Below are 55,446 nucleotides of genomic sequence, written 5' to 3'. Positions count from 1 at the left end.
ATCCGTTCCCCACCAAGGTGATGCAGGCGGGGGCCGCCGGGTATCTCACCAAGGGGGCCGCGCCGGACGAGATGATCCACGCGATTCGCCTGGTTCACTCCGGTCAGCGTTACATCTCCCCGGAGATCGCCCAGCAGATGGCCCTGAGCCAGTTTGCCTCCGCCGACGAGAACCCCTTCAAGTCCCTCTCCGAGCGCGAGCTGCAGATCATGATGATGATCACCAAGGGGCAGAAGGTGACCGACATCTCCGAGCAACTCAACCTGAGCCCGAAGACGGTCAACAGCTATCGCTACCGCCTGTTCAGCAAGCTGGGCATCAATGGCGACGTGGAGCTGACCCATCTTGCCATTCGCTATGGCATGCTGGATGCCGACACCCTGTAAGGGGCGGCGTGTGGCCATCGAAGGCGGCGTGGGCCGCCTTTTGCTTTCTTGCCCCTTTTGCTTTTCAGTCAGCGGGCGCAGTATGCTCTTCCCCGTCTTTTTGCATTCATCCGTTGAGTCGAGTTGCCCATGACCCCCTCTCCCGAGCCCCTGTTTGACAGCAAGGCATTCCTCGGCGCCGTCACCCACCAGAGCGGTGTCTATCGCATGTACGACAGCGGCGGCACCGTCATCTACGTGGGCAAGGCCAAGGATCTCAAGAAACGGCTCGCCTCCTACTTCCGGGCCAACGTCGACAGTATCAAGACCCGCACCCTGGTGCGCCAGATCGCCGATGTGCAGGTGACGGTCACCCACACCGAGACCGAGGCGCTGATCCTCGAGCACAACCTCATCAAGCAGTACCAGCCCCGCTACAACGTGCTGCTGCGGGACGACAAGTCCTACCCCTGGATCATCATCACCGACCACCAGCACCCGCGTATCGGCGTCCACCGCGGCGCCCGCAAGGTGAAGGGGGAGTATTTCGGCCCTTATCCTTCCGGCGGCGCGGTGCGAGAGAGCCTGCACCTGATGCAGAAGATCTTTCCCGTGCGCCAGTGCGAGGACGCGGTCTATGCCAACCGCACCCGCCCCTGTCTGCTTTACCAGCTCAAGCGCTGCGCCGGCCCCTGTGTGGCGGGGCTGGTGAGCGAGGCGGAATACGCCCAGCAGGTGGCGCTGGCCAAGCTGTTCCTCGCAGGCAAGAACCAGCAGGTGATAGGGGAACTGGTGGGCAAGATGGAGTCCGCCAGCGGCGATCTGCGCTTCGAGGAGGCGGCCCGCTACCGGGATCAGATCCAGGCCCTGCGCCGGGTCACCGAGCAGCAGTCGGTGAGCGGCAACGTACTGGACGAGCTCGACGTGGTCGGGGTCGCCTTCGAGCAGGGGACCGCCTGCATCCACGTGCTCTTCATTCGCCAGGGCAAGGTGCTGGGCTCGCGCAGCTACTTCCCGAAAGTGCCGGCCGATACCCCGCTGGAGGAGGTGGTGCAATCCTTCCTGCTGCAGTTCTACCTGTCGGGGCAGGGGGGGCGGCAGATCCCGAGCGAAGTGCTGCTGGACGTGGCGCTGGAGGACGAGAACGTTATCGCCGACACCCTGAGCCAGACCGCCGGCTACAAGGTGCGAGTGGTGAGCCGGACGCGCAGCGAGCGGGCGCGTTTCATCAAGCTCGCCTCCATCAACGCCCTGACAGCGCTGCGCTCGCGCCTCGCCCACAAGAGCACCATCACCGCCCGCTACGATCAGCTGGAGGAGCTGCTGGAGCTCGAGACCCCCATCGCCCGCATGGAGTGTTTCGACATCTCTCACACCATGGGGGAGCGTACTGTGGCCTCCTGCGTGGTGTTCAACCGGGAGGGGCCGCTCTCCTCGGAATATCGCCGCTTCAACATCGACGGCATCACAGGCGGTGATGACTACGCCGCCATGGAGCAGGCGCTGGAGCGCCGCTTTGGCAAGCAGCAGGAGCCGGACAAGGTGCCGGACGTGCTCTTCATCGACGGTGGCCTCGGCCAGCTGCGCCGCGCCGAGGAGATCCTGGCGCGCCAGCTGGAGTTTCTCGGCGGCAAGTATCCGCTCCTGGTGGGTATCGCCAAGGGGGTGACCCGCAAGGCAGGGCTGGAGACCCTGATCCTGGGGGACAGCCACGAGGAGCTACACCTGCCGGCGGACATGCCCGCCCTGCACCTCATCCAGCACATTCGCGACGAATCCCACCGTTTCGCCATCACCGGCCACCGGGCGCGGCGCGCCAAGGCCCGCACCACCAGTACCCTGGAAGACATTCCCGGGGTGGGACCGAAACGGCGGCAGGCGCTGCTCAAATACCTGGGCGGCCTGCAGGAGGTGAAAAAGGCCGGAGTGGACGAGCTCGCCAAGGTGCCAGGCATCAGCCAGGAGCTGGCCCAGTCCATTCACGACGCCCTGCGCTCCCTCTAGCCCTTGGCCGCGAAGGGCTGCACTCTGCCCATGCAGGCTCTAACGGCAGACTGGGTCTGGCGCACCGGCCGAGAGAGAACCATGGCATTCACCCCGGATTCATCCCCTGTGGGAAACCCGGACACACAAGGGCCGTGACGCAGGGGGGGCGCAAATGCCATAATGGCCCGCATCCTGAGGTTATTGATGGATTAATGGACCAAGGCGGGCACCTGTGCGGTTGCATCGGCAATCGGCATGGGGCTACCATGTTGCGGCATACAAGAAGTGGCTGAAAATAATGACAAATATTCCTAACCTGCTGACGTTTTTCCGGATCCTGCTCATCCCCGTCTTCGTCATCCTGTTCTACCTTCCCTATCAGTGGTCCTACATGGCGGCAGCCATCGTCTTCATCCTGGCGGCTGCGACCGACTGGTTTGACGGCTACCTTGCCCGCAAGCTGAACCAGTCCACCGCCTTCGGCGCCTTCCTTGACCCGGTCGCGGACAAGATCATGGTGGCGGCGGCCCTGGTGGTCATCGTCGAGCACTACAACACCGTCTGGGTGACCATTCCCGCCATGACCATGATTGGCCGGGAGATCATCATCTCCGCCCTGCGCGAGTGGATGGCGGAGCTTGGCAAGCGCTCCTCGGTGGCGGTCAGCTGGATTGGCAAGTGGAAGACCATGATCCAGATGGTGTCGCTGACGGGGCTCATCTGGCAGTACGACATCTGGATGGTGTGGCTCGCCTATGTGCTGCTCTATGTGGCGACCGTGCTCACCTTCTGGTCCATGTTCCAGTACATGAAGGCCGCCTGGGGCGATCTCAGCTACCACTCCCGCTTCTAGGGCGTGCTCCGGCACCAAGGGGAAAATCGCCGTTTCTTTGCCACTGGGGCCAAGAAACGGCCATGATCGCTAAAAGTGCGGGACAAGAGTAAAAAACACTCGAACGATCAGAGTATTAAATGTTTTTGGTTGACTGGACGAGGAACATCGCTAGAATGCGTTCTCGTAGTCAGGCAGTCAGCCAGACCGATGCGGGAATAGCTCAGTTGGTAGAGCACGACCTTGCCAAGGTCGGGGTCGCGAGTTCGAGTCTCGTTTCCCGCTCCAAATTCAGACAATAGAGAGTTTCTCTCTTTTGCATGGCGCGTTAGCAAAGCGGTTATGCAGCGGATTGCAAATCCGTTTAGTCCGGTTCGACTCCGGAACGTGCCTCCATATTGACAAGCCCGCGACGCGAGCTTGATACCGATTGCGGTGCCCGAGTGGTGAAATCGGTAGACACAAGGGATTTAAAATCCCTCGCCGTTCGCGGCGTGCCGGTTCGATTCCGGCCTCGGGCACCATTAAAATTGAAGAAAAAAGCCTTATAGATTAAACAGATACGACGCTTCATTGCGTCGTTTTTGTTTTTACTCCTCTCCAAGATTTCTCTCCTGCTTTTCCTTTCTTGTCCATCTGTTGTGTAAGTGGCTTATGGCTTATGGCTTATGGCTTATGGCTTATGGCTTACGGCTTACGGCTTACGGCTTACGGCTTACGGCTCCCAGCGACTTGCTGTCGGCCTTCCAACATTGTGCTTGGGTTGCGATGAGTGACTTGGTCAGGCGATGGCCAGGCGCTTGAGCGAGGTGAAATATTGGCGATCCTCAAGCAGGATATGCTGGGCGACCACTTCATAAGCCAGAAAATGCAGCAACTCCCCCGCGTTGACCTGATCGTGCTCGAAACGCTCTAACAAGCGATGCGACCGCGCCACCAGCTGGGCGTGGATCAGGCCGTGGGCGCTCCCTTCCACGTAGCCTTCCTGTTGGAAAAGCGCCTCTTCATCGTGGAAATGCTGCTCAATGTCCGCCACAAGCTGCGCGATGAGGCGGGCGATCTCAGGCTTGGGTTGCGACTCCAGCAGCGCCTGCAGCAGGGTATTTGTTTTCTCAAACAAGCTGCGATGCTGGTTATCGATCAAGGTGATGCCCGATTCATAGGTACTGCGCCACACCAGGTGCACCAGATTGGGGAGGGGGGACGAGGTTTGACCCGGCTCATGGTGCAGGCTCTCGTTTTCCACCCGATTGCGGCCTGCGGCTTTTGCCCGGTAGAGCGCCTGATCGGTGCGCTCCAACCAGGTATCCCAACTATCCGTCGATTGACAGACAGCCAGGCCAAAGCTGGCGGTGATCTGTAACCCGTTTGAGAACGGATACTGCTCGATTGCACTCCGGATCCGCTCCGCCAATGGCGCGGCATTGGCAAAACCGCTGTTGGGGAGCAGCAGCAGAAACTCCTCACCTCCCCAGCGCCCCAGTAAATCTGTGGTACGGATGCAGCTCTGCACCACGACGCAAAACTCTTTGAGGGCGATGTCGCCAGCCCCGTGACCGAGTTTGTCATTAATCTGCTTGAAGTAGTCGATATCCATCATGATCAAGGAGACCGGATGGCCGTAGCGTTCGAGTCGGGCCATCTCCTGCTTGGCGGTCTCCTCTATATGTCCCCGGTTCCAAATCCCTGTGAGGCGATCCTTCATGGCCAGCTGACGGTTCTGCTCATCCGTGCTCTCCTTGATCATCAACACAAAACCATTGGACATCAGGAGCAATGTGATAAAGGTCGCCAAAAACGTGACCACTTGAATGGGGGTCTCGCGCAACAGGCTGGAGATGTCGTCGGGGTAAAACATCACGCTAAAAAAGCGCAGGGTCAGCACGGCGATCGAGAGGCTCAACCCGCTGGCAATCAGATACTTGCCACGCCCGCTCACCACAACGCGCCTATCCAGCAAGGTGATCAGCACGACCAGGCACTGCACACTGCAGATGGCGCCGCAGATCATGATGCGGGCACCGATATCATCCATGAAAAAGCTGAACGTCGTCGCCAACAACAGGGGAGGAGCGTAGAACCACAAGCGCGACAGGCGGCGCTGCTGAAATACCACGACGGCCGCCAAGAAGCACGAGAGACTCGCTGATAACGCCGCGTTCGCTACCAAGACAGAGAAGAAGTCATGTATCTGGTGACGCAGGAAGAACAGCGTGAAGACCAGCGTCTGCAAGGCCAGCCCGAGCGTCCAGAGCTGTAGCTCCTTCTCGTCTTTGGCGCGGGTGACCCAGCCGACTGAACACGTCAGGGTCACGCTGGCAGCGATGATCATCATAAACATGGTGGGGATATCAATGATCATCTGGGCACACTGATTGTTTAAGGTCAGCTGCCATTCTAATAAAGGCGCTTTCCTCGTGCTACTTGCTCGTCACCCGTTTTAGTGCTCGATCGCATTCCCCAAGCGGGCACGGTCAATATGCATCGGTGTGGCCACAGAGCGGATCGCCTGACCTGATCAGGCGATCCGGCTCATATCGCGTCAGTCATCACCCCTGGACATTGACCAGGATCCGGCCGCGCACCTGGCCTGCCAGGAAGGCATCCCCCAGGGCCACGACCTGGGAGAGGGGCACTTCCCGGGTGAGGAGGTTGAGGCGGGTCAGGTCGAGATCCTCGGCCAGGCGGGACCAGGCCTGCTGGCGCAGCGGGCGCGGCGCCATCACGCTGTCGATGCCATAGAGGGTGACACCGCGCAGGATGAAGGGCATAACGGTGGAGGGGAAGTCCATCCCCCCCGCCAGGCCGCAGGCGGCCACGGCGCCGCCGTAGCGGGTAGTGGCGCAGGCGTTGGCCAGGGTGTGGCTGCCGACGGTGTCGATGACGCCGGCCCAGCGCTCCTTGCCCAGCGGGCGCCCCGGCGCGGCCAGCTCGGCGCGATCGATCACCTCGGCGGCGCCGAGGGACTTGAGGTAGTCGGCCTCGTGCAGCCGCCCTGTGGCGGCCACGACCCGATAGCCCAGCTTGGCCAGGAGGGTGATCGCCACGCTGCCCACGCCGCCGTTGGCACCGGTCACCAGGATGTCACCGTCCCCGGGGGCCACACCGTGCTTCTCCAACGCCATCACGCAGAGCATGGCGGTGTACCCTGCGGTGCCGATGGCCATGGCGTCCCGGGGCTGGAAGCGCTCAGGCAGGGCGACCAGCCAGTCGCCCTGAACCCGTGCCCGCTCCGCCAGCCCGCCGCTGTGGGTCTCGCCCACGCCCCATCCGTTGAGCACCACCTTGTCGCCGGGGTGCCAGTCGGGGTGCTGGCTCTCCAGCACGGTGCCGGCAAAGTCGATGCCGGGGATCAGGGGGAAGCGGCGCACCACGGGGGCGGCGCCGGTGAGGGCCAGGCCATCCTTGTAGTTGAGGGAAGACCACTCCACCGCCACGGTCACATCCCCGGCAGGCAGCACCTCCTCGGGAATGCTCTGGTAGCTGGCGCGATAACCCGCCTCGTCTTTCTCGATCAGAATACCCTTGAACATCTTGTCTACTCCCATTAATTGGACTGGTTGACTATTAATAATCGTAAAAATATTACTTCGCTAACATCATGAAAAAGTTGAGAAAAGAGAGCATGGGCTCGGTATTGCCCACCAGGCGCGCGCGCAGCACGGCCCCTTCCCAGCCGATCCAGAACTGATGGGCGAGGGCGGGGCAGTCGCAGCCGGGGGGCAGATCCCCCGCCGTCACCGCGTCCCTCAGGCAGCGAGCGAGCAGCGCCTCCCAGTCGAGGAGGATCTGTTCGAGGCGAAGGCGCAGCTCGGGGGAGAGCTGCACCACCTCCTGACCCAGGTTGCCCACGAGGCAGCCCCGCTGGAATGCAAACCGGGTCATGCCCCGGCAGGCGCTGTCGACGAAGGCGGCAAGGCGCGCCAGGGGGGGCAGGCTCTCATCCTCCAGATAGCGCGTCAGCTTGCGGCAGAAGTAGTGGTGATAGGCATCCATGACCGCCAGGGTGAAGTCGTGCTTGGTGGCGAAGTAGTGATAGAAGGAGCCCTTGGGGATCCCGGTCGACTGCAACACCCGCTCGATGGAGGTCGCGGCGATGCCCTGCTCGGTCAGCAGCTCCATGCCCCGGCGGATCAACAGATCCCGGGTGTCGGCATAGGTGTGCCCGTGCTGGGCAGGGCGGCCGCGAGGGCGGCGGGGCAGGGGGTCATTGGCTTGCATGGGAATTATTAGACGCCTCTACTAGAAATAATGCAAGCGCGGCACCGGGGGATGAGCTGGGGGATGAAACCGGGGGGCCGAGACAGATGGATGGGGCGGGGATAAAAACAGCGAGGGCGCCAGTGGCGCCCTCGGATCGGTGCATGGCGGCTTCTCAACTGCGCAGCTTGTTGTAGACAAACAGCACGATCAGGGCGCCGACGGTGGCGATGACGATGCTCGGCAGGTTGAAGCCGGTGACGGTACCCATGCCGAGCAGGGTGCTGACATAGCCCCCCACCATGGCGCCGGCCACCCCCAGGATCACCGTCATAAAGAAACCGCCCCCATCCTTGCCCGGCATGATCCACTTGGCCAGGATGCCGACGATCAACCCCAATACCACCCAAGTAAGAAATCCCATCACCTTGTCCTCATGTGTACGGATAAATTGTGTGCGGATAACCAGAGTATACCCATGGATCTTTATTGCATCTCGGGCCAGGTGGCCATGGGTCAGAAATGGTCATATGAGGCTCGCCTGCCGGCGAGCCTCAGCACAGGGTACGGGTCTCGAGCCGCTGCCCCGCAGGGGAGCACACCAGCACAGATCCCTGCTCGAACCAGTCTCCCAGCACGATGCGCCGCGCCCCTCGCCCATCCAGGGAGAAGTCGTGGATGGCGGGTCTGTGGGTGTGGCCGTGGATCATCAGGCGACAGTCGTGGCGGCGCAGCATGTCGTCCACTGCGGCCGGGGTCACGTCCATGATGGCCTGCTGTTTGGTGGCATTTTCCATCTGGCTTTGACCGCGCATCTTGCAGGCGATGGCGCGGCGCCGGGTCAGCGGCAGGCGCAGGAAGAGCCAGCGCAGCCACTTCTGCTGGGTGATGCGGCGAAACTTCTGATACCCCTCATCCCGGGTGCAGAGCAGATCCCCGTGGCTCAGCAGCACCCGCTCGCCGTACAGCTCGATGACGCAGGGGTCGCCGAGCAGGGTCATGCCGGCCTGCTTGGCAAACTGGCGCCCCAGCAGGAAGTCGCGGTTGCCGTGGATAAAGTAGAGGGGCACCCCCTGCTGGCTCAGGGCGAGAAAGGCCTCGGCCACCTCGCGGTGCAGCGGGTTGGGGTCGTCGTCCCCAATCCAGAATTCGAACAGATCCCCCAGCACATAGAGGGCGTCCGCGCCGGGGGCGTCGTGCTCGAGAAAGCGCACCAGGGCTGCCGTCATGTCGGGCCTGCCTTGGCTGAGGTGAATGTCACTGATAAAGAGCGTGCTCATGAGGTCCTGGGCATCGTGGTTAAGAGTCCTCGGTGCGGGCGCAAGGCGGTGCATCGCCTCGGGCCGGGCGGGCGAGGGGAGAGGGCGACCAGCACAGCCCCGCGAGACTGCGCCCCTCCAGGGTCAGCAACGCCGCGTAAGGGTCGCCGGGGAGGCCCAGCAGACGGCAGATGGCGGCTTCCCCCTTGAGCCCGTCTTCCAGACGAAGGCGCCGCACTTCCTGGTGGAAGGGCTCACCGAAGTGGGCCAGCAGGGCGGCCATCAGGCTGAGATGGCGCCAGCCGTGAAGGTGCTCGAGGGGAGCGGGGGTGATATAGAGCTCGAGGGGCCAGCTCTGGCCATCGGGCCCACGCCTGGTCTGCTCGGCGAGCCAGACCTGCTCGCCCTTGCTTCGCACCTGCCAGCCTTGTGCTGCCAGTGTCGCGGCGAGAGAGGCCGGGTCCGGGTGCTGGCAGAGGATGTCGAGATCGCTGCCGGGCCGGTCGAGCCCGATGGCGACCGTGCTCACCAGGGCCAGATCGCTGCACAGGGGGCCAAGCTCATCCCACAGGCCATCCCCCAGCAGGGCATGGGCCGAGCGCTGGCGCGGGTTGCCCTGGGCCAGGTAGTCGAGGCGGCGCCAGTTGGGGGTGACAGATGGAAAAACTGCGGCCGGGGCCGCAGTTGTGTCAGAGCCTGGCCGGCAGGAATTACTCGGCAAGGGTCACCTTGGTGATCACCACGTCTTCGGTCGGGACGTCCTGGTGCATGCGGCCGTAGTTGCCGGTCTTCACGCCCTTGATCTTGTTGACCACGTCCATGCCGGCGGTCACTTCACCGAACACGCAGTAGCCGAAGCCCTGGGTGGTGGCGGACTTGAAGTCCAGGAAGTCGTTGTTGTTCACGTTGATGAAGAACTGGGCGCTGGCGGAGTGCGGCTCCATGGTGCGGGCCATGGCGATGGTGCCGACCTTGTTGGACAGACCGTTGGCCGCCTCGTTCTTGATGGGGGCGCGGGTGTCTTTCTCTTCGAAGCCCGGGGCATAGCCGCCGCCCTGGATCATGAAGCCGTCGATGACGCGGTGGAAGATGGTGTTGTCGTAGTGACCGTCACGGCAGTATTGCAGGAAGTTGGCCACGGTTTCCGGGGCTTTTTCCGCGTTCAGGGTGAGGGTGATGTCGCCGTGGTTGGTATGCAGAGTGACCATGAGTTGTCCTTTCATTGAATGCGGGCGACAGGGTGCCCGCAGGTGTATGGCATAAAGTGGTGGCAATTCTAGCCCATCAGGGCCTTGCGGCATAGATGGCAGGGGGGAGAGTCGGCTTTTCTGCCTCGTTTTCTATACCGGATGCGGGTAGAATGGCAGGCCATTTTACTCACAGGCAGTGGTCATAAGATGCTGAAGATATACAACACACTCACTCGTCAAAAAGAAGAATTCAAACCTATCCACCCGGGCAAGGTGGGCATGTATGTGTGTGGCGTCACTATCTATGATCACTGTCATATCGGCCACGGCCGAACCTTCGTCGCCTTCGACGTGGTGGCCCGCTACCTGCGCTACGCCGGGTACGATCTCACCTATGTGCGCAACATCACCGACGTGGACGACAAGATCATCAAGCGCGCCGCCGAGACCCGGGTCACCTGTGACGACCTCACCGAGCGCCTGATCGGCGACATGCACCAGGACTTCGACGCCCTCGGCATGGTGCGCCCGGACATCGAACCGCGCGCCACCGCCCACATCGGCGAGATCATCGCCATGGTGCAGCTGCTGCTGGATCGCGGCCACGCCTACGTGGCGGACAACGGTGACGTCATGTTCATCGTCGACTCCTTCGACGAGTACGGCAGGCTCTCCGGTCAGGATCTGGAGCAGCTGCAGGCCGGCGCCCGCGTGGACGTGGTGGATGCCAAGCGCAACCCCCTGGACTTCGTGCTGTGGAAGATGTCCAAGCCCGGCGAGCCGACCTGGGAAAGCCCCTGGGGCCCGGGCCGTCCCGGCTGGCACATCGAGTGCTCCGCCATGAACTCCAAGCACCTGGGCAACCACTTCGACATCCACGGTGGCGGCTCCGATCTGCAGTTCCCCCACCACGAGAACGAGATCGCCCAGTCCTGCTGCGCCCACGGTGGCGACTACGTCAACACCTGGATGCACAGCGGCATGGTGATGGTGGATAAAGAGAAGATGTCCAAGTCCCTCGGCAACTTCTTCACCATCCGCGACGTCCTGGCTCACTACGATCCGGAGACCGTGCGCTACTTCCTGATGTCCGGCCACTACCGCAGCCAGCTCAACTACTCGGAAGACAACCTCAAGCAGGCCCGCGCTGCCCTGGAGCGCATGTACACCGCCCTGCGGGATCTGCCGGTGGCCGCCGCCGCCGGTGGTGACGAGCAGGTGGCCCGCTTCAAGGAGGCCATGGACGACGACTTCAACACCCCGGAAGCCTACTCCGCCCTGTTCGACCTGGTGCGCGAGATCAACCGCCAGAAGGCCGAAGACGTGGCCGTCGCCGCCGGCCTGGGTGCCCGTCTGCGGGAACTCGGCGCCGTGCTCGGCATCCTGCAACAGGATCCGGATGCCTTCTTGAAGGGTGACGAGGCCGACGACGAAGTGGCCGAGATCGAGCGCCTGATTGCCGAGCGCAACCAGGCTAGAGCCGACAAGAACTGGGCCGCGGCGGACGCCGCTCGCAACCGTCTCACCGAGATGGGCATCGTGCTGGAAGACAGCGCCGGCAAGACCAGCTGGCGCCGTGCCTAAGGCCGGTGGCACTGCTCGCGCCAACCGGTTGAGCCAATAAAAAAAACCGCAGCCATTGGGCTGCGGTTTTTTATTTAAGGATTATTTAGGCGTTACCTTTACTCCACCCTACGAAATAAGATTTGAGCCGCTCAAGTGTTGCCCTCCATTTAGAAAATATCGGCTTGCAGACTGTGCCTGGTTGCTAAACAGTCTAACTATCCTGAATAGTGCTAGAAAAATCTAAGTAACTTGCTCAAGAGCCAAAAAATGGGAATTCAAAATTAGGCGTTTTAAAGAGGTATGGGGACGGTGTGATGCTATCAATACATAGAGAAATATGGTTTTTCATACAGAGCTCTGCAAAAACTATGGTTTAGATATATCTCATATAAATAGACCAAAATGATAGCACTATCACGTTGTAATACTTTATAAGTGTGAAGATATATTTTTAGTGTTTGTGACTGTCACAACGCCCATCATTCCACGCAATTGCTGCTCTAACGTATCAAGCATCCTTGGGTCTGTATGGTTTCTACAAACGATGATAAGTTTATATTGAGGGTCTGTATCTAAAATGCTGTTCTTTCTATAAAGTCTTTCAATAACAGCAATAGAACCGCACCATTTTTTCTTAAACTCATCTGTTAATGGCTGCCATGCTTTTTTTCTCAGTTTTCGATTCTCACGAGCTGATAACAATGGATTGTTCGTATGTTTTATCTGGCATTCTCTAATTTGTTCCTCTAAATCAGAAAGCTCTATCAATTTTACAACGTGATCTTTTTCTATAAAATAATCAACCTTTGATAAAAGTGAATTTGAAAAATGCAAATGGCATCCAACCCCCTCTGGGCTGTCTAATTTATATGCTTGAGTCGATGATATTTCCTCAATACCATCATTACCCATAGCATGACGAATGCCTTCTAAAAAAGCTGATTTATCAATCATTATGAATGCCCTCGAAATAGAGAGCTTCATATGATGAATTTAACTCCTGTCTTGCTTCTAATAATTGTTCAAAAGGCTTGTTAGATTCAAATTCCAGAAGCATTCCATCAGTATCAAAATAATGAACAGAAACAAAATCATCATCAAAGCTAGAGGTATTATTGCGCAACCCAACCTCTAAAGCTTTAAGCATATCAATACTATGAGTAGCAATTACGATATTTACATTATGTTGCGCCAATTCAATCAAAACATTCATTAGCAGAACTTGCCATCTTGGGTGCAAATTTGTTTCAGGTTCATCAATGAATACAAATGAGCCCGGCGTGATTACATTGTTTTTTAATAGACTATGAATCATGCCAATATTTGTCATGCCAAATGAAATTAAGTTTTTAGAAATTTCTTTGCCAGAAATCTTATCTTTAAAAATTAAATTATCGCCATTGAAAATAAACTCACCACCAAGTTCATTTTTTAGATTGTCTACTGTTTTTTCAAGAATAGTAATTGGTGTTTGGGTTTTGATTTCAGCTCTCAATGCTTCATCTAAATCATAAAAATATTTAGGGACTCCGGTGAGGATGTTGTTAGATTCCTTTCGAAGAAATACTGGGATATGTGATTGTTCTTTAGCGGATTTCAATGCATCTCTAACTTTCCAATATGCAGGTGATTCAAATAAAACCACTCGAGATAAAGAAGATACATCATTAATGAAATCCTCGCCCAAAGAAAATTCAACACCATTCTTGTTAATTTCAACGTCAATTAAATCATCAACAGAAATTCTTGCGGATGATTCTCCGAAACGAATCAAATCTTGCAAATCAGAAATTTGAAAGTTATCTTTAATTTCATTATTCAAATTTTCAGATAGCAAAGAGTTATAACTTTCAAAACTATCTCTTAGCCTTGTTTTTAATAAAAGCAAGTTTTTCTTAAGAGATGCCGATGCGACTCTAATAGATGATTTCTTTTTAGGCTTTCCCTCTAAACTAGAAACATAGTCATCAAAAAATGAAATAAGTTTATCTACATCTTCGCTGCAATGTTTTGTAAAATCGAGATACTCTTGAATTTGATATTCGGACGATGCCAAGTTAAGTTTGGCTTGTAAATTATCAAGGCCGGTTCTAAGATTTTTGAAGTAGATATAATCGGCCTCTCCTGCATAGCTTAAACTGGCAAGAAACGAGCTAATATGAATTTTAATTAACGAAATTTGTCTTGTAATACTAATCAAATAAACATCTTTGTTGATGACATTTAAAATGGAATACAGAGATTTTGTAAAAAAACTCTTACCTGTACCATTCGGCCCTGTTAGCAAAGTGATGGGTCTAATGCCAATTTTAGCTTTGGTGATTTTTCCTAAATTGCTGATGTTTACGTCAATTCGCATTGTATGCTCGCATTTTACTTTTTAAATGAGGCTATTATAACATAGTTTATTAAGGTGTTGATATTTAATTTAATTATTCAAAATAAGATTACTGTTACACGGGGTAGACTTTTTCTATCGACAGTAAAAATTACTAATCACAGTAGAGTCCGTAGGGCGTTCGAGAAATAACGTTATATCACGGTTAAATATTCACTGCTGGGCCTTTAATATAAGTCCACTTCTCAATAGGATGGTTTGCCGCTTTCAGTTGTACCCACGTTCACTTTTTCACTCATGCAGTCAAGTGGATTTCACTTGTTGCATAAGTGCGACCATTTGACCTCTGGGCTGCGGGTTGGGTGTTGCCCCCCCCCTGTTGTTCGCCGAAGTGAGGGCACAAGGTCAGGAGCGCCGTCATGGACGACGGCGCAGACGCAGGCGGTACAGGGATGTACCGTCTGCGTCGTTCCGCCAGACCTTTTGCCTGAACCGAGGGAACCCGACGCAGGAGGGCGAACAAGCGGGGGTGGCCTTTCTTTTGGTGACTTTTCTTTGGCCACGCAAAGAAAAGTCACTCGCCCAAGCCCGAAGGGCGGGCGAAACCCCGTCGAGGGCAGCGCCCTCGTGTCCTGCATGGCTAAGCCGTGCCGTTTACACGTGGGACGACATTGCACCAGGCAATGACGTTACCGAACCCCTCACCCTGACCCTCTCCCGCAAGGGGAGAGGGGATGGTTACCGCGGACGATTACGCTCCGCTAATCGACCCTACTCGACCCTACCAATTGCTTCCAACGTCTCATCCGCAAGGGGAGAGGGGATGGAGCCCCGGGGCTGACGGGCACTCCCGTCGAGGGTGAAACCCTCGCCCCTGGCCGCAGGCGCGGGATGCCGGGCTGGCATCCGCGAGAGTCGCTGCCGCCCCTGGCTGTCGCTACCACAATGCGCCGCTGACCCGACGGGACAACACAGGGGCCAACGGGCACCCATTCCCATCATACGGAGCCGAGAGGGCCCGATCCATGGATATTGCTGGCTCAAGTGTCAGAATTGATTGATTTTTTGCGCTGGTTCAAAGTTATGGCCCGGGGCGGGCCGCCGGGCGGGGCTGCGGGATGGCCAAACGGCGAGCACGGCGGGATTTCCCCCCGTGAGGCCCACACTGGCGCTTGCGGCGGGCATCCCGAGTTGGCTAAGGTGTCCGCAAGCACATGCACCCAGGGAGATAGGCATGGACAACATATTGCAGGCTCTGTCGGTACAGGTCACCGGGGCACGGGATCTGGAGAGCCTGACCCGGCCCCTGCTGGAGATGCTGGAGACGGTGACGGGGCTGGAGTCGACCTACCTCACCCAGATCGATCTCCAGCAGAGCACCCAGCACATCCTGTTTGCCCGCAACGCGGCCGGGCTGGAGATCCCGGAGGGGGCGACGGTGGAGTGGCACGACACCCTGTGCCGGCGGGCCATCGACGAGGATCGCCGCTACAGCGACGACGTCACCGACAGCTGGGGGGATTCCCAGGCGGCCAGGGCCCTGGGCATTCGCACCTACCTGAGCAGCCCGGTGCGCACCTCGTCCGGCTCCCTCTACGGCACCCTGTGCGGTGCCAGCGCCGAGCGCAAACCCCTGGTGGCGGGGGCGGAACACCTGATCGCCTTCTTCGCGCGGCTCATCGCCGAGCACGTGGAGCGGGAGCAACTGCTGCACCAGCTGCAGCGGGCCAACAACGAGCTCTCCCGCCAGGCCCTGTCCGATCCCCTGACCGGGCTGCCCAATCGCCGGGCCCTGATGCTGGAGCTTACCCGCCTCTTCTCGTTGTCGGAGCGGGCCGGCCATCCGGTGCTTATCGCCTTTATCGATCTCGACGGCTTCAAGGGGATCAACGACACCCACGGTCACGAGGTGGGGGATCTGCTGCTCGTCGCCATGGCGCGGCAACTGAGCGAGACCCTGCGCGGCGGCGACATGCTGGCGCGGGTGGGGGGCGACGAGTTTGTCGCCGTGGGCATGGGGCCCATCCCGGAGGCGCAGACGGTGGAGGCGGCGGTGCAGACTTTCCAGCGCCGGCTGTTCGAACACAGCGTGCTGCAACTGCCCCTCGGCAGCGAGCAGTCACTTCACTACCCCGGTGCAAGCGTAGGGGCGGTGGCGGTCGATCCTGGGCAGATCAGTGTCGACGAGGCCCTGCGCCAGGCCGATGCGCGCATGTATGCGGTCAAGCGCCAGCGCCGCGCACAGGAAGAGAACCCGGTGCCGCCGCGCCCCCATTGAAGCAACGGGCCCCGGCAAAGGCGCGAGGTCGGCTTGATATGGCCCATGGTGACCCGGGCCCCCGGGTGCTAGGATGTCGCCCACTCAATCAGTGCGGAGCCCCCTTCATGACAACCCCCCTTATCGACCGTGTTCGCGCCCTGGGCGCGCGCGCGGCTGCGCTCGTCGCCGGCCTCTCGGAGTTCCAGCAGCGCATCTGGGTGGTCAGCATCGTGCACGATGCCTACACCGACACCTTTATCGTCAACGAGGGGAGCTTCGAGGAGCCCATGCAGTGGATGCACCGCAAGGGCTACAGCGCCGAGATGCTGGCCCGGGTCGAGGCCATGGCGCGCTCCCAGGTGGTCCAGCTGGAGTTTGGCGGGCAGCGTCATCGCCTGATGCGGGTGAAGTAAGCCCTCTCTGCCCGACGTGCTGCCCGTCCCCCTGACCGACAGGCCACGCTGCCCGAGCCACCTCTTGCCGTCAGTCAGCGCCGAGAACGGACATGGAGGTGTGGCGTTGAGGAGGGGCATGGACGCAGAGGAAAGGGGGCTGAGGGCGCCGGGGCCAGGCCCCGGCGTGGGAAGGCTCAGGGGGCGGGGAAGTATTTGTGCTGGATCTGCTGGAACGCGCTGCTGGCCAGCACCTGGGTCAGGCCGTGCTGGAACTCCCTGACCAGGGCGTCGTCCACCGCGTGGCTGAAGGCAAAACAGAACTGCTCGGAGCTCAGCACCCAGCGCACCTCGAATAGGGCGGGATCCAGCTGCTGGGCCTTGATGAGATCCATCAGGGTGGACTTGTTGCTGGCGATGAGCGCGACCCGGCCCGAGGTGAGCATCTTGAGCGCCTGGGGAAGGCGGTTGGCGGTCATGATCTTCTGCTCGTCGAAGCCATTGTTGAGCAGCAGCTGCTCCCCCACGTCGGCGCGCACGGCGGCGATGGTGTGTTGCTGGGCATCCTCCATCCGGGTCAAGGTCAGGGGGCGGCTGGCGAGCCCCATCAGCACGATCTCGGCGTAGCCGATGGGGCAGGCCCACTTGAACAGGGGATCGCGCGCCTCGGTGCGGGCGGTAGAGAAGAGCACCACATTGGGCTTCTGGGTCAGCAGGTAATATCCCCTGGCCCAGGGAAGGACGCTGACGGGCTGGGGCGGGGTGCCCGTCCTCTGCCACACCTGGTGCAGCAGCTCGACGGCAAGGCCGCTGGGGGCACCATCCTCCCCGGTGAAGTTATAGGGTTTGTACTCCTCGGTGAGGTAGTGCAACTTGGACAGCGCGGGGCTTGCCAGCGCCATCTGGCCGCTCCAGAGTGCCACCAACAGGGCGGCGGCGAGCCTGCCCCAACCCCTTGTGCTTGTCGTTCCCATCCTGACCGTCCCGCTGCCGAGTGCCCAGTGTAAAGTGTTACCAAGTCACGCCGTTTCGCCAGCCGGACATCCGGATCCCCGGTGATGCCGCCCCCACAAGAAAAAAGAGGGGCGCCTGCAGGCCCCCTCTTTTTCTTGTCACCACGGGCCTTGCCGGCCGCTTGTCATCACCTTACCAGGCGGGACGGGTGTGGCCGAGGGGCTTGAACGCCTCGTCGCGCAGGCCTACCAGCAGGGTGTCGCCATCTTCCTGCAGGCGAAACTCCCCGTAGCGCGCCCGCTCATACTGCGCGGCCGTCCCCTCCTCGAAGAAGAAGGCATCGGGCCCGACCCGCCACTGGCCGTGGATCTGGTGCACCTTGAGCAGGCGCTGATCCCGGGCCAGGGCGTCGGGGTCCCCCTCTTCCACCCAATGCGCCACCTGTTGCCCGTCCAGACGCACCACCAGGGTCCGGGTGGCAGCCTCCTGACGGCCCGTCAGCTGGCGGGCGAGGGCGTAGTCGAGGCGCATGTAGTCCCCCTGCATCAGGGAGCGGGGGTCGACCGGGGCGAGTTCGAGCAGCACCACCTCGCCGCTGCCCATGGCGTGCTCGAAGCGCCAGACGGTGGCATTGATCCCCGCCAGAATGGCGAGGCCGACAAGAAACAGGGAGAGGCGTCTCATGATGTTTTCCTCCCGTGCAGGAGTGTGTGCCCTGGATGGTGGCCGAGAGGCAGGGTGCCAGGCTCTGTGGTTAGGTCCGGAAACAGGGGGATAAGCCTCATGATTTGTTCCTCCCGTGCAGGTATTTGAGCCCCTGGCGGGCGCCGAGCAGCACGGCGCCCGACCCCAGCAGCAGCCAGGACTTGGTCATCAGGGTCAGCCCGAGATCGTAGTAATAGAGGGCGCCGAAGCCCAGCAGCAGCAGGCCGGCCAGGGTCATGAGGGTGAGGCTGCCGGCATAGAAGCCGAGCACCAGCACCAGGGCGCCGGCTCCCATGCCGGGGATGAGGGCGCTGAGCAGCACCAGGGGCAGGCAGGCCAGCAGCGGCAGGCGCAGGTGCACCATGACCCCCAGCAGCAGGGCGGCGCAGAGCAAGGGGTTGAGCCAGAGCGGCAGCCGGGAGGGGCCGAGCTCGTCCAGCACGCTGGCGCCGCCCTCCCAGAGCGGGTGGTGCAGCCGTCCCAGCACCAGCAGGGAGAGGGCCAGCCCCAGGGTGAGGGACTCATAGAGCTGATGGCGAACGGGATCGCGCTCCGCTTGCAGCCAGCAGAGGGCGGCAGCTCCCATCACCAGGGGCAGGGCCAGCAGTTGCAGGCCGAGGCAGGCGAGTCCAAGGGCGAGCAGGATGGCGGCGGCGAAGCTGTGGAACAGGCGCACCAGCCAGTGTTCGAACAGGGCGGCGATGCAGAGCGACAGGGCGGCGAGGCCGAACCAGAGCGGGGCGTGGTGCAGATCCAGCCGGTCCAGCAGGCCGTAGAGCAGCCAGGCATCGGCGGCCAGCGCCAGCGCCAGCACGAACTGATCCCAGAGATCCGTGCGCCGGGCGGTGCGATTGAGGCCGAGGGCGGCGGCCATCAGCACGGCCCCCATGGTGAGGGCGTGGTTCGCCTCCCGGGTGAGGCTCTCGAAGGCCATGAACAGGAAGAAGAGCAGGAAGAGGGCGGCTATCCAGCCCACCATGCCGAGCAGGAAGCGGCTCGACCAGTGGGGCTGCTCGTCACGGGGGAGCTCCCCCTCCACCAGACGGGCGGCTCGAAGCCGCTCCCAGGGGGTCAGGTCAGACATGCTGCCTCCGTTGTTGTTGCAGCCAGCGGCTGGCCAGGACCGACAGACCGATGGCGATAAGGGCGAGCAGCAGGAAGCCGTTCATGTCGGGCTCCATCCACTTGCCAAGGGCCGCGAGGATCACGGCGATGAGGCTCAGGCACCCCATGGCGAGGCCGGCGATGAACCTGTGGTGCCAGCGCAGGTAGGCGGCGCCGAGCCAGGCGAGCCAGACGGGCCAGACCCAGGGGGAGGCGGCATTGAACAGGGCCAGCAGGGCCAGCAGGGTGATGCCGAGCCCGGCGGCCAGCCCGGCAATCCAGGAGGGCATGAGGGCGAAGCGGGCGGGGGCCAGGATCAGCAGGCCCCAGAGGGCGGCATTGAGCAGGGTCAGGCACCAGCCGAGGGCCTCCTCGTCGAAGGAGAAGAAGAGGTCGAACAGGCCGAGGCGCCAGTAGAGCACCAGGGCGAGCTGGCCGAGCAGCCAGGCGAGCGTCCAGAGCAGCGGGCTCCTGCCGAGCGCCGCCAGGGGCAGCAGCAACAGGGCCCAGGTGGCGAACAGCTGCCAGGGATCGGCGCCGGTCTGGTAGGTCTGGCCCACCAGGGCCAGCAGGGCGCCGAGGTTGAGGGCCAGGGCCAGCAGCAGGGCCTGGCGCGGCGTGTCGGCCAGGGGCCTGCGCCAGAGCACCACCAGCATGGCGAGCAGGGGCAGCTCCAGCAGGGCGAGGCGCGAGAGGCGGCCGAGCACCTGCCAGTTGAAGGCGACGAAGAACACCAGACCCGCGCCGAGGCAGAGGCAGCCGAGCCAGAGCAGCAGGCGATCGAACAGCCACTGCCAGCGGGCGGGGCCGGGGGGCAGCTCACAGTGCGCGAGGGCGGCGGGCAGGGACTCCCGGGGGAGGTGACCGCGTCTGACCCAGTCGAGCAGGGTCTGTCTTGAGGTGACGTGCATGGCGAGGCTCCTGATGCCGTCGTGCCTGAAATGTAAGGCATTATGGCACGGCGCCGTGCCGTGGGGCAGATCTGGCGGCGTGAAGGCGACGGCAGGGGGCGCAGAGATGAAAGCGCAGAGATGGAAAAGCCCCCGCCGTGAGGCGGGGGCCGGGGTGACGACCGGGGTGGCGGTGTTGATCAGTGCTCACGCTGATCCCACAGCCTTGTGTCCGGTTCGTCAGACGAAGATCAGGGTGCTGACGCCCAGGCCCACGAAGAGGATGGCGCAGGCGATGCGGATCCCCTTGAGGGGCAGCTTGTCGGCCCCGAGCTTGCCGATCAGCACCACGGGAACGTTGGCCAGCATCATGCCGAGGGTGGTACCGGTGATGACCTGGACCAGGGAATCGTACTTGGCCGCCAGCAGCACTGTGGCTATCTGGGTCTTGTCGCCGATCTCGGCGATGAAGAAGAGCACGAAGGTGGCCATGAAGGGGCCGTACTTGTCCAGGGAACTCTCTTCGTCGTCCATCTTGTCCGGCACCAGGATCCAGGCGGCCATGGCGATGAAGGCACCGGCCACCAGCCAGGTCATCACCTTGGGGTCCATCCAGCGGCTGATGAACTCCCCAATCCAGGCAGCACCCGCATGGTTGAGCAGGGTAGCGGCCAGCATGCCGGCGATGATGGGCCAGGGTTTGCGAAAACGACAGATGAGCAACAACGCCAGGAGCTGGGTCTTGTCGCCGATCTCGGCGATGGCCACGCTCAGGGTGGAGGTTAACAAGGCTTCCATAAATATGACCGGGGGACGGAATTGTTATAAACCAAAGACAAGCCTGCGCCATCCGTCCCCGGTTGTGGCACTGGCCCGTCAAAGGTCTTGTCAAATCCGGCTTTGACCGGATCACCCTGACCATGGTGAGTTGGCACCAAGTATGTTGATCAGGGTCGCGCAGGGTGATACCCGTGGCGAGACTACTCCCCCTCGATGGGAGCCGGCATTCTAGGGAAAAAGCGCGGGAGAGACAAGCAGATCAACCGCCTACCAGCTTGACCTGAAAGCCCGCCTTCTCCAGTTCGGCCTTGATCAGGTCCCGTTTGTCCCCCTGGATCTCGATGACGCCCTCCTTCAGGCCGCCGCCGGTGCCGCACTTCTTCTTGAGCAGGGTGGCGAGGGCCTTCTGTTGATCCGCCGGCACGCCGTGGATGCTGATGACCCCGGCGCCCTTGCGTCCCTTGGTCTCGCGGCGGATGCGCACGACCCCGTCGGCGGGGAAGGGGGAGGCGTTCTGGGCGGGGGCGGATTCCTTGATCATGCCGCCGTCTGTGCTGTAGACCAGGCGGCTGTTGTTGTCGTGACTCATGGCAATTCTTTGTCGGTTAGCGAAGCGGAGTTTGATTTTACGCAAATTAATGTTGGGGGCACAGCTTATAATCCCCCAACTAAAAGCGAATTATTCTTGTTTAACTTCAGGAGCCCGTCATGGTACTCACACAGTTGTCGCCGGGGCAGAGTGCTCGCATCAAGAACATGAACCACCTTGGTCGTCCCCTGCGGCGCAAGCTGATGGTGATGGGGCTGCTGCCCCAGACCGAGATCCTCTATCTGCGTACCGCCCCCCTCGGGGATCCGCTCCAGATCCAGTGTCAGGGGATCTGCCTCTCCATGCAAAAGAGCCTGGCCCGTCAGATAGAGGTGGAGCTGGTATGAATCACGCTTCCCATTTCATCGTTTTCTCAATGCCGGGTCTTATCGGAATGAATTCCCCACAAGCACAGAGCCCGGCCCCCTACAGCATCGAGGTGGAGCCGGTATGAATCACGCTTCACATTCCATCGCTTTCTCTATGCCGGGTCGTATCGATATGCATCACACACGCGAACAGAACCTGGCCCACAACAGTATCGAGGTGACACCGGTATGAGCTACAACCTGGTCACGGTCGGCAACCCCAACAGCGGCAAGACTTCCCTGTTCAACGCCCTGACCGGCGCCCGCCAGCAGGTGGGCAACTGGAGCGGGGTCACCGTCGACAAGAAGATGGGGGAGTTTACCGCCGGAGGGCACGATTACACCCTAGTGGATCTGCCCGGCATCTATGCCCTGGCGAATCAGGAGGCGAGCCTGGACGAGCAGATCGCCAGCCGTTTTGTCCAGCGCCAGCAGCCGGATCTGCTGCTCAACGTCATCGACGCTGCGAACCTGGAGCGCTCCCTCTATCTCACCCTGCAGCTGCGGGAGCTGGGGCTGCCCATGGTGGTGGTGCTCAACAAGCTGGATCTGCTGCAAAAACGCCGCATCACCATCGACGAGGGGCTGCTCGGCCAGGCGCTCGGCTGCCCCGTGGTGTCGCTCTCGGCCCACAACCGCCAGCAGGTGGCGGCCTTCAAGGCCAGGATCCATCAGTTCATCGGTCAGCCCCAGCAGGCTCTGGTGCTCGATTATGGTCAGCCCCTGGAGAGGGAGCTCGCCGAGCTGGAGACCCTGCTCGCCCCCCACCACCTGAATGGCCGGGGCCGCGCCCTGCGCCTGCTGGAGGAGGACGTGGCCATGCAGGAGACCCTGATGGCGGGTCAGCAGGCCGCCGCTGCCAACCTGGTGAGCCGCGCCCACCACGCCCAGGACATCGACCTGCAGCTGGCGGACTTGCGCTACGGCCACATCCATCACTGGTGCCAGCAGGCGTGCCGCCGGCAGGGCAAGCTCACCGTCGCCCAGAGCGAGCGGCTGGACAGGGTGCTGCTCAATCGCTGGGTGGGCATCCCCTTCTTCCTGCTGGTGATGTACCTGATGTTCATGTTCGCCATCAAGGTGGGCAGCGCCTTCATCGACTTCTTCGACATCCTGGGGGGGGCCCTGTTCGTGGACGGGGTGCACCACCTGCTGGGGCTGATCAGTGCCCCCGACTGGCTGGGGGCCGTGCTCGCGGACGGCATCGGTGCCGGCCTGCAGACGGTGGCGACCTTCATCCCCGTGGTGGGCTGCCTCTTCCTGTTCCTCGCCATGCTGGAGAGCTCCGGCTATCTGGCCCGGGCGGCCTTCGTGGTGGACGCACTGATGCGCCGCCTCGGCCTGCCCGGCAAGGCGTTCGTCCCCATGCTGATGGGCTTTGGCTGCACCGTGCCCGCGGTGATGGCGACCCGCACCCTGGGGTCGGAGCGGGAGCGGCTGATGACCTCGGCCATGGCCCCCTTCATGTCCTGTGGCGCCCGTCTGCCGGTCTACGCCCTGTTCGCGGTAGCCTTCTTCCCCGAGTCGGGCCAGAACCTGGTGTTCGGTCTCTATCTGTTCGGCATCCTGGTGGCCGTGCTCACCGGCCTCTTCCTGCGCAGCACCCTGCTGCCGGGCAAGAGCGACGCCATGGTGATGGAGATGCCGGACTACGAGTGGCCCCGTCCGGTGGACGTGGGGATCCGCACCTGGCAAAAACTCAAGGGCTTCATCTTCGGTGCCGGCAAGACCATCGTCCTGATGGTGGCGGTGCTGAGCGTGCTCAATTCCCTCGGCACCGACGGCAGCTTCGGCAACCAGGATCAGGAGCGCTCGGTACTGAGCCAGCTGAGCCAGTCCGTGACCCCGGTGCTGCACCCCATCGGCGTGCGGGACGACAACTGGCAGGCCACGGTCGGCATCCTGACCGGCATCTTCGCCAAGGAGGCGGTGGTCGCCACCCTCAACAGCCTCTATGCAGGAAGTGCAGGCGACGGGGAGGAGAGTGAATACTCCCTGCTCGGCAGCCTGCAGGAGGCGCTGGCCACCATCCCCGCCAACCTGGCGGACATCGACCCGACCGACCCCATGGGGATCAAGGTGGGGGATCTGGCGGACAGGCAGGCGGCAGCCGAGGCCCAGGAGGTGGATACCTCCACCTACGGCAACATGCAGACCCACTTCGACGGGGTGGCCGGGGCCTTCGCCTACCTCTTGTTCGTGCTGCTCTACATGCCCTGCGCCGCCGCCATGGGCGCCCTGGTGCGGGAGACCGGCCGCCAGTGGGCCCTGTTTACCGCCGCCTGGTGCAACTACGTGGCCTTCCTGTGTGCCACCGTGTTCTACCAGCTCGCGACCTATGCCGCGCACCCCACCCAGAGCCTGATGTGGGTGGGAAGCTACGGCGGCTCGCTGGTGTTGATCTGGTGGCTCGGCCGCCGTCACGGCGACATCGTCGCCCGCAGGGTGGTCACCCTGTGACGGGACTGGCGGGCGCCAAAGAGGAGGCAAGCTCATGATATTGCGGGATCTGGGGGAGTACCTGGCCGAGCACCGGCGGGTGAGCCGGCAGGAGCTGGCCCGCCACTTCCACACCTCCGAGGATGCGGTAGAGGCCATGCTCGGGGTCTGGATGCGCAAGGGGCGCGTTGCCAAGCGCGAGACCCGGCTCTGTGGCGGCTCCTGCTGCGGCAAGAGCGAGGAGGTGATGTTCGAGTGGTGCGATCCCGGCCGCATAGGGCTGGTGCAGCGCGGCTGAATGCGCATGAAAAAAGGGAACCCGAGGGTTCCCTTTTTGTTGTCTGCTGCGTGCCGCCTGGGCGCCTAGAAGAGATCTTCATCGTCCTTGGTGGGTTCCAGGCTCCAGCCGCTGGCCGCCGCGCTGTTGCCTATCTGCCCCTTCTCGCGCCAGAGTTTGATCTTGAGGCGCAGGTTGTTCTGGGAGTCTGCGTTCTTCACCGCCTCCTCCTCGTCGATGACCCCCTCCACCACGAGATCGAACAGGGTGCTGTCGAAGGTGACCATGCCAAGGGCCCTGGATTTCTCCATGATCTCCTTGAGGCCGCCAAACTCGCCGCGCTTGATGAGGTCGCGCACCGTGTGGGTGCCGAGCATCACCTCCACCGCCGCCCGTCGTCCGCCGTCCGTGGTCTTCACCAGCCGCTGGGAGACGAAGGCCTTGAGGTTGTTGCCCAGATCGTTGAGCAGCTGGGGGCGGCGCTCCTCCGGGAAGAAATTGATGATGCGGTCCAGCGCCTGGTTGGCGTTGTTGGCGTGCAGGGTGGAGATGGCCAGGTGCCCGGTCTCGGAGAAGGCGAGGGCATGCTCCATGGTTTCGCGATCGCGAATTTCGCCGATGAGGATGACGTCCGGCGCCTGACGCAGGGTGTTCTTCAGCGCCGCGTGGAAGCTGCGGGTATCCACCCCCACCTCCCGCTGGTTGATGATGCACTTGTGGTGGCGATGGACGAACTCCACCGGATCCTCGATGGTGATGATGTGGCCGCCGCTGTTGCGGTTGCGGTGATCGATGAGGGCCGCCAGCGACGTGGACTTGCCCGAGCCGGTGCCACCGACGAAGAGCACCAGGCCGCGCTTCTCCATAATGGTATCGAGCAGCACGGGGGGGAGCTTCAGATCCTCGAAGCGGGGGATCTCGGTCTTGATGTTGCGCGCCACCAGGGAGACTTCGTTGCGCTGCTTGAAGATATTGACCCGAAAGCGGCCTATCTGGGGCAGGGAGATGGCGAGGTTCATCTCCAGCTCCTTCTCGAACTGCTGCTTCTGCTCGGCATCCATGATGCCGTCTGCGATACGGGCCACTTCACCGGGTTCGAGCAGGGCCTGGCTGAGGGGGCGCAGGGCGCCGTTGAACTTGGCGCAGGGGGGGGCGCCGGTCGAGAGATAGAGGTCGGAGCCATCCTGTTTGGCCAGCATCTGTAGCATGTCTCTCAATTCCATGTGTTGCCTCGTCAATCAAAGGGATAGGGGAGCGCCGTGCTTGAGTGTACAGCCTCAGGCACCGGTCAGTTTTTCACGGAACACAAAAAACACCGCGCCCAGGATGCACAGGCCGGCCCAGAGGTAGTCCCATTTCAGGTCCTCTTTGAGGTAGAAGATGGAGAAGGGCACGAACACGGTGAGGGTGATCACCTCCTGCAGGATCTTGAGCTGGCCGACCGACAGCACGGTGTGGCCGATGCGGTTGGCGGGCACCTGCAGCAGGTATTCAAACAGGGCGATGCCCCAGCTGACCAGGGCGGCGATGATCCAGGGTTTGTGGTTCATGCTCTTGAGGTGGGCATACCAGGCAAAGGTCATGAAGACGTTGCTGCAGATGAGCAGACCGATACTGGTCACGATAGGGTTCATTAGGTTCTCCTTTAAAATCAACGCATTTTATCTCGACTCCCTGGGTTTCCATAAGGGGCGTCAGAGGGTATTTTTAACCCACAGGATGTCAAAATAAGGTTGAACGGGATGGGCAAGACAAGCCGGGGTGTGCTTGGTCTGCTGTTTGCCAGCTGGGCGCCCGTGATGGCTTTGGCAAACGGAGCGCCAACCCTGACAGTGGTCACCGATGTGTGGCCGCCATTTCGCATGATCACGCAGAATGACGAGTTCCATGGTCTGGACATCGACATCCTGCGCCAGTTGCAGGCGCGCAGCGGCATAGCGATGACCCTCAAGCGGGTGCCCTGGGGGCGCGCCCTCAAACAGATGCAGACCGGTCAGGCGGATCTGATGATAGGGCTGGCCCACACAGAGGCGCGGGCGACCTTCATCGACTACCTGCAACCGGCCTATTACCAGTGCCAGCCGGCCTTCTATGGCAAGGCGGCGGCGGTGGCGACCCTGAACACCTACGGGGATCTCCGTGGCCGGGAGATAGGCTATGTGCTCAACTCCGCCTATTTCTCCCCCTTCGACGGGGACACCGGGCTCAAGAAGCACGGCGTGCCCACCGAGGATCAGCTGCAGCGCATGGTGGAGCGGGGGCACCTGCCCCTGATGATCGGCACCGACTGCCAGGTGGACTACGCACTGAGCCAGCACAATGCCGGCGAACTCGTGAAGGCGGCCTATCGTCCCCCTCATCCCGTGGTGCTCTATCTGGGCATGAGCAAGCGCTCACCCCACCACGCCCTCGGCCCCAAGCTGGCGCAGGCGTTGCAAGCCATGGTGGAGAGCGGCGAGATAGGGGCGCTGGCCAAGCCCTACCAGCCTTGACCTCGGGTGGTAACACGCTGTTATCATGCAGCTTTCCTGCCTGTCCCCCCGGGGACGGGCATCCGTCTCATCTCGGGGACCCCGCGTGTATCTCGCTCTCATCCATCGCCAGCAGCGCTGGCAGCGCCGCTGGCTGCTCGCCCTGGCGCTGTTGACCCTGGCCCTGTTCCTGCTCTCCCTCGCCTGGGGGGAGTTCGTGCTGCTGCCCTGGCACCCCCTGGGGGAGCTGGAGCTGCGCATCCTGCTGGATCTGCGGCTGCCCCGGGCCGTGCTGGCCCTGCTGGCAGGGGCGGCGCTCGCCTGTGGCGGGGCCGTGCTCCAGGTGATGCTGCACAACCCGGTGGCCGAACCCGGCCTGCTGGGAGTCTCGAGCGGTGCGGGCCTTGCCGCCATGGTGGCCATGGCGGTGGCCAAGGCCCTCGGCATCTACCTGCCGGGATGGGGGCTCTCCTTCGCGGCCTTTGGCGGCGCCCTGGTGGTGACCATGTTGCTCATACAGCTGGCCCGCCGGGCGCGGCTCGGCCATACCCGGCTGCTGCTGTTCGGGGTGGCCATCGGCATCCTCACCAACGCCGCCATGACCTGGCTGATGTACTTTGCCGATGACGGCGCCCTGCGGGAATACATGTTCTGGATGATGGGCAGCCTCGCTTACGGCAGCCAGCAGTTCGCCTGGTGGTGGCTGGTGCTGCCGCTGACCCTCGGCTGGCTCTGCCTGCAGGGGCGGGCGTTGCAACAGCTGCTGCTGGGGGAGACCCAGGCTCGCCTCATGGGCATGAACGTGGAGCGCATGCGGGTGCGGTTGGTGCTGGCGGTCTGCCTGCTCACCGGCGTGGCGGTGTCCCTGTGCGGGGTCATCGGCTTTGTCGGCCTGGTGGTGCCCCATCTGCTGCGCCTGTGCGGTGGCAGCGATCAGCGCTTCCTGCTGCCCGCCTCGGCGCTGGGCGGCGGGGCCCTGCTGCTCGGCGCCGATCTGGTGGCCCGCTCGGCATTGCACGCCGGGGAGCTGCCCATCGGCGTCATCACCGCCTCGGTCGGGGCGCCACTCTTCATCTATCTGTTGCTGAGGCAAGATGCCCATGCCGGCTCCTGACATTAAGGGCGAAGGGCTCCCCGTGCTGGAGGCCCGCGCCCTCGCCATCGCCCACCGTCTCGCCCCCCTGGATCTCGCCTGGACCGGGGGCCAGCTGGTGGCGCTGCTCGGCCCCAACGGCAGTGGCAAGTCGAGCCTGCTGGGGGCCCTGGCCGGCATTCTGCCCGCCGAGGGCGTCGTCTTGCTGGGAGGGGAGGCCCTCACGGCCCTGAGCTGGCCCGAGCTTGCAAAGCGGCGGGCCATGCTGCCCCAGCGCCAGCCCCAGCTGTTTCACATCCCGGTGTTCCAGGTGCTGAGCCTGGGGCTGGGGGAAGAAGGGGAGGCGCAGGCGCAGAACCGGGCCGTGGCCGAGATCTGCGGGGCCCTGGAGCTGGAGGGACTGCTGGCGCGGGACTTCAGCCGCCTCTCTGGCGGGGAGCAGCAACGGGTGCTGATCGCCCGCACCTTGCTGCAGCTGTGGCCGGGCCTGAACCCGGCCGGGCGGCTCCTGCTGCTGGACGAGCCCCTGGCGGGGCTGGATCTGCACCATCAGCTGGCGCTGCTGCGGTTGCTGAAGCGGCTGGCCGGACAGGGTCTGCTGGTGGTGGTCGCCATCCACGACATCAACCTGGCCATCGACTGGGCGGATCGCATTCTCTGCCTGCAGCAGGGCAAGGTGGTGAGCGAGGGGGGCGTCGAGGTCATCGACGCGGCGCTGCTGGAGCGGGTGTTCCAGATAAGGACGGAGCGCATCGAGGCGGCGGGCCGGGTCTGGTTTATGCCGAGTCTTTGAGAACGGAGCGCAGAGGAGAGATAGCGTTTGTAGGGTCGATTAGCGAAGCGTAATCGGCCGCCTGCAAGAATAAGGGGCCAGTATCAGGAATACTGGCCCCTTTGCTTCTATTCGCTGTTCAGCCCAGCTTGTCCAGACGTACCTTGGCCGCTTCGGCCAGCATGGCCAGCAGGGTTTCGGTGTCTTCCCAGGACAGGCAGGCATCCGTGATGCTCTGGCCGAAGGATGATGACACAGCCGTTACCCCTGGCGGGTTTTCTCCAGACGCACCTTGGCGGCCTCTGCCAGCATGGCCAGCAGGGTTTCGGTGTCTTCCCACGACAGGCAGGCATCCGTGATGCTCTGGCCGAAGGTCGCGGCACAGCCGTTCTCCACGTCCTGACGCCCTTCCACCAGGAAGCTCTCGGCCATGATGCCGGCGATGCCGGTGCGGCCGCGGCGCAGCTGATCGCAGATGTCCTGGGCCACCAGCAGCTGACGACGGTGATCCTTCATGCTGTTGCCGTGGCTGAAATCCACCACCAGGCGCTCGGGCAGGCCCACCTGGGCCAGGGCTTCACACGCCTCGTCGATGCTGGCGGTGTCGTAGTTGGGTCGGTGGCCGCCGCGCAGGATCACGTGGCCGTAAGGGTTGCCGGCGGTGCGGTAGATGGTCATCTTGCCGTCCTTGTCCGGGGAGTAGAAGATGTGGCTGTGACGGGCGGCGCGCACCGCATCGATGGCGATGCGGGTATTACCGTCGGTGCCGTTCTTGAACCCCACCGGGCAGGAGAGAGCGGAGGCCATCTCGCGGTGAACCTGGGATTCGGTGGTACGCGCACCGATGGCACCCCAGGTGATGAGATCGCTGATGTACTGGCCGGTCACCATGTCGAGGAACTCGGTGGCGGTGGGCATGCCGGTCTCGTTGATGTCGACCAGCAGCTTGCGGGCCAGCTTCAACCCTTCATTGACGTCGAAGCTGCCGTCGAGGCGCGGATCGTTGATGAGCCCCTTCCAGCCGACGATGGTGCGCGGCTTCTCGAAGTAGGTGCGCATCACGATGCACAGGCTCTCTTTGTACTCTTCACGCAGTTTGTTCAGACGCAGGGCGTATTCGTGGGCGGCGGCGGGATCGTGGATGGAGCAGGGGCCGACGATGACCAGCAGGCGCTGATCTTCCCCGGCCAGAATGGCTTCCACTTGGCGGCGGGCATCCAGCAGGTTCTGGGCCACGGTGTCGTTTAACGGGAAGGCGTGCGCCAGCTCGCTGGGCGTGATCAGGGACTCCAGGCGACGGGTGCGCAATTCATCGGTGTGAATGGACATACGACTCAATTCTCGAGTGGATAGGGGGGCGGGACGCCAAAATGCAAGGGAATAAAATAAAGCAAAACTCCCCCGATGGAAACCTCGGGCGGCTCTGATAGGATGTGAGCCTAAAAGCCATTCCAAATGAGGTAGTTATCGTGGCAAAGCCAGGCGCGACCGGGATCACCCGCATCATCAACGCAACCGGTTACAGCATGAAAGGTCTCAAATCGGCCTGGATTAACGAGGCCGCCTTCCGCCAGGAGCTGGTGCTGATCCTGCTGCTGATGCCGCTGGCATTCTGGATAGGTGACTCCCTCAACGAGATCCTGCTGCTGGTCTGCATCAGCTGGCTGGTGGTGATCGTCGAGGTGATCAACTCCGCCGTGGAGGCGGTGGTGGATCGCATCGGCTCCGAGCATCACGAGCTCTCCGGTCGCGCCAAGGATCTGGGCTCCGCCGCCGTCTTCATCGCCCTGGCCCTCAACGCCCTGGTGTGGGGCGCCCTTGTGGGCCGCAACCTGCTGGGGTGGTGGTAGGTTGCGGGAGCAACCTTTCTCCTGACATAAAAAAGCCCGTCATTACGACGGGCTTTTTGCTGGGCGGATGAGCGGGCTCATCAGTGGAGGATACGGGCACGGATGGTGCCGCCGATCTCCTTGAGACGGGCCAGGGCCTTCTCGCTGTGCTCGGTCTCCACGTCGATCACCACGTAGCCGATTTCGCTGCTGGTCTGCAGGTACTGACCGGCGATGTTGATCCCCTCGTCGGCGAAGATCTGGTTGATCTGGTTCATGACGCCGGGCTGGTTGCGGTGGATGTGCAGCAGGCGGCTGGAGCCCTTGTGACCCGGCAAGGAGACTTCCGGGAAGTTGACGGCAGAGAGGGTGGAGCCGTTGTCGGAGTACTTGACCAGCTTGTTGGCCACTTCCAGACCGATGTTCTCCTGGGCCTCCTGGGTGGAGCCGCCGATGTGGGGGGTCAGGATGACGTTGTCCAGGCCGCGCAGGGGGGTCAGGAACTCCTCGTCGTTGGACTTGGGCTCCACCGGGAAGACGTCGATGGCGGCGCCGGCCAGGTGACCGCTCTTGATGGAGTCGGCCAGGGCCTCGATGTCCACCACGGTGCCGCGGGAGGCGTTGATGAAGATGGCGCCCGGTTTCATCATGCGCAGCTGCTCGGCGCCGATGAGATCCTTGGTGGAGGCGGTCTCCGGCACGTGCAGACTGATGACGTCAGACATGTTGAGCAGCTCCACCAGGTTCGGCACCTGGATGGCGTTGCCCAGGGAGAGCTTGTTCTCGATGTCGTAGTAGTAGACCTTCATGCCGATCATCTCGGCGATGATGCCAAGCTGGGTGCCGATGTGGCCGTAGCCGATGATGCCGAGCTTCTTGCCGCGCGCCTCCACCGAACGGTTGGCCAGCTTCTCCCAGACGCCGCGATGGCACTTGGCGTTCTTCTCCGGGATGCCGCGCAGCAGCAGCAGGATCTCCCCCAGTACCAGCTCGGCCACGGAGCGGGTGTTGGAGAAGGGGGCGTTGAAGACGGGAATACCGCGCACGTGGGCGGCATCCAGGGAAACCTGGTTGGTGCCGATGCAGAAACAGCCGATGGCCACCAGCCTGGTGGCGGCGTCCAGCACCTTCTCGGTGATCTGGGTGCGTGAACGCAGGCCCACGAAGTGCACGTCACGAATGCGCTCGATCAGCTCCTCTTCCGACAGGGATGTCTTCAGATACTCGATATTGGTGTAACCGGCGGCCCGAAAGGTCTCCACCGTGTTGGGATGGACTCCCTCCAGCAGCAGTACTTTGATCTTATCCTTGTCCAGCGAAAACTTGGCTGTCATGACGTTCCCTCTATTGTTTTTGAAAATGCGTTCAGGCTTGCAGTGTGAAGAAAACCGTAAAGTAGCAAAAACGTTTGGGAGAGGGAATATTTGTGACGAAAGTCAAATTCTTTGAAGTTATCAACGATTTTTGCAGAGGGGCTGCGCCAAGCCATTGAGGGATAAATAGAAACGGCGCCATCAGGCGCCGTTGTCCATTCGGGAAAGCCAGATTACGGGATCCGGCCGCCCGCTGGCAGATCCTTAGCGGGTGACCACGCCCTCGGGCGTACCGATCAGCACCACGTCTGCGCCACGGTGGGCGAACAGGCCGTTGGTGACCACGCCCACGATGGCATTGAGCTGCATCTCCAGCCCCTTGGCGTCGGTGATGGCCATGCCCTTCACGTCCAGGATGTGGTTGCCGTTGTCGGTGACCACCCCTTCACGCCACACCGGGTTGCCGCCCAGGGCACGGATCTCGCGGGCCACGTATTCGCGGGCCATGGGGATCACTTCCACCGGCAGGGGGAAGGTGCCCAGGACGTCGACGGTCTTGGTGTTGTCGATGATGCAGATGAACTGGTCGGCCACGGCGGCCACGATCTTCTCGCGGGTCAGGGCGGCGCCGCCCCCCTTGATCATGTCGCGGGTGGCGTTGATTTCGTCGGCACCGTCCACGTAGACGGAGAGGGCGTCGATGTCGTTGAGGTCAAACACCTGGATACCAAAGCCCTTGAGGCGCTCGGTGGAGGCCACAGAGCTCGATACCGCGCCCTTGATCTGGTCTTTCATGGTCGCCAGTGCGTCGATGAAGTGATTGACGGTAGAGCCGGTGCCGACGCCGACGATGGAACCGGGCACCACGTATTTGAGCGCAGCCCAACCGGCCGCCTTCTTCATTTCATCTTGAGTCATGATGGATCCTTATGGAAAAAGCGGGCGCATTATATCCAAGCCGCCTCCCCAGAGCGACCATGGCGCTCACCTTATGACGCAAAAATCCCCAAGATGTAAATCGTTTGCCTGTTTATTGAGCCGGGGGGCGGGGAAGGAGGCAATCTCGGATCTCTCCAGCGGGATCACGCAAAGTGCCAGCAGCGGCTGGGGGTGATGATCTGGGGGAGCGGCACGTCCCACTGCTCCTGCGGCACGGCATCCACCTGCTGGCAGTCGTGGGCCAGTCCCAGGGGCCTTGGGCCCAGCCCGTGCTCGTGCCAGCAGGCCAGGGTGCGATCGTAGTAGCCGCCCCCCATGCCGAGCCGGTTGCCCGTGGCATCGAAGGCCACCAGGGGCGTGCAGATGAGATCCAGCATGCTGTGGGGCACCACCTGCTGCACATCGAGCTCTGGCTCGGCGATGCCGTAGCGGTTGCGGGTCATGGGGCTGGTGGCGGTGTAGCGCAGGAAGAGCAGGTGACCTGGAGTAAAGGGGTGGAGCACCGGCAGGAAGACCTCTTTTTGCTGGGCCCAGAGCCAGTGAATGGCGGGCAGGGGATCGAGTTCCCCGTCGTTGGCCAGATAGAGGGCGATGCGCCTGGCCGCGAGGATCCCGGGGTGCTCCTGGAAACGGCTGACCAGTTGCTGGGCCGCCGCCTGTTGGTCTGCCTGGCTCAGGCTCTTTCTGCGCTGGCGGATGAGCTGGCGCAACGTCTGCCGCTCGGGCTGGGTATCCGGCATGGGGACTCCTGTGAGAGGAAGGGGGTGGCGCTACCTTAACAAGGGGCCGGCGGGATGAAAAGCGCACCGGCCAGGGCCGCCTTGGCGGCGGCCCGGGGAGGGACAATCAGGCGCGGGGGGAGGGCGCCGCCACCGCGCTCATCTGGTGCTTGATGAAGACAGCCGCGACGGCGGCCAGGGCCAGCGCCATGGGGTAGAAGCTCATGCTCACTACCGCCAGGGGCGAGAGCGCGAAGATGGAGCCCAGCAGCAGCGCCTGGGCGCCCCAGGGGATCAGCCCCTGCACGACGCAGGAGAAGATGTCGAGCATGGAGGCGGCGCGGCGCGGGGTGACCCCGTGCTGCTCGGCGAGATCCCGGGCCACCTTGCTCGCCACTATGATGGCCACCGTGTTGTTGGCGGTACAGAGGTTGGTGAGGCTCACCACCCCGGCGATGCCGAGCTCGGCCGCTTTCTCGTTCTGTTCGCCGTCGTGGCTGCGGGTGAAGCGGGCGATGAGGGCGCTGATGCGCGCGCTGATCCAGGCCAGGCCACCCTGGCGCTCCATCAGGGCGCCGAGGCCGCCGATGAGCATGGAGAGCAGGAAGATCTCCTGCATGCTGGTGAAGCCCTGATAGATGTCCTTGCTGAACTGGCCGAGGGGATAGCCCCCCAGCATCCCCACGCCGCCAGCGGCGATGATGCCGAGCCCCAGCACCATGAAGACGTTCATGCCAGAGAGCGCCAGCACCAGGATCAGCAGATAGGGCGCGACCTTGAGCACGTCCGCCTCGGCGGTGGGGGCCGGCGCCTCCCCCGTGGAGCCCAGCATTAGATAGGCCAGGATCACCAGCACGGCGGCGGGGGCGGCAATCTTGACGTTCTCGCGGAACTTGTCCTTCATCTCGCAGCCCTGGCTGCGGGTCGCGGCGATGGTGGTGTCGGAGATGATGGAGAGGTTGTCGCCAAACATGGCGCCGGAGAGGATGGTGCCCGCCATCAGCACCGGATCGATGCCGGTGGCCTGGGCGACGCCGAGGGCCACGGGGGCGATGGCGCCTATGGTGCCCATGGAGGTGCCCATGGCGGTGGCAATAAAGGCAGAGATGAGGAAGAGCCCCGGCAGCAGGCACCAGCCCGGGATGAGCGACAGACCGAGGGCGACCGTGGCATCCACCCCGCCGGTGGCCTTGGCCACGGTGGCAAAGGCGCCCGCCAGCAGATAGATGAGGCACATGGCCATGATGTTGCTGTCGCCGACCCCCTTGAAGAAGGTCTCCAGGTTCTTGTTGAACCCCTCACGTCCCAGCATCATGGCCAGCATGACGGCGGGCAGGGCGGCGACGGGGGCGGGCAACTGGTAAAAGGCGAACTCGACCCCCTGCAGGGTCAGCCAGGTACCGGTACCGATAAAGAGAGCAAGAAAGACCAGAAGGGGCAGCAGGGCTCTGGCACTGGGTTGGGTCTGGATCATGTGTTCCTCGAAACTTGAACAATGACCTCCTGTCGCAACCTGTGTCGGGCCGGATTGACTCTACACAGGGCGGGCATCCTGCCACCATGGGGGGCCTACAGTAGTGAGTCGGGGGCAAGGGGTCAAGATAGACGTCCAGATGGATAATTCTTTTTACTTTATGATTCTGTCCTGGGTTTTTGTTTTGTCGATTATTCGGTGTATTGGTTATTTAGTTGATAAAAAATCGGATGCCCGTGGGTGGCCACGCCGGGCTTTTCAAAGGGGGCGCGGGCTGGTAAAACGGTCTCTTTCCAAAATAAAGAGATGAGAGGGTGGAGATGGACAATCCGATCCGTGTGGCCGTGATGGGCTGTAATGGTCGTATGGGCAAGGTGCTGCTGGAGGCTATCGCCAACGCCGAGGGCGTGGTGGTGGGGGCGGCGCTGGAACGGCCGGGCTCTGCCGTGATTGGTCTGGATGCGGGTGAACTCAACGGCTTGGGCCGTCTCGGGGTGGCCATCAGCGACAGCCTGGACAAGGTGCGCGATGAGTTCGATCTCATCATCGACTTCACCCGCCCCGAGGTGACCCTGGCCAACCTGGCCTTCGCCCTGGCTCACGACAAGCGGATGGTGATAGGCACCACGGGCTTTGACGAAGCGGGCAAAGCGGCGCTGCACGAGGCGGGCAAGCAGATCGGCATCGTCTTCGCGTCCAACTACTCGGTCGGTGTCAACCTGGTGTTCAAGCTGCTTGAGCAGGCCGCCAGGGTGATGGGGGATTACACCGACATCGAGATCATCGAGGGGCACCACAGACACAAGGTGGACGCTCCGTCCGGTACCGCCCTCTCCATGGGTGAGGTAGTGGCGAAAACTCTGGGCCGCGATCTCAAGGAGTGCGCCGTCTATGGCCGCGAGGGGATCACCGGCGAGCGGGATCGCAATACCATCGGCTTTGCCACCATCCGCGCCGGGGATCTGGTGGGGGAGCACACCGTCATGTTTGCCGACATCGGCGAGCGGGTGGAGATCAGCCACAAGGCCTCCAGCCGGCTCACCTTTGCCAACGGCGCGGTGCGGGCGGGCAAGTGGCTCAGTGGCCAGCATGCCGGCCTCTACGACATGCAGGATGTGCTCGGCCTGAAATAAGGTGCCGCGAGGAGAGAGGGAGCGCATCCGCGCCCCCGCCCTGATTGCCAGACCCCGGTTCGCCGGGGTCTTTCGTATAGTTTTTGTAGAAACAAGCCTTAGTCATCACTTTTTAAGTGAACCCGCCTAAATCCTGCAATTCTTACAAACTCGCCAAACTCTCGCGACATGGATGTCATCAAAGGGTAACGGGTTTGGGTCTCAATAGTCCCCTATAACCCCCTTTTTCTCTTGTCGTCAATCAGACTAAAAATTCAAACATAGAAAAACGTTTTCCACCGAATTGGTGATTTTTTCTGCCTGTAAAAAGGGGTTTATGTTTAATGTTATTTCTTTTTAAGAAAATCAATTAATTGATTTATATGAAAAAAAATATGATTTGTTTGCTTTGTGGGGCGCACAAAGTGGCTTTTTGTCGGGGTTTTTACTTTTCTTTTCGGGGAGGGGGTTGCAAAGCTATGAAGTGCATAGATAATGGGTAATGTTGCTTGTTTATTGAATTTAGATGCATTTCAGACGAGAAAAGACGTTGAAATGAGATCGTTTTTAAGTAGAATGCGCCCAATTTGCCAGAAATCTGCCGGGTTTGAACCCTGTTTCAAACAGCGTCCGGACCCGCAACACCCAGGTAAATTGCTGAATTTAAAGCTAAATAACTGGAGGTTGTCTTGAATCACACTGCATTGCTAGTGCTGGAAGATGGAACTGTGTTCAAAGGCGTGTCGATAGGCGCCGAGGGATGTTCCGTTGGTGAAGTGGTTTTCAACACGTCGATGACGGGTTACCAGGAAATCCTCACTGATCCCTCTTATTCCCGTCAGATCGTTACCCTCACTTACCCCCATATAGGCAACACCGGCACCAACAGCGAAGATGAAGAGTCCAGTCAGGTCCATGCTCAGGGCCTCATCATCCGGGACCTTCCGATACTGGCCTCCAACTTCCGCAATCAGCAATCCCTCTCCGATTACCTCAAGTCCCACAACATCGTTGGCATCGCCGACATCGACACCCGCAAGCTGACCCGCATCCTGCGCGAGAAAGGTGCCCAGGCCGGTTGCATCCTGGCGGGCAAGCAGCTTGACGAGGCCCATGCCCTGAGCCAGGCCCGCGCCTTCCCCGGCTTGAAGGGAATGGATCTGGCCAAGGAAGTGACCGTGAGCGAATCCTACCGCTGGACTGAAGGCAGCTGGCAGCTTGGCAAGGGGCACGTGACCCCGGCAGAGGGCGACTTCAAGTACCACGTGGTGGCCTACGACTTTGGCGTGAAGCGCAACATCCTGCGCATGCTGGTGGACCGCGGCTGCCGCCTGACCGTGGTACCGGCCAAGACCCCGGCTGCCGAGGTACTGGCGATGAACCCGGATGGCATCTTCCTCTCCAACGGCCCCGGCGACCCCGAGCCGTGCGACTACGCCATCGAGGCGATCAAAACCTTCCTGGATACCAACACCCCGGTGTTTGGCATCTGCCTGGGCCACCAGCTGCTGGGCCTGGCCTCCGGCGCCAAGACCGTCAAGATGAAGTTCGGCCACCACGGTGCCAACCACCCGGTGAAGAGCCTGGATGACAACACAGTCATGATCACCGCCCAGAACCACGGCTTCGCGGTGGACGAGAACACCCTGCCCGAGTGCCTGCGCGCGACTCACGTCTCCCTGTTCGATGGGTCGCTCCAGGGCATCCATCGTACCGACCGTCCGGCCTTCAGCTTCCAGGGCCACCCCGAGGCGAGCCCGGGTCCGCACGACTGTGCCGGTCTGTTCGACCACTTTATTGAATTGATTAAGCAGTATCGCGCCTAAGAGGATAAAGAGAGCCATGCCAAAACGTAACGACCTACAGAGCATCCTGATCCTCGGCGCCGGCCCCATCGTCATCGGCCAGGCCTGCGAATTCGACTACTCCGGCGCCCAGGCGTGCAAGGCCCTGAAAGAAGAGGGCTACCGCGTCATCCTGGTGAACTCCAACCCGGCCACCATCATGACCGACCCGGAGATGGCCGACGCGACCTACATCGAGCCCATCACCTGGGAAGTGGTGCGCGAGATCATCAAGAAAGAGCGCCCGGACGCCATCCTGCCCACCATGGGTGGCCAGACTGCCCTGAACTGCGCCCTGGCGCTGGAGCAGCACGGCGTGCTCAAGGAGTTCGGTGTCGAGATGATCGGTGCCACCGCCGACGCCATCGACAAGGCCGAAGACCGCTCCCGCTTTGACAAGGCCATGCGCAGCATCGGCCTGGAGTGCCCGCGCGCCGGCATCGCCCACAACATGGAAGAGGCGTGGAAGGTGCAGCAGATGGTCGGCTTCCCCTGCATCATCCGTCCCTCCTTCACCATGGGGGGCTCCGGCGGCGGTATTGCCTACAACACCGAAGAGTTCGTGGAGATCTGCGAGCGCGGCCTGGACCTGTCGCCGACCAAAGAGCTGCTCATCGACGAATCGCTCATCGGCTGGAAAGAGTACGAGATGGAGGTGGTGCGGGATCGCAACGACAACTGCATCATCGTCTGCGCCATCGAGAACTTCGACCCCATGGGCATCCACACCGGTGACTCCATCACGGTCGCGCCAGCCCAGACGCTGACCGACAAGGAGTACCAGATCATGCGCAACGCCTCCATGGCGGTGCTGCGCGAGATCGGTGTCGAGACCGGCGGCTCCAACGTCCAGTTCGGTATCAACCCGAAAGACGGCCGCATGGTCATCATCGAGATGAACCCGCGGGTGTCCCGCTCCTCCGCGCTCGCCTCCAAGGCGACCGGCTTCCCCATCGCCAAGATCGCCGCCAAGCTCGCCATCGGTTACACCCTGGACGAGCTGATGAACGACATCACCGGTGGTCGCACCCCGGCCTCCTTCGAGCCGGCCATCGACTACGTGGTCACCAAGGTACCGCGCTTCAACTTCGAGAAGTTTGCCGGCGCCAACGACCGTCTGACCACCCAGATGAAGTCCGTCGGCGAAGTGATGGCCATCGGCCGCAACTTCCAGGAGTCCCTGCACAAGGCCCTGCGCGGCCTCGAGACCGGCAAGACCGGCTTCGACCCCATGGTCGACCTCAATGCCCCTGACTCCCTGACCCGCATCCGCCACGAGCTGCAGGATGCCGGTAGCGATCGCATCTTCTACATCGCCGACGCCTTCCGTGCCGGTCTCTCCATGGACGGCGTGTTCCGCCTGACCAAGATTGACCCCTGGTTCCTGGTGCAGATTGAAGAGCTGGTCAAACTCGAAGAGCAGGTGAAAGAGCGCGGCATGGCCGGCCTGGACGCCGACTTCCTGCGCGCCCTCAAGCGCAAGGGCTTTGCCGATGCGCGTCTGGCCAAGATCCTGGGCGTGGCCGAAGGCGAAGTGCGTAAATTGCGCGCCCGTCACAACATCTTCCCGGTCTACAAGCGGGTCGATACCTGCGCGGCCGAGTTTGCCACCAACACCGCCTACATGTACTCCAGCTACGACGAGGAGTGCGAGGCCAACCCCACCAACCGCGACAAGATCATGGTCATCGGTGGCGGCCCGAACCGTATCGGTCAGGGCATCGAGTTCGACTACTGCTGCGTGCACGCGGCCCTGGCCCTGCGCGAAGACGGTTACGAGACCATCATGGTCAACTGCAACCCGGAAACCGTCTCCACCGATTACGACACCTCCGACCGCCTCTATTTCGAGCCGGTGACCCTGGAAGACGTGCTGGAGATCGTGCGGGTCGAGCAGCCCAAGGGCGTCATCGTCCAGTACGGCGGCCAGACTCCGCTCAAACTGGCTCGCGCCCTGGAAGCCAACGGCGTGCCGGTGATTGGCACCAGCCCCGATGCCATCGACCGTGCCGAAGACCGCGAGCGCTTCCAGTCCGCCGTCGAGCGTCTGGGCCTCAAGCAGCCGGAAAACGGCACCGTCACCGCCCTGGAGCAGGCCGTGCAACTGGCCACGCGCATCACCTACCCGCTGGTGGTTCGCCCCTCCTACGTGCTGGGTGGCCGCGCCATGGAGATCGTCTATGACGAGCAGGACCTGCGCCGTTACTTTGCCGAGGCGGTGAGCGTCTCCAACGAGTCGCCTGTGCTGCTGGACCGCTTCCTGGACGACGCCACCGAGGTGGACGTGGATGCCATCTGCGACGGTACCGACGTGGTCATCGGCGGCATCATGGAGCACATCGAGCAGGCCGGTATCCACTCCGGTGACTCCGCCTGCTCCCTGCCGCCCTACACCCTGTCCAAGGCCATTCAGGACGAGATGCGCGAGCAGGTGCGCAAACTGGCCCTGGAGCTCGGCGTGGTCGGCCTGATGAACGTGCAGTTCGCGGTGAAAGACAACGAGATCTACCTCATCGAGGTGAACCCCCGTGCCGCCCGTACCGTGCCGTTCGTCTCCAAGGCCACCGGCGCGCCGCTCGCCAAGATCGCCGCCCGCGTGATGGCCGGTCAGAGCCTGAAAGAACAGGGCTTCACCACCGAGATCATCCCGCCCTACTACTCCGTGAAAGAGGTAGTGCTGCCGTTCGCCAAGTTCCCGGGTGTCGACCCGCTGCTGGGCCCGGAGATGCGCTCTACCGGTGAAGTCATGGGGGTGGGCAGCAGCTTCGCCGAGGCGTACGCCAAGGCTCAGCTGGGTGCCGGCCACCAGGTGCCGCGCGAAGGTCGCGCCCTCTTGTCCGTGCGCCACGGCGACAAGGAGCGGGTGGTCAACCTGGCCGCCAAGCTGCTGGAGCTCGGTTATGACCTCGACGCCACTCACGGCACTGCGGTGACCCTGGGGGAGGCGAGCATCAACCCGCGCCTGGTCAACAAGGTGCACGAGGGGCGTCCGCACATCCTGGATCGCATCAAGAACGGCGAGTACACCTACATCGTCAACACCGCCGAGGGGCGTCAGGCCATCGAGGACTCCAAGCAGCTGCGCCGCGGCGCCCTGCAGCACAAGGTGGCCTACACCACCACGCTGCACGCGGCCTTCGCCACCTGCATGGCCATCACCGTCGATGCCACCGCCAACGTAAGCTCGGTGCAGGAGCTGCACGAGAAGGTGAACAACCGCTAAGAGCGCCGGCAGCACGCTGCCCGCTCGATGCACGCAAACCCCGCCAGCAATGGCGGGGTTTTTTATTGCCTGTGCCCTGTCAAACCAGAGGTACCGTCCGGAAGCAACATGGATGACATGGCGAATAATGCATCAGGGGTGGTGAAACTCACCCCGTTAATGAACTTTTACTGTATCAGCATTGCTTAGTTGGCATATTCAAGTGCAATCTTCGCAATCTCTCTCCCTCCCGGCCTCCCTATACTGGGTACTTATACAAACAAGGTCGTCTGCGCCGATACACCGAAAGGTTGCGTGCGAGAGGATCAGCGCCCGCAGCCCAATCCGGCTGCCGTGGCCGGCCCCGGTGACCGACGGGGGCCACCGGAAAACCGGTCGCGGGGTTACCGCCGCGCGACTCGTCAGGGCCGGCGTTACCGCGCCAACCCGCTTCCCCTCCTTGCTCCGCCCGTTGTCAGTCGCCCGGCGCCCCGCATATCAGCCAAGGGAATCAGAATATGAGCTTCGATCATCGCAAATACCGTCGTGCCCCCGTGATCAACCTGGCGGATCGCCAGTGGCCCAACCGGGTGCTGGAGCGGGCGCCGCTCTGGTGCGCCGTGGATCTGCGCGACGGCAACCAGGCGCTGGTCGAGCCCATGACGGTGGCCCAGAAGCTGCAGATGTGGGCGCTGATGACCCACATCGGCTTCAAGCACATCGAGGTGGGTTTCCCTGCCGCCTCCCAGCCTGATTTCGACTTCGTGCGCGAGCTTATCGAGCGCAACCTGATCCCCGATGACGTCACCATCCAGGTGCTGGTGCAGGCCCGGGAAGATCTGATCGCCCGCACCTTCGAGGCCCTCAAGGGGGCGAAGCGGGCCATCGTCCACGTCTACAACTCGGTCAACCCGACCCAGCGCAACTATGTGTTCAACACAGGTCGCGACGGGGTCAAGGCTATCGCCGTGCAGGGGGCGCGCTGGGTGCGGGAGTACGCGGCCCGCAACCCGGGGACCGAGTGGAGCTTCCAATATTCGCCGGAGAGCTTCAGCAGCACAGAGGTGGAGTTCGCCGTCGAGGTGTGCGACGCCGTCATCGACGAGTGGCGCAGCGCTTCCCGTCCCATGATCCTGAATCTGCCCGCCACCGTGGAGGTGAGCACGCCCAACGTGTTTGCGGATCAGGTGGAGTGGTTCTGCCGCCACCTGAAGGCGCGCCCCGAGGTGTGCATCTCCATCCACACCCACAACGATAGAGGCTGCGGGGTGGCTGCCGCCGAGCTGGCGGTGCTGGCGGGGGCGGATCGCATCGAGGGCACCCTGCTCGGCAACGGGGAGCGCACCGGCAACATGGACATCGTCACCATGGCCATGAACCTCTACAGCCAGGGGATCGATCCCGAGCTCAACCTCTCCGACATGGATGCCATCGTCGCGACCGTCGGGGCCTGCACCCAGATTGCCCTGCACCCGCGCCACCCCTATGCCGGCGAGCTGGTCTACACCGCGTTTTCCGGCAGCCACCAGGATGCCATCCGCAAGTCCCTGGCGGCGGAGAAGCCGGATCACTACTGGGACGTGGCCTACCTGCCCATAGACCCCGCAGACTTGGGGCGCAGCTACGAGGCGGTGATCCGCATCAACAGCCAGTCCGGCAAGGGAGGGGTCACCTATCTGCTGGAGCGCGATCTGGGCCTGCAACTGCCGCGCTGGCTGCAGATCGACTTCAGCCGCCGGGTTCAGGCCGAGGCCGAGGCAAGCAGCAGCGAGATCAGCCCGGAGCAGATCCGCGCCCTGTTCGAGCGCCACTATCTGGCGCCCGCCCACGGTTACCGGGTGGGCCGCTTCCAGCTCGGCCATGACAGCCAGGAGAGCCTGCGCCTGGAGTTGCAGACTCCGGCGGGGACCCTGCAACTGTGCGGTGAGGGGGAGGGGGCCATCACGGCCCTGGTCAACGGCTGGCAACGCCACACCGGCATGCACATCGATGTGCTCGACTACTCCGAGCATGCTCTCACCGCCGGCACCGAATCCCGCGCCGCCGCCTATGTGCTGCTGAGCGTCGAGGGCATCCGTATGTGCGGGGTGGCCGTGGGTCGCGACGTGGTCAATGCCTCCCTGCAGGCGGTGATCAACGGGGCCGCCCAGCACCAGGCCCTGCGCCAGAGTGCCTGAGCCAGCACGCCTCTTCGCCCATAAAAAACGCCACCGCAAGGTGGCGTTTTTTATGGCTGTCCGGCTCAATCGGCCAGGGCATTGCGCCCGCGCGGGTGGGGCAGGGCGCGCCACAGCTTGCGCGCCGTCACCAGGAAGGGGCGCAGGATGAGCACGCTCAGGCGGCTGTAGCGCTCGTTGTCCCTGGGGCCGACCCCGAAGGAGAGGGGTTCGGGCTGGCTGCTGGTCACATAGAGGGTGCCAAACCACCAGTCCCAGAGGGAGAGGTTGGTGCCGAAGTTGTGGTTGAAGTGACGGGGATCCCGGCTGTGGTGGATCTGGTGCTGGGCCGGGCTGTTGAAGACGTGCTCGATGACGGGGCCAAACGAGAGCCAGACATGGGTGTGGCGCAGGTTGGCGGCCAGGGAGTTGAACAGCAGCACCAGATAGCTGACCCCGAACAGGGTGTAGGGGCGCACGGTGCCGCCACACAGCCAGTGGAAGGCGCCGGCGTAGAGGGCAAGACAGCTCCCCTTGGCCAGCATCTCGCACAGCTTCTCCACCAGATGGATGCGGCTCGCCGTCGGCGGCACCATCACGGTTGCGCTGTGGTGCACCTTGTGAAACTCCCAGAGCCAGCGACTGTGGAAGGCGCGGTGCAGCCAGTAATGCACCAGATCGCTGATGAGAAAGACGCCCAGACCGTAGAGCATCATCAGCCAGCTCGCCTCGGCCAGCCGGGGACGCTCTCCCCACAGCCGGGTCAGGGCCGACTGGACATCCTCCGCCTGCAGCAGCCAGGGGTGGAGCAGGGCCAGGATCGGCAGGATCAGCGCCACATGGAGTAGCGCTCGCACCAGATAGTACTGGTAGTCGAGCAGGGCCGAAGGATGCAGCCAGACGGCCCGGCCCCCGAGAAAACCGGCAAAGCTGCGGGCGCCGGGATCCCCCTGGCGACGGCGATGGCGATAGAGCAGGTAGGCGACCGTGCCCGAGATGAGCAGAAAAGGGGCTCCCAGGCGGCCGTTGAGGTCGAGCAATCCGGTGAGGCAGTGCCAGAGCGGCGTGATCAGCCACTGCTGCACGGGGTCAAAGAGAAGGGTCAGTCTGTCCATGGGGTCCATACCGTGAGCGTCCGGGCGGCGGCATTCTAAATGTAAATCACTCTCGATAAAAGCCCGTGTCGTGCTGTTCATCGGCTTGCAAGGGATGCGACAGAGGTTGCTTGAGCGAGGGTGGTGCCGCTGCCATCAGGCTTTAGCCTTGCGGATCAATCCTCTACAATGAGCGACCATTTGCTCGCCTGACGCAGGTCGGGCACAGTCTCTGTACCGGATGCCTTGATGATCATGTCTCTCTCCTCTCATTCTGTTGTCGTGCGCGGGTTGCCGCTGCTCATCACCTTGCTGCTCGCCGGTTGTGCCAGCGAGCCGCCGGCACCGACCAGCCCGGCGACCCCGGCGGGGCGCCCCATTCCCAAGGCGATGCAGCCACAGAAGCCGGCCGACATGAAGACCCGCATCGTGCGCTTCCTGCCCAAGCAGGTACCGGACAAGCAGGGCTGGGCCAACGACGTGGTGACCGCCCTCACCACCCAGAACTTGACGGTGAGCGATCACAACGTCTGTACCGTGCTGGCGGTGGCGGAGCAGGAGGCCACCTACCAGGCCGATCCCGTGGTGCCAGGCCTTGGCAAGATAGCCTGGAAGGAGATCAACGCCCGGGCTGGCAAGCTGCTCATCCCCGAGTTCATGGTGCGCACCGCGCTCTCCATCAAGTCCCCGACCGGCAAGTCCTATGCCGAGCGGATCGACAAGCTGCGTACCGAGCGGGAGATGAGCGAGATTTTTGAAGACATGATAGGCACAGTGCCCATGGGCAAGCAGCTCTTTGGCAACATGAACCCGGTGCGTACCGGGGGCCCCATGCAGGTGAGCATCGCCTTTGCCGAGGCCAACGCCCGCGGCTACCCCTATTCCGTGAAGGAGAGCATCCGCCACGAGGTGTTCACCCGTCGCGGCGGCATCTGGTTTGGCACCAGGCACATCTTCGGCTATCCGGCCGACTACCCCGACACCCTCTATCGCTTCGCCGACTTCAATGCGGGCTGGTACGCGAGCCGCAATGCCGCCTTCCAGGCCGCGGTGAGTCGGCTAAGCGGCAAGAACCTGGCGCTGGACGGGGATCTCATTCGCTACAACTCCGACAAGCCCGGCAATACCGAGCTGGCGGTCTACACCCTCGCCAGCCGGGTCAACATGAGCAAGACGGCCATCAGCCAGAGTTTGAAACTGGGGGATAGCAGCGACTTTGCCAAGAGCGATCTCTACCACAGGGTATTCGCCCTGGCCGACAAGCAGGCGGGCAAGCGGCTGCCCCGCGCCATCCTGCCCGGCATTCAGTTGAAAAGCCCCAAGATCACCCGCAACCTCACCACTGCCTGGTTTGCCAAGCGGGTGGATGAGCGCGAGCAGCGCTGCGTGCAGAAGATGGCGACTATCCGCTGATACCCTTAAACAACAAGGGCGGCCCATTGGCCGCCCTTCTCTTGTGCATCCCTCGCTCCGTCTTTCCTTCTACCTCATCAGCGCTCTGATCCCCCGGCATGCCGGAAAATCACGGCATCCCCAGAACCGTTTTCCCTTGTTGTCACCCCGACTGGCGGTGCGCAGCACCATGGGGCTGCCGCAGTTGGGGCACATGGGACTCTGGTTGTTCGCCTGATGGATGGCCGTTGGTTGAGCCGGGCTGTGAGCGGTCGGAGTGCTGGCGGACACAGGCTTGGCGGGGGCTTCCCCGTGGCGCGCCTTGAGCTGTGCCACATGTTGTCTGTGGGTCTGCCAGTTGGCGGCAAATCGCTCCTGTTGAATGGTATCGACAACGCGAGCGACCTCGCTCTCGGCCAATACCGGGGTGGTTTTCTCCTTGACGTAGCGAATGAGCCCGCGGTTCATCACGTTCTGTGGCATGGGGGTCTTGAAGGTGCAGTCGCCGATAAAGAAGATGACGGAGTGAAGCTGGTGGTCCGCCAACCCCAGCAGGGATTTGAGCGTCATCATGTGCAGGTGGTTCTGGCGCAAGGGGGTCTGAAAGCTGTGCCTGTGGCGATAGATCTGCTGGGCCCAGCTTTATGGGCCGGGTTGCCGAAGATCCAGCCCTTCATGTTCTTGGTCTCGATGACGAAGACGCCGAAGCGGGAGACGATCACGTGATCGATCTGGGTCGTGCCCTGCGGGGTGGGCAGGGTGACGTCCTTGAGCAAGTGGTATTCCCGTCTGTCGAGAAAGAGGCGGATGCTGACATTGATAAACCACTCCCCGATCATCCCCTTGAACCAGGGCGTCTTGATCACCACGGCAATCAGCAGCAGGGGGAGCAGATACCAGAGCTGAGCAAGTAGTGGGGCAATGGCGGCACTGACGTTCATACCACTCATCCTTCATTCATCACCGACTATGGATTTCCCTCGATGGGGATCAGGCTGCGGCATTGCGGATAGCCGGGACAGCCCCAGAAGGTATTGCCCTTGGTATCTCCCCGCTTACTGGTCCGCAGCACCATGGTAGTGCCGCATTTGGGGCAGGCGGGTGCCTGTCCGGCAGTGACTGTTGCTGCTGCACCTTGGTCACTGTCGCTCGCGACCCGCTCCAGCGTGATGCGAACCTCTTCACTGATCCGGATGATCCGCTGGGCTTCGTCATAGGCATCGCGGTACAGCTCGCTGTCATCCGCCCGCCGGATCAGTACCCCCATCTCGTTGTTGTTCACCTGACTGAACTCGTAAAGGTTCAGGCTGGCGATGATGCACATCTCTTCATTGAGGTAGCACTTGGCATGGAGGTTTTTGCAGAAGCTGGTGCGGATATAAGTGAGCTCCTTGAGCCAGCTGATCTCTTCCGGCTGGAGTTCGCTTTTGCCATAGACGATACGCACATCGATCTTGAGGCGGTTCTTGTCAGTCAGCAGCTCCTTGATCCTGTCATTGAGCTTGAGGAAGGGGCTGATCAGAATTAGCCGCTCCTTGGCATCTTTTATCAGCTCTTCAAGGAAATAGTTGGTTGCGCTGGTATTCAGAAATTTGGCCATAACAAACTCCCTGTCCTTGGAAATGTCATGTGTTCTCTGGTCACGGTAGGCAGCAAGACTGATCTCAATCCTCGGCGTAGCACAGCGTCACAGTCTCCATCGCCGCACCTTGTCCCCATGCTAGGAGATACAGGTGGGGCCTGATAGTGGCAATTGGGTCAAATGTGCGCCCAGTCAGAGATTTTGCTTTCGAGGCGGATCATGTCGCCATGCCCTGGGCACTAGAAACTCATCGCCAGCCCGAGGGAGTAGCCGCTGGTGTTGTTGCTGAACATATAGCGGGCCACCAGGCGGGTGCGGGTGACCAGCACCTTGTATTTGCTGCTGTCGAGTTCGATGCCAAGGCCGAGGGAGTTGAGGTTGCTGAAGCCGAGCTGCCCCCTTTGCGCCCCCAGGTATTCGGTTCTTGCCCCCTCCAGCACGTAGCGCAGGGGCCTGTCCAGCAGGGTCCAGTTCCACATGGGGGCGCGGCGGCGCAGGTACAGGCCGAGGTTTTCCGCCTCGGCATGACCCGTGATGCTGTCGGCGGTGCCGGTGAAGCTTTGCAGGTGCTGGTAGGAGTAGCGCAGCTCGGCGTCGATGTCCTGGGACTTGGAGAAGAGCTCGTAGTCGAGCATGAGGGAGCCCCCGAGGCCATAGACATTGAGGGTGCCGCCGTCGAGAAAATCGAGGCTCTTGCCGGTCTTGTGCTTGATCAGGGCCGCCCCGATGCGCAGGTCGCTGGCCACCGTGCCCAGGGTGAAGTTGGCGATGGGGCGCAGCACCAGGTTGCCGCCCTGGCGGTCGCGGTGCAGGTTGAAGTCCCAGCCGATGCCGCCGGTGGCGCTCAGGCTGTTCCACTTGGTGGGAATGGTGCGAGTCTCGTTGCCGTTGGTGAACACGAACTGGGGATCGTAGCGGCTGTATCCCAGGGTGCCCTCGAGATAGATGGGGAAGCTCTCGCTCATGGTGGCGCCGCCGCCGAGCTGGGTGATGGTCAGGGCCGCGCTCTCGTTAGTGCCGCTGCCGATGTCCAGGTTGCTGGCGGTGATGTCCGGCACCACCGTGTAGCTCATCAGGGAGACGACCGCATTGGCGCGTTGCTGCACCAGGCTCTCGTCGCTGGCGTGTGCGCCAGGGCAGAGCAGCCAGAGTCCGGCCATCAGAACGGGGATTGCATGAGAAGAGGGGGTTCGCGCCATACCTAGCTCCATGAGTCTCCCCGTCCACTGGGGAGTCCTCACACTGTAACGTTTTTCGCGGGACTTGGCAGCCAGGCCGGGTGTCAACTGACCATAATCTCTGCCCCGTGATGGCCAAGGTTCGCTGCCGGGGCGTCTGACGAAGGCCCGGGTCGGCCGACCTCGATGCCCTGCCTATGGGCAGAAATAGTGATCATTAATTTATTGTTCAGTTCCCCGGGTGTATAAGAGGCCTCCCATACGAACTTTGGGGTGGTATCAGGGATGGATTACCAGGCGGGGCCTTAGGGTCATCACGACGAATGCGCATTACGTTGATGGGAGTCGCACCAGATGCAGGACATGCTGCTTGCCATATGGCATCAGGATTTTGATCAGCTTATACAAATGCAGGCAATCGGCCTGCTCGTCACCTGCCTGGTGGTGATCCTCTTTCTCGAGTCGAGCTTTGTCTTTCTGCCGTTGCCGGGCGACAGCCTGGTGTTGCTGGCCGGCGGGCTGGTGGGCATGGGGGTACTGGGGCCCGAGGTGACGCTGCTCTACCTGCCGCTCGCCGCCGGGATAGGCAGCGTGCTCGCCTACTGGCAGGGCCAGGCGCTTCATGGCACCCGCTTCATGGGCCATGTGGAGCGGATGATCCCGGAGGGGAGCCTGCCCCGGGCCTCCAGGCTGCTCGATCGCTACGGCTTCTGGGCCATGTTCGTCTCCCGCTTCATCCCTTTCGTCCGGGTGCTGACTCCCATGCTGATGGGGGTGTCCCGCCTCAACCTGTTGCGGGTGGCGATGGTCAGCTTCGCCAGCGCCTTCCTCTGGTCCCTGCTGCTCAGCCTGGTTGGCAAGGCCATGATGGCGACCCCGGTCCTGGCCAATCACCACGAGCTGTTGACCAAGTGCCTGCTGATCACCTCCTTTGCACTCTTCATCATCGCGGTGGCCGCCATCGGCATGCGGCTGCTCAAGCGCCGGACCAAGCGGGTGCGCTGACCCCGCTCCTCGGCGGCGCCTTCCCTCGGGCGGGCGCCGTTCATGGAAAAATACAGGCCATTTGAGGCGGCAATCCCGCCGCCTATCTGTTACACTTCGCGCCCGCCATTTTCCGGCTCACTTTCTGACGTGATGTCAGTCCCAGCCGTCCTTGGCCCCAAGCCGCGCCAACGCAGGGCCAGACGCCCGCTCAGGTCACTCACGCCAACTACAGCCCAGCTGGAACACAGGAACCCAAGATGAGATTTGAATCGTTCGATTTTGCCCCCGAGATTTTGCGCGCCATCTCAGATTGCGGTTATCAGGAGATGACCCCTGTGCAGCAGCAAGCCATCCCGGCCGTGCGCCGAGGCCGCGACCTGCTGGCGAGTGCCCAGACCGGGACCGGCAAGACCGCGGCCTTTGCCCTGCCCATCCTGCAACGCCTGGTGGACAATCCGGCGCCGGTGCAACCCTCCAACGCCCGGGTGCTGATCCTGACCCCGACCCGCGAGCTGGCGGCCCAGGTGGCGAGCAACATCAACGACTTCGCCAAGTATCTGGATATCACCACCCTGACCCTCGTTGGTGGCGGCAAGCAGGACGTGCAGGCCAAGCGGCTGAAAGCGGGCGCTCACATTATCGTGGCGACCCCGGGCCGTCTGCTCGAACACCTCACCGCTTGCAACCTGAGCCTCTCCGGGGTCGAGACCCTGGTGCTGGACGAGGCGGACCGCATCCTCGACATGGGCTTCAGCGCCGATGTGCAGCAGATCCTGCAGGCGGTCAACAAGACCCGTCAGAACCTGCTCTTCTCCGCCACCTTCTCCGAGGCGGTGAAGAAGCTCGCGAACCTGATGCTGGACAAGCCCCAGGTGGTGAGCGTCAACAAGCAGAACTCCACCGCCGACACCGTCAGCCACACCGTCTATCCGGTGGAGCAGAAGCGCAAGCGCGAGCTGCTCTCCGAGCTCATCGGCAAGCAGAACTGGCAGCAGGTGCTGGTGTTTGCCAGCACCCGCGAGAGCTGTGACGAGCTGGTGGAAGAGCTGAACCTCGACGGCATCAAGTCTGCCGTGGTGCACGGTGACAAGGCCCAGGGCAGCCGTCGCCGCGCCCTGCGCGAGTTCACCGAAGGCAAGCTGCGGGTGCTGGTGGCCACCGAAGTGGCCGCCCGCGGCCTGGACATCCCGGATCTTGCCTATGTGGTCAACTACGATCTGCCGTTCCTCGCGGAAGACTACGTGCACCGCATCGGCCGTACCGGCCGCGCCGGCAAGAGCGGCATGGCCATCTCCTTCGTCAGCCGCGAGGAGGAGCGCACCCTGCTGGAGATCGAGGCCCTCATCGGCCAGAAGATCCGCCGCATCATGGTGCCGGGCTACGAGGTGAGCAGCCGCGACGATCTGATCAAGCAGCTGCAGGAGCGCCGCCGTTTCGGCAAGCGCCCGGAGCGCGCCGACAATGCCGCCGCCCAGGCCATGGCCGAGTCGAAGCTGCAGGGTCAGCGCCTCAAGCGCCTGGCGGCCGCCAAGAAGCCCCGCCAGCCGAAGTAAGCGCGCCGGGCCACCCCATTGCACTGCAAAGGCGCCACCGGCGCCTTTGCCATCTCTGTCATCACGCGAGGATCCGCCATGACCCTTCCCACCTACAACCAGGCCCTGTTTGACATGGCCAGCCAGAGCCTGGCCGAGCTGGCCCGCACCGCCGCCCAGAAGAGCGGCAAGCGCACCCCGGCCCAGGAGAGCCACTTCCTCTGCACCTGGATGGCGGACTCCCTCAAGGAGAAGCGCTTCTCCCGGCTGGTGATGGAGGACTTGAAGGCGTGGGTGCAACTGGGCCGCACCCTGGGGGCTGGCGCCGATCTGAAAGGCTTGCTGGAGCGGATCCTGCGCCAGTACGAGCGCGCCATGGCCGAGCCCGTGCAGCTGGGGGCCCGGCTGGCCGACCTGCTGGCGGAGCTGGAGGCGGCGGGCTGGCTGGTGCTGACCACCAGCGAGGTGAACGCCAAGCTGCGCCTGCAATCGGGTGGCCAGTCGAGCCTCATCATCAGTGCCAGCGAGTATCAGGGCCACATCGAGGCGGGCGAGCTGGTCAAGCCGCTCACCCTCTATGTGCGCGGTGACGAGCGGGTGCTGGCCGAGGCGGCCTTCGCCCGCGGCCTGCTGCTGAGCCAGGGCAACAAGAAGACCAGCCTCGTCAAGCACCACAAGAGTTATCGCGTGATGCCGGGCAACGAGCAGCCGGCCCTGGCGCTGCTGGCGGGCGCCTGATCCCGGTCGCCACCCGGCATGACCTTCACTACCCGGCCCTGTGCCGGGTTTTTTATGGATGCTCGCCGGTGGCAGGAGGGCGCCATGATGCGGCGCCAAGGGGGCAGCTTTTGTCGTAGCCGGGGAAGGCCCCCTCTGATGGGGGGCGTCCCCCATATGGAGGGGGGGAGGCGCCGTGCTTCTGCTCTAGGGTGGATGGGCCCCGAAGAGGGCCACATGGAAGCAAACCGCCTGATGGCGCCACTCAATGAATGAGGAAAAATGATGAAAGCGACTCCCCTTGCCCTGCTGCTGGCCGGCGTGCTGGCCTCTCCGCTCTGTGCCGCAGGGCTCGACGCCCGGCTCACCCTGGTGGATGGCAGCACCGACGACGTGCGCGTCAACCTGACCCTGACCAATACCGGGGACAAGCCGATCCGTCTGCTCAAATGGCAACTGCCGGGCAGCGAGGATGCCCCCCTGTTCCTGGTGGAGCGGGACGGCCAGAAGGTGGGCTACGAGGGTGCCCTGATCAAGCGGGCGGCCCCGACCGACAAGGACTTCCAGCTGCTCAAGGCTGGCCAGAGCCTGACGGTGCAGGCGGAGGTCTCCGGTCTCTACGACATGAGTGCCCAGGGGCAGTACAGCATCCGCTACCTGCTGCCGACCGTGCCGCAGGAAGGCAAGGCCGCCAAGGCCAAGCAGGCCCAGGCGAGCGAGTCCAATGCGGTGACCCTCTGGGTGGAAGGGGTGAACGATGACAGGGTACAGGCCAAGGTTGCCGTCTCCGAGCCCCAGGCGGTGACCGCCTCGGTCAGCTTCAGCGGCCGCTGCACCAATACCCAGAAGAGCGACATCCTGGCGGCGCTGGATGCGGCCAGCAGCATCACCAACAACTCCAGCAGCTATCTGGCGGTCGACAAGCCGAGCGGCCAGCGTTATCGCAGCTGGTTCGGCGCCTATGACGCCTCCCGCTGGGATCAGGCCGAGACCCACTTCAGCAAGATCAAGGATGCCATCGACAACAAGCCGCTCACCTTCGACTGCGGTTGCAAGCAGAGCTACTTCGCCTATGTCTATCCGGATCAGCCCTACAAGGTCTATCTGTGCAAGAGCTTCTGGACCGCGCCCGTCAACGGGACCGATTCCCGCGCCGGCACCATAGTCCACGAGCTGAGCCACTTCAACGTGGTGGCGGGCACCGACGATCTGGGGTACGGTCAGGCCAATGCCCGCAACCTGGCGAGCACGGATCCCCAGAAGGCGCTGAACAACGCCGACAACCACGAGTATTTCGCCGAGAATACCCCGAGCGAAAACTGAGTGATGAACAGGGGCCGGAAGGCCCCTTTTTGATGGAGGCACCATGATGACACTCCTGCTCACCACCCTGGCGCTGGCCCCCCTGCAGTGCGAACTGTCGGTCAAGGCCGAGAGCGGGGTAAACGAGCCCCTGCCCCTGGTGATGACCCTGACCAACCGGGGGGAGGGGGCGCTGCAGGTCCTGACCTGGTTCACCCCCTTCGAGGGTTGGTTTGCCGATGCCATCGAGCTGCAGCGTGATGGCAGGCCTGTGCCCTACAAGGGGCCCCTGGCCAAGCGCGGCGAGCCCGGGGCCGACGACTTCCTCCTGCTGGAGCAGGGCAGGCAGGAGAGGGCGGATGCGGATCTGACCCTGGTCTACGATCTGTCGCAGCCGGGCCACTATCGACTCAACTACCGCCCCCTGCCGCTGACCCTGGCCGAGGGGCTGGCGCCCAGCTGCCCTACGGTGAACTTTACCCGGGTGGCTACACCCTGAGGCTGTTGACTCTCAGCCAGAAAAAAACAGCCCCGCATAAGCGGGGCTGTTTGTTGGTTGGTACAGGTCAGGGATGGCGGTTTACACGGCCAGATAGTCCATGATCCCTTCGGCGGCCTTACGACCCTCGTAGATGGCGGTCACCACCAGATCCGAGCCGCGCACCGCGTCACCACCGGCAAACACCTTGGGGTTGCTGGTCTGGAAGGCGTACTCGGCCTTCTCCGGCGCCTTGATGCGATCCCGGTTGTCGAGCTCGACCCCGTGCTCTGCCATCCAGGGCTGGGGGTTGGGCTGGAAGCCGAACGCCATCACCACCGCATCGGCGGGCAGCACCTGCTCGGAACCTTCGATCACCACAGGGTTGCGGCGGCCATTGGCATCGGGCTCACCGAGCGCGGTGCTCACCACCTTGATGCCACAGGTGCGGCCATGGGCGTCCAGCTCCACGCCGATGGGCTGGAGGTTGAACATAAATTCCACCCCCTCCTCCTGGGCGTTCTTCACCTCCCGCTTGGAGCCCGGCATGTTCTCGGCATCCCGGCGATAGGCACAGATCACCCGATCGGCCCCCTGGCGGATGGCGGTGCGCACGCAGTCCATGGCGGTGTCACCGCCCCCCAGCACCACTACCTGCTTGCCGGCGAAGTCGATGTAGTCGGCTTGCGCCTTCTCGAAGCCCAGCAAGCGGTTGGCGTTGGAGATGAGGTAGGGCAGGGCGTCGTAGACCCCCGGCGCCTCTTCGTTGGCAAAGCCGCCCTTCATATATTTGTAGGTGCCGACCCCGAGGAAGACCGCATCGAACTCGCCGAGCAGGTCGGCGAAGGTGACGTCACGGCCCACTTCGGTCTCGAGGCGAAACTCCACCCCCATCCCTTCGAAGATCTCGCGACGGCGCTGCATCACCTCTTTCTCCAGCTTGAAGGAGGGGATGCCGAAGGTGAGCAGGCCACCTATCTCCGGGTACTTGTCGAACACCACCGGGGTTACGCCATTGCGTGCCAGCACGTCGGCGCAGGCAAGGCCGGCCGGGCCTGCACCGATGACGGCGACCCGCTTGCCGGTCTTGACCACCTTGGAGAGGTCAGGGCGCCAGCCCATCTCGAACGCCTTGTCGGTGATGTATTTTTCGATGTTGCCGATGGTCACGGCGCCGAATCTGTCGTTGAGGGTGCAGGCACCCTCGCACAGACGATCCTGCGGGCAGACGCGGCCGCACACCTCCGGCAGGCTGTTCGTCTGGTGGGAGAGTTCCACCGCCTCCAGGATGCGCCCCTCGTTGGCCAGTTTCAGCCAGTTGGGGATGTAGTTGTGGACCGGACACTTCCACTCGCAATAGGGGTTGCCGCAGTCGAGGCAGCGATCTGCCTGCATGCCGACCTGGGCCTGGTTGAAGGGCTCGTAGATCTCCACGAACTGGATCTTGCGGATCTTGAGCGGCTTCTTGGGCGGGTCGACCCGCTGGACGTCGATAAACTGGAATACGTTCTGGCTCATAGGGTTCCCTCCTTATTGCGCCTGGATTCTGAGTTCTGCACTGGAACGGCTGGTGTGGCCCAAGAGGGACTTGACGTCGCTGGACTTGGGTTTGATCAGCCTGAACTTGGGCACATAGGAGTCGAAGTTGGCCAGGATCTCCTCGGCACGCGAGCTGCCGGTTTCGTTGAGGTGCGCCGTGATGATGCCGCGCAGGTGCTCCTGGTGGATGGCGAGATCCGCCACCTCCAGCAGCTCGACCAGCTCGG

50 protein-coding genes, 3 tRNA genes and 1 pseudogene (2 of these 54 only partly in view) are annotated in these 55,446 nt (G+C 62.3%); 26 read left to right on the top strand and 28 right to left on the bottom strand.

Annotated elements, in window-relative coordinates; translation table 11 throughout:
* The 6 genes from uvrY to I6L45_RS18930 form a co-directional block, all read left to right on the top strand.
* Nucleotides 1-386, top strand: the 3' portion of a protein-coding gene (gene uvrY / locus I6L45_RS18955) for a UvrY/SirA/GacA family response regulator transcription factor (protein WP_010675231.1). The gene continues 259 nt to the left of window position 1, outside the view; only the last 386 of its 645 coding nucleotides appear in the window; its start codon lies beyond the left edge, outside the window; it ends in the stop codon at nt 384-386.
* A gap of 129 nt (nt 387-515) precedes the next feature.
* On the top strand, nt 516-2,369 hold the full coding sequence (gene uvrC / locus I6L45_RS18950) for an excinuclease ABC subunit UvrC (RefSeq protein WP_216982947.1): 1,854 nt from the start codon (nt 516-518) through the stop codon (nt 2,367-2,369).
* Between the two features lie 280 nt (nt 2,370-2,649).
* Complete coding sequence (gene pgsA / locus I6L45_RS18945; protein ID WP_010675229.1) at nt 2,650-3,204, top strand: CDP-diacylglycerol--glycerol-3-phosphate 3-phosphatidyltransferase; 555 nt, start codon at nt 2,650-2,652, stop codon at nt 3,202-3,204.
* Between the two features lie 191 nt (nt 3,205-3,395).
* A tRNA-Gly gene (locus tag I6L45_RS18940) sits at nt 3,396-3,471 on the top strand.
* 34 nt (nt 3,472-3,505) lie between these two features.
* Nucleotides 3,506-3,579 (top strand) — tRNA-Cys (locus tag I6L45_RS18935).
* A gap of 41 nt (nt 3,580-3,620) precedes the next feature.
* Nucleotides 3,621-3,707: transfer RNA gene (locus tag I6L45_RS18930), tRNA-Leu, on the top strand.
* Nucleotides 3,708-3,964: 257 nt separating this feature from the next.
* Here I6L45_RS18930 and I6L45_RS18925 read toward each other — a convergent pair.
* From I6L45_RS18925 to I6L45_RS18895, 7 genes are all read right to left on the bottom strand, one after another.
* Entirely contained in the window at nt 3,965-5,545 is a 1,581-nt protein-coding gene (locus tag I6L45_RS18925; RefSeq protein ID WP_216982946.1) for a diguanylate cyclase, read from the bottom strand.
* A gap of 187 nt (nt 5,546-5,732) precedes the next feature.
* Nucleotides 5,733-6,716 (bottom strand): MDR family oxidoreductase, encoded by a 984-nt coding sequence (locus I6L45_RS18920; protein WP_216982945.1) that lies wholly within the window; start codon nt 6,714-6,716, stop codon nt 5,733-5,735.
* A 52-nt stretch (nt 6,717-6,768) separates the two neighbouring features.
* Nucleotides 6,769-7,404, bottom strand: coding sequence for a TetR/AcrR family transcriptional regulator (locus tag I6L45_RS18915; protein ID WP_216982944.1), 636 nt, complete (start codon nt 7,402-7,404; stop codon nt 6,769-6,771).
* A 154-nt stretch (nt 7,405-7,558) separates the two neighbouring features.
* Complete coding sequence (locus I6L45_RS18910; protein WP_043759566.1) at nt 7,559-7,807, bottom strand: GlsB/YeaQ/YmgE family stress response membrane protein; 249 nt, start codon at nt 7,805-7,807, stop codon at nt 7,559-7,561.
* Between the two features lie 130 nt (nt 7,808-7,937).
* A complete protein-coding gene (lpxH, locus tag I6L45_RS18905) occupies nt 7,938-8,663 on the bottom strand; it encodes a UDP-2,3-diacylglucosamine diphosphatase (RefSeq protein ID WP_216982943.1) in 726 nt (241 codons plus the stop codon).
* A gap of 19 nt (nt 8,664-8,682) precedes the next feature.
* Entirely contained in the window at nt 8,683-9,363 is a 681-nt protein-coding gene (locus tag I6L45_RS18900) for a DUF4269 domain-containing protein (protein ID WP_216982942.1), read from the bottom strand.
* Complete coding sequence (locus tag I6L45_RS18895; RefSeq protein WP_042076022.1) at nt 9,353-9,850, bottom strand: peptidylprolyl isomerase; 498 nt, start codon at nt 9,848-9,850, stop codon at nt 9,353-9,355. Before I6L45_RS18895 ends, I6L45_RS18900 begins: the two co-directional genes overlap by 11 nt.
* A gap of 189 nt (nt 9,851-10,039) precedes the next feature.
* Between I6L45_RS18895 and cysS the strand changes: the two genes are divergently transcribed.
* The gene (cysS, locus tag I6L45_RS18890; RefSeq protein WP_216982941.1) at nt 10,040-11,416 is read left to right on the top strand and encodes a cysteine--tRNA ligase; all 1,377 of its coding nucleotides are present in this window, start codon (nt 10,040-10,042) and stop codon (nt 11,414-11,416) included.
* A gap of 411 nt (nt 11,417-11,827) precedes the next feature.
* Here the strand turns inward: cysS and I6L45_RS18885 are convergent, their stop codons facing one another.
* Together I6L45_RS18885 and I6L45_RS18880 are read right to left on the bottom strand one after the other, a co-directional pair.
* Nucleotides 11,828-12,352: a hypothetical protein gene (locus I6L45_RS18885; protein WP_216982940.1), complete on the bottom strand. Its 525-nt coding sequence runs from the start codon at nt 12,350-12,352 to the stop codon at nt 11,828-11,830.
* Nucleotides 12,345-13,757, bottom strand: coding sequence for an AAA family ATPase (locus tag I6L45_RS18880; RefSeq protein ID WP_216982939.1), 1,413 nt, complete (start codon nt 13,755-13,757; stop codon nt 12,345-12,347). The genes I6L45_RS18885 and I6L45_RS18880 overlap by 8 nt, the downstream gene beginning before the upstream one ends.
* Nucleotides 13,758-14,970: 1,213 nt before the next feature.
* Here I6L45_RS18880 and I6L45_RS18875 point away from each other — a divergent pair.
* Both I6L45_RS18875 and I6L45_RS18870 read left to right on the top strand, forming a co-directional pair.
* On the top strand, nt 14,971-16,014 hold the full coding sequence (locus I6L45_RS18875) for a sensor domain-containing diguanylate cyclase (protein ID WP_216982938.1): 1,044 nt from the start codon (nt 14,971-14,973) through the stop codon (nt 16,012-16,014).
* A gap of 107 nt (nt 16,015-16,121) precedes the next feature.
* A complete protein-coding gene (locus I6L45_RS18870; protein ID WP_043759628.1) occupies nt 16,122-16,409 on the top strand; it encodes a hypothetical protein in 288 nt (95 codons plus the stop codon).
* Between the two features lie 176 nt (nt 16,410-16,585).
* Here the strand turns inward: I6L45_RS18870 and I6L45_RS18865 are convergent, their stop codons facing one another.
* From I6L45_RS18865 to I6L45_RS18840, 6 genes are all read right to left on the bottom strand, one after another.
* A complete protein-coding gene (locus I6L45_RS18865) occupies nt 16,586-17,290 on the bottom strand; it encodes an ABC transporter substrate-binding protein (RefSeq protein ID WP_216984247.1) in 705 nt (234 codons plus the stop codon).
* A gap of 244 nt (nt 17,291-17,534) precedes the next feature.
* The gene (locus tag I6L45_RS18860; protein WP_216982937.1) at nt 17,535-18,026 is read right to left on the bottom strand and encodes a GDYXXLXY domain-containing protein; all 492 of its coding nucleotides are present in this window, start codon (nt 18,024-18,026) and stop codon (nt 17,535-17,537) included.
* A gap of 97 nt (nt 18,027-18,123) precedes the next feature.
* Complete coding sequence (locus tag I6L45_RS18855; RefSeq protein WP_216982936.1) at nt 18,124-19,131, bottom strand: DUF4401 domain-containing protein; 1,008 nt, start codon at nt 19,129-19,131, stop codon at nt 18,124-18,126.
* Nucleotides 19,124-20,062 carry a DUF2157 domain-containing protein gene (locus I6L45_RS18850; protein ID WP_043759636.1) on the bottom strand — a complete coding sequence of 313 codons (939 nt, stop codon included), beginning with the start codon at nt 20,060-20,062 and terminating at the stop codon, nt 19,124-19,126. Before I6L45_RS18850 ends, I6L45_RS18855 begins: the two co-directional genes overlap by 8 nt.
* A 219-nt stretch (nt 20,063-20,281) precedes the next feature.
* The gene (locus I6L45_RS18845; RefSeq protein ID WP_043759638.1) at nt 20,282-20,839 is read right to left on the bottom strand and encodes a TMEM165/GDT1 family protein; all 558 of its coding nucleotides are present in this window, start codon (nt 20,837-20,839) and stop codon (nt 20,282-20,284) included.
* A gap of 241 nt (nt 20,840-21,080) precedes the next feature.
* Nucleotides 21,081-21,410 (bottom strand): translation initiation factor, encoded by a 330-nt coding sequence (locus tag I6L45_RS18840; protein WP_043759639.1) that lies wholly within the window; start codon nt 21,408-21,410, stop codon nt 21,081-21,083.
* 119 nt (nt 21,411-21,529) lie between these two features.
* Here I6L45_RS18840 and I6L45_RS18835 point away from each other — a divergent pair, with 119 nt between their 5' ends.
* The 3 genes from I6L45_RS18835 to I6L45_RS18825 all read left to right on the top strand — a co-directional run bounded on the left by I6L45_RS18835 (nt 21,530) and on the right by I6L45_RS18825 (nt 24,515).
* Nucleotides 21,530-21,757 carry a FeoA family protein gene (locus tag I6L45_RS18835; protein ID WP_216982935.1) on the top strand — a complete coding sequence of 76 codons (228 nt, stop codon included), beginning with the start codon at nt 21,530-21,532 and terminating at the stop codon, nt 21,755-21,757.
* Between the two features lie 210 nt (nt 21,758-21,967).
* Nucleotides 21,968-24,238, top strand: a complete 2,271-nt coding sequence (feoB, locus tag I6L45_RS18830) for a Fe(2+) transporter permease subunit FeoB (protein WP_216982934.1) — start codon at nt 21,968-21,970, stop codon at nt 24,236-24,238.
* A 34-nt stretch (nt 24,239-24,272) separates the two neighbouring features.
* The gene (locus I6L45_RS18825) at nt 24,273-24,515 is read left to right on the top strand and encodes a FeoC-like transcriptional regulator (protein ID WP_216982933.1); all 243 of its coding nucleotides are present in this window, start codon (nt 24,273-24,275) and stop codon (nt 24,513-24,515) included.
* A 65-nt stretch (nt 24,516-24,580) separates the two neighbouring features.
* Here I6L45_RS18825 and tapW read toward each other — a convergent pair whose 3' ends face one another.
* Nucleotides 24,581-25,717 carry a type IVa pilus ATPase TapW gene (tapW, locus tag I6L45_RS18820; RefSeq protein WP_043808178.1) on the bottom strand — a complete coding sequence of 379 codons (1,137 nt, stop codon included), beginning with the start codon at nt 25,715-25,717 and terminating at the stop codon, nt 24,581-24,583.
* A gap of 54 nt (nt 25,718-25,771) precedes the next feature.
* A complete protein-coding gene (locus I6L45_RS18815; RefSeq protein WP_025327402.1) occupies nt 25,772-26,128 on the bottom strand; it encodes a DMT family protein in 357 nt (118 codons plus the stop codon).
* A 108-nt stretch (nt 26,129-26,236) separates the two neighbouring features.
* Here I6L45_RS18815 and I6L45_RS18810 point away from each other — a divergent pair, with 108 nt between their 5' ends.
* The 3 genes from I6L45_RS18810 (at nt 26,237) to I6L45_RS18800 (ending at nt 28,851) form a co-directional block, all read left to right on the top strand.
* A complete protein-coding gene (locus tag I6L45_RS18810; RefSeq protein ID WP_216982932.1) occupies nt 26,237-26,986 on the top strand; it encodes an ABC transporter substrate-binding protein in 750 nt (249 codons plus the stop codon).
* 85 nt (nt 26,987-27,071) lie between these two features.
* The gene (gene btuC / locus I6L45_RS18805; RefSeq protein WP_043759648.1) at nt 27,072-28,079 is read left to right on the top strand and encodes a vitamin B12 ABC transporter permease BtuC; all 1,008 of its coding nucleotides are present in this window, start codon (nt 27,072-27,074) and stop codon (nt 28,077-28,079) included.
* Nucleotides 28,066-28,851, top strand: a complete 786-nt coding sequence (locus I6L45_RS18800) for an ATP-binding cassette domain-containing protein (RefSeq protein WP_216982931.1) — start codon at nt 28,066-28,068, stop codon at nt 28,849-28,851. The genes btuC and I6L45_RS18800 overlap by 14 nt, the downstream gene beginning before the upstream one ends.
* Nucleotides 28,852-29,091: 240 nt before the next feature.
* Here I6L45_RS18800 and I6L45_RS18790 read toward each other — a convergent pair whose 3' ends face one another.
* Nucleotides 29,092-30,159, bottom strand: a complete 1,068-nt coding sequence (locus tag I6L45_RS18790; RefSeq protein ID WP_134696465.1) for a 3-deoxy-7-phosphoheptulonate synthase — start codon at nt 30,157-30,159, stop codon at nt 29,092-29,094.
* A 140-nt stretch (nt 30,160-30,299) separates the two neighbouring features.
* Here I6L45_RS18790 and I6L45_RS18785 point away from each other — a divergent pair, with 140 nt between their 5' ends.
* A complete protein-coding gene (locus I6L45_RS18785) occupies nt 30,300-30,680 on the top strand; it encodes a diacylglycerol kinase (RefSeq protein WP_210550424.1) in 381 nt (126 codons plus the stop codon).
* An 80-nt stretch (nt 30,681-30,760) separates the two neighbouring features.
* On the opposite strand, the gene serA is transcribed toward I6L45_RS18785, so the two are convergent.
* The 4 genes from serA to I6L45_RS18765 all read right to left on the bottom strand — a co-directional run bounded on the left by serA (nt 30,761) and on the right by I6L45_RS18765 (nt 35,104).
* Nucleotides 30,761-31,993 carry a phosphoglycerate dehydrogenase gene (gene serA / locus I6L45_RS18780; RefSeq protein WP_216982930.1) on the bottom strand — a complete coding sequence of 411 codons (1,233 nt, stop codon included), beginning with the start codon at nt 31,991-31,993 and terminating at the stop codon, nt 30,761-30,763.
* A gap of 243 nt (nt 31,994-32,236) precedes the next feature.
* Entirely contained in the window at nt 32,237-32,890 is a 654-nt protein-coding gene (gene rpiA / locus I6L45_RS18775; RefSeq protein WP_216982929.1) for a ribose-5-phosphate isomerase RpiA, read from the bottom strand.
* Nucleotides 32,891-33,054: 164 nt separating this feature from the next.
* A complete protein-coding gene (locus I6L45_RS18770) occupies nt 33,055-33,651 on the bottom strand; it encodes a 5-formyltetrahydrofolate cyclo-ligase (protein WP_216982928.1) in 597 nt (198 codons plus the stop codon).
* 106 nt (nt 33,652-33,757) lie between these two features.
* Nucleotides 33,758-35,104, bottom strand: coding sequence for a Na+/H+ antiporter NhaC family protein (locus I6L45_RS18765; RefSeq protein ID WP_216982927.1), 1,347 nt, complete (start codon nt 35,102-35,104; stop codon nt 33,758-33,760).
* A gap of 320 nt (nt 35,105-35,424) precedes the next feature.
* Here I6L45_RS18765 and dapB point away from each other — a divergent pair, with 320 nt between their 5' ends.
* From dapB to leuA, 4 genes are all read left to right on the top strand, one after another.
* Nucleotides 35,425-36,237, top strand: coding sequence for a 4-hydroxy-tetrahydrodipicolinate reductase (dapB, locus tag I6L45_RS18760; protein ID WP_043759660.1), 813 nt, complete (start codon nt 35,425-35,427; stop codon nt 36,235-36,237).
* Nucleotides 36,238-36,905: 668 nt separating this feature from the next.
* Nucleotides 36,906-38,042 carry a glutamine-hydrolyzing carbamoyl-phosphate synthase small subunit gene (gene carA / locus I6L45_RS18755; protein WP_210550428.1) on the top strand — a complete coding sequence of 379 codons (1,137 nt, stop codon included), beginning with the start codon at nt 36,906-36,908 and terminating at the stop codon, nt 38,040-38,042.
* Between the two features lie 16 nt (nt 38,043-38,058).
* Entirely contained in the window at nt 38,059-41,283 is a 3,225-nt protein-coding gene (gene carB, locus I6L45_RS18750; protein WP_043759664.1) for a carbamoyl-phosphate synthase large subunit, read from the top strand.
* Between the two features lie 497 nt (nt 41,284-41,780).
* Nucleotides 41,781-43,439, top strand: a complete 1,659-nt coding sequence (gene leuA, locus I6L45_RS18745) for a 2-isopropylmalate synthase (RefSeq protein ID WP_216982926.1) — start codon at nt 41,781-41,783, stop codon at nt 43,437-43,439.
* A gap of 65 nt (nt 43,440-43,504) precedes the next feature.
* Here leuA and I6L45_RS18740 read toward each other — a convergent pair whose 3' ends face one another.
* Nucleotides 43,505-44,533, bottom strand: coding sequence for a sterol desaturase family protein (locus I6L45_RS18740; RefSeq protein ID WP_216982925.1), 1,029 nt, complete (start codon nt 44,531-44,533; stop codon nt 43,505-43,507).
* A gap of 234 nt (nt 44,534-44,767) precedes the next feature.
* Between I6L45_RS18740 and I6L45_RS18735 the strand changes: the two genes are divergently transcribed.
* Nucleotides 44,768-45,925 carry a DUF1615 domain-containing protein gene (locus I6L45_RS18735; RefSeq protein WP_216984246.1) on the top strand — a complete coding sequence of 386 codons (1,158 nt, stop codon included), beginning with the start codon at nt 44,768-44,770 and terminating at the stop codon, nt 45,923-45,925.
* A 69-nt stretch (nt 45,926-45,994) separates the two neighbouring features.
* Here the strand turns inward: I6L45_RS18735 and I6L45_RS18730 are convergent.
* From I6L45_RS18730 to I6L45_RS18720, 3 genes and pseudogenes are all read right to left on the bottom strand, one after another.
* A pseudogene (locus I6L45_RS18730) lies at nt 45,995-46,845 on the bottom strand (NERD domain-containing protein).
* Between the two features lie 26 nt (nt 46,846-46,871).
* The gene (locus tag I6L45_RS18725; RefSeq protein ID WP_216982924.1) at nt 46,872-47,504 is read right to left on the bottom strand and encodes a topoisomerase DNA-binding C4 zinc finger domain-containing protein; all 633 of its coding nucleotides are present in this window, start codon (nt 47,502-47,504) and stop codon (nt 46,872-46,874) included.
* A 221-nt stretch (nt 47,505-47,725) separates the two neighbouring features.
* Complete coding sequence (locus I6L45_RS18720) at nt 47,726-48,646, bottom strand: hypothetical protein (RefSeq protein WP_246877042.1); 921 nt, start codon at nt 48,644-48,646, stop codon at nt 47,726-47,728.
* Between the two features lie 372 nt (nt 48,647-49,018).
* Here I6L45_RS18720 and I6L45_RS18715 point away from each other — a divergent pair, with 372 nt between their 5' ends.
* The 5 genes from I6L45_RS18715 (at nt 49,019) to I6L45_RS18695 (ending at nt 53,701) form a co-directional block, all read left to right on the top strand.
* Complete coding sequence (locus tag I6L45_RS18715) at nt 49,019-49,669, top strand: DedA family protein (protein ID WP_216982922.1); 651 nt, start codon at nt 49,019-49,021, stop codon at nt 49,667-49,669.
* A gap of 239 nt (nt 49,670-49,908) precedes the next feature.
* Nucleotides 49,909-51,204 (top strand): DEAD/DEAH box helicase, encoded by a 1,296-nt coding sequence (locus tag I6L45_RS18710; RefSeq protein WP_210550436.1) that lies wholly within the window; start codon nt 49,909-49,911, stop codon nt 51,202-51,204.
* A gap of 78 nt (nt 51,205-51,282) precedes the next feature.
* Nucleotides 51,283-51,921, top strand: a complete 639-nt coding sequence (locus I6L45_RS18705) for a DUF2913 family protein (RefSeq protein ID WP_043759685.1) — start codon at nt 51,283-51,285, stop codon at nt 51,919-51,921.
* 261 nt (nt 51,922-52,182) lie between these two features.
* Nucleotides 52,183-53,223: a M35 family metallo-endopeptidase gene (locus tag I6L45_RS18700; protein WP_216982921.1), complete on the top strand. Its 1,041-nt coding sequence runs from the start codon at nt 52,183-52,185 to the stop codon at nt 53,221-53,223.
* A gap of 43 nt (nt 53,224-53,266) precedes the next feature.
* The gene (locus tag I6L45_RS18695) at nt 53,267-53,701 is read left to right on the top strand and encodes a protease (RefSeq protein ID WP_216982920.1); all 435 of its coding nucleotides are present in this window, start codon (nt 53,267-53,269) and stop codon (nt 53,699-53,701) included.
* 81 nt (nt 53,702-53,782) lie between these two features.
* On the opposite strand, the gene I6L45_RS18690 is transcribed toward I6L45_RS18695, so the two are convergent.
* The gene (locus I6L45_RS18690; protein WP_216982919.1) at nt 53,783-55,198 is read right to left on the bottom strand and encodes an FAD-dependent oxidoreductase; all 1,416 of its coding nucleotides are present in this window, start codon (nt 55,196-55,198) and stop codon (nt 53,783-53,785) included.
* Between the two features lie 12 nt (nt 55,199-55,210).
* On the bottom strand, nt 55,211-55,446 hold the 3' portion of the coding sequence (gene gltB / locus I6L45_RS18685) for a glutamate synthase large subunit (protein WP_216982918.1). The gene runs 4,222 nt beyond the window's last position; 236 of the gene's 4,458 nt are visible here — the last part of the coding sequence; its start codon lies off the right edge, out of view — the gene reads right to left on this strand; its stop codon occupies nt 55,211-55,213.

It is taken from the genome of Aeromonas sp. FDAARGOS 1415, assembly GCF_019048365.1.
Classification (GTDB): domain Bacteria; phylum Pseudomonadota; class Gammaproteobacteria; order Enterobacterales; family Aeromonadaceae; genus Aeromonas; species Aeromonas taiwanensis.
Note: the sequence above shows the minus strand (reverse complement) of the source record. Positions and strands in the feature narration are given on the sequence as shown.

What these genes read in the sequence shown, in the direction of transcription:
- uvrC (WP_216982947.1), top strand. Translation starts at nt 516, where the DNA reads ATGACCCCCTCTCCCGAGCCCCTGTTTGACAGCAAGGCATTCCTCGGC.
- pgsA (WP_010675229.1), top strand. Translation starts at nt 2,650, where the DNA reads ATGACAAATATTCCTAACCTGCTGACGTTTTTCCGGATCCTGCTCATC.
- I6L45_RS18925 (WP_216982946.1), bottom strand. Translation starts at nt 5,545, where the DNA reads ATGATCATTGATATCCCCACCATGTTTATGATGATCATCGCTGCCAGC.
- I6L45_RS18920 (WP_216982945.1), bottom strand. Translation starts at nt 6,716, where the DNA reads ATGTTCAAGGGTATTCTGATCGAGAAAGACGAGGCGGGTTATCGCGCC.
- I6L45_RS18915 (WP_216982944.1), bottom strand. Translation starts at nt 7,404, where the DNA reads ATGCAAGCCAATGACCCCCTGCCCCGCCGCCCTCGCGGCCGCCCTGCC.
- I6L45_RS18910 (WP_043759566.1), bottom strand. Translation starts at nt 7,807, where the DNA reads ATGGGATTTCTTACTTGGGTGGTATTGGGGTTGATCGTCGGCATCCTG.
- lpxH (WP_216982943.1), bottom strand. Translation starts at nt 8,663, where the DNA reads ATGAGCACGCTCTTTATCAGTGACATTCACCTCAGCCAAGGCAGGCCC.
- I6L45_RS18895 (WP_042076022.1), bottom strand. Translation starts at nt 9,850, where the DNA reads ATGGTCACTCTGCATACCAACCACGGCGACATCACCCTCACCCTGAAC.
- cysS (WP_216982941.1), top strand. Translation starts at nt 10,040, where the DNA reads ATGCTGAAGATATACAACACACTCACTCGTCAAAAAGAAGAATTCAAA.
- I6L45_RS18885 (WP_216982940.1), bottom strand. Translation starts at nt 12,352, where the DNA reads ATGATTGATAAATCAGCTTTTTTAGAAGGCATTCGTCATGCTATGGGT.
- I6L45_RS18880 (WP_216982939.1), bottom strand. Translation starts at nt 13,757, where the DNA reads ATGCGAATTGACGTAAACATCAGCAATTTAGGAAAAATCACCAAAGCT.
- I6L45_RS18875 (WP_216982938.1), top strand. Translation starts at nt 14,971, where the DNA reads ATGGACAACATATTGCAGGCTCTGTCGGTACAGGTCACCGGGGCACGG.
- I6L45_RS18870 (WP_043759628.1), top strand. Translation starts at nt 16,122, where the DNA reads ATGACAACCCCCCTTATCGACCGTGTTCGCGCCCTGGGCGCGCGCGCG.
- I6L45_RS18865 (WP_216984247.1), bottom strand. Translation starts at nt 17,290, where the DNA reads ATGGCGCTGGCAAGCCCCGCGCTGTCCAAGTTGCACTACCTCACCGAG.
- I6L45_RS18860 (WP_216982937.1), bottom strand. Translation starts at nt 18,026, where the DNA reads ATGAGACGCCTCTCCCTGTTTCTTGTCGGCCTCGCCATTCTGGCGGGG.
- I6L45_RS18855 (WP_216982936.1), bottom strand. Translation starts at nt 19,131, where the DNA reads ATGTCTGACCTGACCCCCTGGGAGCGGCTTCGAGCCGCCCGTCTGGTG.
- I6L45_RS18850 (WP_043759636.1), bottom strand. Translation starts at nt 20,062, where the DNA reads ATGCACGTCACCTCAAGACAGACCCTGCTCGACTGGGTCAGACGCGGT.
- I6L45_RS18845 (WP_043759638.1), bottom strand. Translation starts at nt 20,839, where the DNA reads ATGGAAGCCTTGTTAACCTCCACCCTGAGCGTGGCCATCGCCGAGATC.
- I6L45_RS18840 (WP_043759639.1), bottom strand. Translation starts at nt 21,410, where the DNA reads ATGAGTCACGACAACAACAGCCGCCTGGTCTACAGCACAGACGGCGGC.
- I6L45_RS18835 (WP_216982935.1), top strand. Translation starts at nt 21,530, where the DNA reads ATGGTACTCACACAGTTGTCGCCGGGGCAGAGTGCTCGCATCAAGAAC.
- feoB (WP_216982934.1), top strand. Translation starts at nt 21,968, where the DNA reads ATGAGCTACAACCTGGTCACGGTCGGCAACCCCAACAGCGGCAAGACT.
- I6L45_RS18825 (WP_216982933.1), top strand. Translation starts at nt 24,273, where the DNA reads ATGATATTGCGGGATCTGGGGGAGTACCTGGCCGAGCACCGGCGGGTG.
- tapW (WP_043808178.1), bottom strand. Translation starts at nt 25,717, where the DNA reads ATGGAATTGAGAGACATGCTACAGATGCTGGCCAAACAGGATGGCTCC.
- I6L45_RS18815 (WP_025327402.1), bottom strand. Translation starts at nt 26,128, where the DNA reads ATGAACCCTATCGTGACCAGTATCGGTCTGCTCATCTGCAGCAACGTC.
- I6L45_RS18810 (WP_216982932.1), top strand. Translation starts at nt 26,237, where the DNA reads ATGGGCAAGACAAGCCGGGGTGTGCTTGGTCTGCTGTTTGCCAGCTGG.
- I6L45_RS18800 (WP_216982931.1), top strand. Translation starts at nt 28,066, where the DNA reads ATGCCGGCTCCTGACATTAAGGGCGAAGGGCTCCCCGTGCTGGAGGCC.
- I6L45_RS18790 (WP_134696465.1), bottom strand. Translation starts at nt 30,159, where the DNA reads ATGTCCATTCACACCGATGAATTGCGCACCCGTCGCCTGGAGTCCCTG.
- serA (WP_216982930.1), bottom strand. Translation starts at nt 31,993, where the DNA reads ATGACAGCCAAGTTTTCGCTGGACAAGGATAAGATCAAAGTACTGCTG.
- rpiA (WP_216982929.1), bottom strand. Translation starts at nt 32,890, where the DNA reads ATGACTCAAGATGAAATGAAGAAGGCGGCCGGTTGGGCTGCGCTCAAA.
- I6L45_RS18770 (WP_216982928.1), bottom strand. Translation starts at nt 33,651, where the DNA reads ATGCCGGATACCCAGCCCGAGCGGCAGACGTTGCGCCAGCTCATCCGC.
- I6L45_RS18765 (WP_216982927.1), bottom strand. Translation starts at nt 35,104, where the DNA reads ATGATCCAGACCCAACCCAGTGCCAGAGCCCTGCTGCCCCTTCTGGTC.
- dapB (WP_043759660.1), top strand. Translation starts at nt 35,425, where the DNA reads ATGGACAATCCGATCCGTGTGGCCGTGATGGGCTGTAATGGTCGTATG.
- carB (WP_043759664.1), top strand. Translation starts at nt 38,059, where the DNA reads ATGCCAAAACGTAACGACCTACAGAGCATCCTGATCCTCGGCGCCGGC.
- leuA (WP_216982926.1), top strand. Translation starts at nt 41,781, where the DNA reads ATGAGCTTCGATCATCGCAAATACCGTCGTGCCCCCGTGATCAACCTG.
- I6L45_RS18740 (WP_216982925.1), bottom strand. Translation starts at nt 44,533, where the DNA reads ATGGACAGACTGACCCTTCTCTTTGACCCCGTGCAGCAGTGGCTGATC.
- I6L45_RS18735 (WP_216984246.1), top strand. Translation starts at nt 44,768, where the DNA reads ATGTCTCTCTCCTCTCATTCTGTTGTCGTGCGCGGGTTGCCGCTGCTC.
- I6L45_RS18725 (WP_216982924.1), bottom strand. Translation starts at nt 47,504, where the DNA reads ATGGCCAAATTTCTGAATACCAGCGCAACCAACTATTTCCTTGAAGAG.
- I6L45_RS18720 (WP_246877042.1), bottom strand. Translation starts at nt 48,646, where the DNA reads ATGGCCGGACTCTGGCTGCTCTGCCCTGGCGCACACGCCAGCGACGAG.
- I6L45_RS18715 (WP_216982922.1), top strand. Translation starts at nt 49,019, where the DNA reads ATGCAGGACATGCTGCTTGCCATATGGCATCAGGATTTTGATCAGCTT.
- I6L45_RS18710 (WP_210550436.1), top strand. Translation starts at nt 49,909, where the DNA reads ATGAGATTTGAATCGTTCGATTTTGCCCCCGAGATTTTGCGCGCCATC.
- I6L45_RS18705 (WP_043759685.1), top strand. Translation starts at nt 51,283, where the DNA reads ATGACCCTTCCCACCTACAACCAGGCCCTGTTTGACATGGCCAGCCAG.
- I6L45_RS18700 (WP_216982921.1), top strand. Translation starts at nt 52,183, where the DNA reads ATGATGAAAGCGACTCCCCTTGCCCTGCTGCTGGCCGGCGTGCTGGCC.
- I6L45_RS18695 (WP_216982920.1), top strand. Translation starts at nt 53,267, where the DNA reads ATGATGACACTCCTGCTCACCACCCTGGCGCTGGCCCCCCTGCAGTGC.
- I6L45_RS18690 (WP_216982919.1), bottom strand. Translation starts at nt 55,198, where the DNA reads ATGAGCCAGAACGTATTCCAGTTTATCGACGTCCAGCGGGTCGACCCG.